This window comes from Xanthomonas sp. WHRI 6108 (assembly GCF_040202385.2).
In the GTDB taxonomy this organism is placed as follows: Bacteria; Pseudomonadota; Gammaproteobacteria; order Xanthomonadales; family Xanthomonadaceae; genus Xanthomonas; species Xanthomonas arboricola.
On the sequence record NZ_CP168198.1, the window covers coordinates 1,995,546 to 2,053,216 of the forward strand.

At 63.7% G+C, this 57,671-nt stretch carries 39 protein-coding genes and 1 tRNA gene (1 of these 40 only partly in view); 19 read left to right on the top strand and 21 right to left on the bottom strand.

Annotation, left to right across the window (positions count from 1 at the left end):
* Positions 1 to 461: the 3' portion of a sodium/sugar symporter gene (locus ABQ039_RS08670; protein ID WP_039509865.1), read on the top strand. It extends 1,102 nt beyond the left edge of the window; 461 of the gene's 1,563 nt are visible here — the last part of the coding sequence; the start codon falls outside the window, past its left edge; the stop codon is at positions 459 to 461.
* A gap of 85 nt (positions 462 to 546) precedes the next feature.
* Here ABQ039_RS08670 and ABQ039_RS08675 read toward each other — a convergent pair whose 3' ends face one another.
* Positions 547 to 2,403, bottom strand: coding sequence for a bifunctional diguanylate cyclase/phosphodiesterase (locus ABQ039_RS08675; RefSeq protein ID WP_024940761.1), 1,857 nt, complete (start codon positions 2,401 to 2,403; stop codon positions 547 to 549).
* A 458-nt stretch (positions 2,404 to 2,861) separates the two neighbouring features.
* Here ABQ039_RS08675 and ABQ039_RS08680 point away from each other — a divergent pair, with 458 nt between their 5' ends.
* Positions 2,862 to 3,839 carry a cellulase family glycosylhydrolase gene (locus ABQ039_RS08680; RefSeq protein WP_349777855.1) on the top strand — a complete coding sequence of 326 codons (978 nt, stop codon included), beginning with the start codon at positions 2,862 to 2,864 and terminating at the stop codon, positions 3,837 to 3,839.
* Between the two features lie 1,037 nt (positions 3,840 to 4,876).
* Here the strand turns inward: ABQ039_RS08680 and ABQ039_RS08685 are convergent.
* Both ABQ039_RS08685 and ABQ039_RS08690 read right to left on the bottom strand, forming a co-directional pair.
* The gene (locus ABQ039_RS08685; protein ID WP_016903100.1) at positions 4,877 to 5,455 is read right to left on the bottom strand and encodes a response regulator transcription factor; all 579 of its coding nucleotides are present in this window, start codon (positions 5,453 to 5,455) and stop codon (positions 4,877 to 4,879) included.
* Entirely contained in the window at positions 5,452 to 6,678 is a 1,227-nt protein-coding gene (locus tag ABQ039_RS08690) for an ATP-binding protein (protein ID WP_016903101.1), read from the bottom strand. Before ABQ039_RS08690 ends, ABQ039_RS08685 begins: the two co-directional genes overlap by 4 nt.
* 120 nt (positions 6,679 to 6,798) lie before the next feature.
* On the opposite strand from ABQ039_RS08690, the gene ispG reads away from it, so the two are divergent.
* Together ispG and ABQ039_RS08700 are read left to right on the top strand one after the other, a co-directional pair.
* Positions 6,799 to 8,064 carry a flavodoxin-dependent (E)-4-hydroxy-3-methylbut-2-enyl-diphosphate synthase gene (ispG, locus tag ABQ039_RS08695; RefSeq protein WP_016903102.1) on the top strand — a complete coding sequence of 422 codons (1,266 nt, stop codon included), beginning with the start codon at positions 6,799 to 6,801 and terminating at the stop codon, positions 8,062 to 8,064.
* Positions 8,045 to 8,743, top strand: coding sequence for a phosphatase PAP2 family protein (locus ABQ039_RS08700; RefSeq protein ID WP_104568526.1), 699 nt, complete (start codon positions 8,045 to 8,047; stop codon positions 8,741 to 8,743). Before ispG ends, ABQ039_RS08700 begins: the two co-directional genes overlap by 20 nt.
* A 78-nt stretch (positions 8,744 to 8,821) precedes the next feature.
* Here the strand turns inward: ABQ039_RS08700 and ABQ039_RS08705 are convergent, their stop codons facing one another.
* The 8 genes from ABQ039_RS08705 to ABQ039_RS08740 all read right to left on the bottom strand — a co-directional run bounded on the left by ABQ039_RS08705 (position 8,822) and on the right by ABQ039_RS08740 (position 17,068).
* Entirely contained in the window at positions 8,822 to 10,120 is a 1,299-nt protein-coding gene (locus tag ABQ039_RS08705) for an MFS transporter (protein ID WP_349777854.1), read from the bottom strand.
* 165 nt (positions 10,121 to 10,285) lie between these two features.
* The gene (locus ABQ039_RS08710) at positions 10,286 to 10,990 is read right to left on the bottom strand and encodes an aspartate/glutamate racemase family protein (protein WP_349777853.1); all 705 of its coding nucleotides are present in this window, start codon (positions 10,988 to 10,990) and stop codon (positions 10,286 to 10,288) included.
* Positions 10,991 to 11,131: 141 nt separating this feature from the next.
* The gene (locus ABQ039_RS08715; protein ID WP_349777852.1) at positions 11,132 to 12,040 is read right to left on the bottom strand and encodes a DMT family transporter; all 909 of its coding nucleotides are present in this window, start codon (positions 12,038 to 12,040) and stop codon (positions 11,132 to 11,134) included.
* A complete protein-coding gene (gene murB / locus ABQ039_RS08720; protein ID WP_228960884.1) occupies positions 12,034 to 13,086 on the bottom strand; it encodes a UDP-N-acetylmuramate dehydrogenase in 1,053 nt (350 codons plus the stop codon). Before murB ends, ABQ039_RS08715 begins: the two co-directional genes overlap by 7 nt.
* Complete coding sequence (locus ABQ039_RS08725; protein ID WP_039521311.1) at positions 13,083 to 14,138, bottom strand: quinone-dependent dihydroorotate dehydrogenase; 1,056 nt, start codon at positions 14,136 to 14,138, stop codon at positions 13,083 to 13,085. The genes murB and ABQ039_RS08725 overlap by 4 nt, the downstream gene beginning before the upstream one ends.
* 5 nt (positions 14,139 to 14,143) lie before the next feature.
* On the bottom strand, positions 14,144 to 14,911 hold the full coding sequence (locus ABQ039_RS08730; protein WP_181140960.1) for a class I SAM-dependent methyltransferase: 768 nt from the start codon (positions 14,909 to 14,911) through the stop codon (positions 14,144 to 14,146).
* 2 nt (positions 14,912 to 14,913) lie between these two features.
* Entirely contained in the window at positions 14,914 to 15,198 is a 285-nt protein-coding gene (locus ABQ039_RS08735) for a DUF4190 domain-containing protein (protein WP_016903110.1), read from the bottom strand.
* A 337-nt stretch (positions 15,199 to 15,535) separates the two neighbouring features.
* Positions 15,536 to 17,068 (bottom strand): aldehyde dehydrogenase family protein, encoded by a 1,533-nt coding sequence (locus ABQ039_RS08740; RefSeq protein WP_228912310.1) that lies wholly within the window; start codon positions 17,066 to 17,068, stop codon positions 15,536 to 15,538.
* A 132-nt stretch (positions 17,069 to 17,200) separates the two neighbouring features.
* Between ABQ039_RS08740 and ABQ039_RS08745 the strand changes: the two genes are divergently transcribed.
* A tRNA-Arg gene (locus ABQ039_RS08745) sits at positions 17,201 to 17,277 on the top strand.
* 111 nt (positions 17,278 to 17,388) lie between these two features.
* Here ABQ039_RS08745 and ABQ039_RS08750 read toward each other — a convergent pair.
* Positions 17,389 to 18,123, bottom strand: a complete 735-nt coding sequence (locus tag ABQ039_RS08750) for a tyrosine-type recombinase/integrase (RefSeq protein ID WP_311769993.1) — start codon at positions 18,121 to 18,123, stop codon at positions 17,389 to 17,391.
* Positions 18,124 to 18,153: 30 nt separating this feature from the next.
* Here ABQ039_RS08750 and ABQ039_RS08755 point away from each other — a divergent pair, with 30 nt between their 5' ends.
* The 6 genes from ABQ039_RS08755 to ABQ039_RS08780 all read left to right on the top strand — a co-directional run bounded on the left by ABQ039_RS08755 (position 18,154) and on the right by ABQ039_RS08780 (position 22,062).
* Positions 18,154 to 18,417, top strand: a complete 264-nt coding sequence (locus tag ABQ039_RS08755; RefSeq protein ID WP_179465953.1) for a hypothetical protein — start codon at positions 18,154 to 18,156, stop codon at positions 18,415 to 18,417.
* Between the two features lie 167 nt (positions 18,418 to 18,584).
* The gene (locus ABQ039_RS08760; protein WP_179465952.1) at positions 18,585 to 19,142 is read left to right on the top strand and encodes a hypothetical protein; all 558 of its coding nucleotides are present in this window, start codon (positions 18,585 to 18,587) and stop codon (positions 19,140 to 19,142) included.
* A 782-nt stretch (positions 19,143 to 19,924) separates the two neighbouring features.
* Positions 19,925 to 20,287, top strand: coding sequence for a hypothetical protein (locus ABQ039_RS08765; RefSeq protein ID WP_179465951.1), 363 nt, complete (start codon positions 19,925 to 19,927; stop codon positions 20,285 to 20,287).
* 209 nt (positions 20,288 to 20,496) lie between these two features.
* Complete coding sequence (locus ABQ039_RS08770; RefSeq protein ID WP_179465950.1) at positions 20,497 to 21,069, top strand: hypothetical protein; 573 nt, start codon at positions 20,497 to 20,499, stop codon at positions 21,067 to 21,069.
* A gap of 294 nt (positions 21,070 to 21,363) precedes the next feature.
* Positions 21,364 to 21,606: a hypothetical protein gene (locus tag ABQ039_RS08775; RefSeq protein WP_179465949.1), complete on the top strand. Its 243-nt coding sequence runs from the start codon at positions 21,364 to 21,366 to the stop codon at positions 21,604 to 21,606.
* A gap of 51 nt (positions 21,607 to 21,657) precedes the next feature.
* Positions 21,658 to 22,062, top strand: coding sequence for a hypothetical protein (locus ABQ039_RS08780; protein WP_184517243.1), 405 nt, complete (start codon positions 21,658 to 21,660; stop codon positions 22,060 to 22,062).
* A 674-nt stretch (positions 22,063 to 22,736) separates the two neighbouring features.
* Here ABQ039_RS08780 and ABQ039_RS08785 read toward each other — a convergent pair.
* The 8 genes from ABQ039_RS08785 to ABQ039_RS08820 form a co-directional block, all read right to left on the bottom strand.
* Positions 22,737 to 23,648: an NmrA family NAD(P)-binding protein gene (locus tag ABQ039_RS08785; protein WP_065032283.1), complete on the bottom strand. Its 912-nt coding sequence runs from the start codon at positions 23,646 to 23,648 to the stop codon at positions 22,737 to 22,739.
* A gap of 327 nt (positions 23,649 to 23,975) precedes the next feature.
* A complete protein-coding gene (locus ABQ039_RS08790; protein ID WP_065032282.1) occupies positions 23,976 to 24,722 on the bottom strand; it encodes an NADPH-dependent F420 reductase in 747 nt (248 codons plus the stop codon).
* 125 nt (positions 24,723 to 24,847) lie between these two features.
* Positions 24,848 to 25,558 (bottom strand): nitroreductase, encoded by a 711-nt coding sequence (locus ABQ039_RS08795; protein WP_221202339.1) that lies wholly within the window; start codon positions 25,556 to 25,558, stop codon positions 24,848 to 24,850.
* Between the two features lie 135 nt (positions 25,559 to 25,693).
* Positions 25,694 to 26,050, bottom strand: coding sequence for a MarR family winged helix-turn-helix transcriptional regulator (locus ABQ039_RS08800; protein WP_196768892.1), 357 nt, complete (start codon positions 26,048 to 26,050; stop codon positions 25,694 to 25,696).
* 592 nt (positions 26,051 to 26,642) lie between these two features.
* Positions 26,643 to 27,089, bottom strand: a complete 447-nt coding sequence (gene pgaD / locus ABQ039_RS08805; RefSeq protein WP_024937760.1) for a poly-beta-1,6-N-acetyl-D-glucosamine biosynthesis protein PgaD — start codon at positions 27,087 to 27,089, stop codon at positions 26,643 to 26,645.
* The gene (pgaC, locus tag ABQ039_RS08810; RefSeq protein WP_039527593.1) at positions 27,086 to 28,339 is read right to left on the bottom strand and encodes a poly-beta-1,6-N-acetyl-D-glucosamine synthase; all 1,254 of its coding nucleotides are present in this window, start codon (positions 28,337 to 28,339) and stop codon (positions 27,086 to 27,088) included. Before pgaC ends, pgaD begins: the two co-directional genes overlap by 4 nt.
* A 3-nt stretch (positions 28,340 to 28,342) precedes the next feature.
* Positions 28,343 to 30,241, bottom strand: coding sequence for a poly-beta-1,6-N-acetyl-D-glucosamine N-deacetylase PgaB (gene pgaB, locus ABQ039_RS08815; protein ID WP_184517253.1), 1,899 nt, complete (start codon positions 30,239 to 30,241; stop codon positions 28,343 to 28,345).
* Positions 30,223 to 32,181 (bottom strand): tetratricopeptide repeat protein, encoded by a 1,959-nt coding sequence (locus ABQ039_RS08820; RefSeq protein ID WP_104608523.1) that lies wholly within the window; start codon positions 32,179 to 32,181, stop codon positions 30,223 to 30,225. The genes pgaB and ABQ039_RS08820 overlap by 19 nt, the downstream gene beginning before the upstream one ends.
* Positions 32,182 to 32,927: 746 nt before the next feature.
* On the opposite strand from ABQ039_RS08820, the gene ABQ039_RS08825 reads away from it, so the two are divergent.
* The 6 genes from ABQ039_RS08825 to ABQ039_RS08850 all read left to right on the top strand — a co-directional run bounded on the left by ABQ039_RS08825 (position 32,928) and on the right by ABQ039_RS08850 (position 54,766).
* Positions 32,928 to 34,628, top strand: a complete 1,701-nt coding sequence (locus tag ABQ039_RS08825) for a ShlB/FhaC/HecB family hemolysin secretion/activation protein (protein ID WP_115510932.1) — start codon at positions 32,928 to 32,930, stop codon at positions 34,626 to 34,628.
* Positions 34,629 to 34,697: 69 nt separating this feature from the next.
* The gene (locus ABQ039_RS08830; RefSeq protein ID WP_349777851.1) at positions 34,698 to 49,205 is read left to right on the top strand and encodes a hemagglutinin repeat-containing protein; all 14,508 of its coding nucleotides are present in this window, start codon (positions 34,698 to 34,700) and stop codon (positions 49,203 to 49,205) included.
* A 2-nt stretch (positions 49,206 to 49,207) separates the two neighbouring features.
* Entirely contained in the window at positions 49,208 to 49,810 is a 603-nt protein-coding gene (locus tag ABQ039_RS08835; RefSeq protein WP_221232405.1) for a hypothetical protein, read from the top strand.
* A gap of 379 nt (positions 49,811 to 50,189) precedes the next feature.
* On the top strand, positions 50,190 to 50,690 hold the full coding sequence (locus tag ABQ039_RS08840) for a TspO/MBR family protein (RefSeq protein WP_184610550.1): 501 nt from the start codon (positions 50,190 to 50,192) through the stop codon (positions 50,688 to 50,690).
* A gap of 588 nt (positions 50,691 to 51,278) precedes the next feature.
* Complete coding sequence (gene thrA, locus ABQ039_RS08845) at positions 51,279 to 53,786, top strand: bifunctional aspartate kinase/homoserine dehydrogenase I (protein ID WP_167708863.1); 2,508 nt, start codon at positions 51,279 to 51,281, stop codon at positions 53,784 to 53,786.
* Positions 53,787 to 53,815: 29 nt separating this feature from the next.
* The gene (locus ABQ039_RS08850; RefSeq protein ID WP_349777850.1) at positions 53,816 to 54,766 is read left to right on the top strand and encodes a homoserine kinase; all 951 of its coding nucleotides are present in this window, start codon (positions 53,816 to 53,818) and stop codon (positions 54,764 to 54,766) included.
* Between the two features lie 74 nt (positions 54,767 to 54,840).
* On the opposite strand, the gene ABQ039_RS08855 is transcribed toward ABQ039_RS08850, so the two are convergent.
* The gene (locus ABQ039_RS08855) at positions 54,841 to 55,155 is read right to left on the bottom strand and encodes an EthD family reductase (protein ID WP_065032272.1); all 315 of its coding nucleotides are present in this window, start codon (positions 55,153 to 55,155) and stop codon (positions 54,841 to 54,843) included.
* 146 nt (positions 55,156 to 55,301) lie between these two features.
* Here ABQ039_RS08855 and thrC point away from each other — a divergent pair, with 146 nt between their 5' ends.
* The gene (thrC, locus tag ABQ039_RS08860) at positions 55,302 to 56,609 is read left to right on the top strand and encodes a threonine synthase (RefSeq protein ID WP_104574217.1); all 1,308 of its coding nucleotides are present in this window, start codon (positions 55,302 to 55,304) and stop codon (positions 56,607 to 56,609) included.
* 101 nt (positions 56,610 to 56,710) lie between these two features.
* The gene (locus ABQ039_RS08865; RefSeq protein ID WP_349777849.1) at positions 56,711 to 57,457 is read left to right on the top strand and encodes a murein L,D-transpeptidase catalytic domain family protein; all 747 of its coding nucleotides are present in this window, start codon (positions 56,711 to 56,713) and stop codon (positions 57,455 to 57,457) included.
* The last annotated feature ends 214 nt before the right edge of the window (positions 57,458 to 57,671 follow it).

Sequence of the window (57,671 nt, forward strand, 5' to 3'; positions counted from 1 at the left end):
AGCAGAAGCAGCTGGTGCGCGTGGGTCGCATCGTGGCCATCGTGGCGGTGGTGATCGGCATCCTGACCGCGCGGCCGCTGCTGGGCAACTTCGATCAGGGCTTCCAGTTCATCCAGGAATTCACCGGCTTCTTTACGCCTGGCGTGGTGGTGATCTTCATGCTTGGCCTGTTCTGGAAGCGCGCCAACGAGGCCGGCGCACTGACCGCGGCGATCGGCTCGGTGGTGCTGTCGTTCGCGCTCAAGTTTGCCTGGCCGGAATTGCCGTTCATGGACCGCATCGGCGTGGTGTTCGTGGCGGCGCTGGTGCTGGCAGTGCTGGTGTCGTTGATGACCGCGCCCACCCAGGCACGCGACCTGATCCGTACCGACGATGTGGCCTACGGCACCACGCTGGGCTTCAAGGTCGGTGCGATCGGGGTGGTGGTGATCCTGATCGCGCTGTACGCGGTGTTCTGGTAATCGCTCGAGCGATCCGCTGAGATTGGCTGTACGCACGCGGCGCGACACTCAGGTGTCGCGCCGCGTTCGTTTGTGCTGCTTCCGCTTACACCCGCGCCGCGGCCAGGCTTGCGGCGAGCAGATTGACCGGCGCTTCCAGCTGCTCATGCCACGGCGTCTGCAGCCAGGTTTCCAGTGCGGCCGCCGGCATCGGCTTGGCGATCCAGTAGCCCTGACCTTCGTCGCAGCCCCAGGTGCGCAGCTGCGCGTAGGCCTCCGCCGACTCGATGCCTTCGGCGACCACGCGCTGGCCCAGGCTGTGGCCGAGCTGGATCATCGCCGGCACCAGGGTGCGGTCGGTGCGGTTGTCCGGCAGTGAGCGGATGAAGGATTGATCGATCTTCAACGAGCTGGCCGGCAGCTGCTTGAGATAGCTGAAATTGCTGTAGCCGGTGCCGAAGTCGTCGATGGCGATATGCACGCCCAGCGCCGCGATGGCCGCCAATTGCTCGGCCAGATGCTCGGGGTGGCGGATCATCGCGCTTTCGGTGAATTCGATCTCCAGCCGGCGCGGATCCAGGTTGTGGCGCTCCAGGCCACGCCGCAGCAGGCCGACGAATCCGGGCCGGTCCAGATCGGCGGCCGACACGTTCAGGGCCAGATTGAAATCCAGGCCCTGCTGCTGCCAGCGCGCGGCCTGGGCAATGCCGTTGTCGATGACCCAGGCGGTGATGCGGTTGATCAACGCGGTTTTCTCGGCCATCGGCACGAAGTCGGCGGGCATCACCGGGCCGATCATCGGATGCTGCCAGCGCAGCAGCGCTTCCACTCCGACGCAGCGGTGATCGTGCAGGTCCACGCGCGGCTGGTAGTGCAGGCGCAGCTGGCTGGCGCTGTCCAGCGCGGCGGGCAGGGAAGCCAGCAGGCGGAAGGTATTGCGCTGGGCCACGTCGTGCTTGCGCTCGTACATGCTCCACGGCACGCCGCGTTCGCGCGAGATATCCACCGAGGTGGTCAGCGAGCGGATGGTGTCGGCCGCGCCATAGCTGGTCTGCAGCGAGACCGCGCCGATCGAGGCCACTGCGGTATGCGGAATGCCCTGATGTTCCAGCGTTTCGGCAAAGGCCTTGGAGACCTTGGTGCACAGCGCGGACAGACGCTGCGTTTCGGCCTGGGCCAGAAAACCGAAGGTGGTCGGGTCCAGCCGATACAGCGCGGTGCCGGTAGGCAGATAGGCGGCCAGCCGACGCTGCGCGATCGCCACATAACCGTCGGCGTAGTCCCAGCCCAGCGCCTTGACCATGTCGCGAAAGTAATCGCTGCCGCAGATGTCGACCGCCACCGCGGTGGTGGCCGGCGCGCTGTCGCGTTGCGACAGCCAGGCATCCAGGTCTTCGGCAAAGCGCGACCGATTGGGCAGCCCGGTCGGTCCGTCGCGGTAGGTGGTGCTGCGCAGGTTTTCCACCCGCAGCACCGCCAGGTCGCGCAGGCCTTCCAGCTGGGTGATCGCTTCGGCATCCAGGCCCGGGCGCGGGCTGGTCCCGATCACGCACAAGGTGCCGATGCGGTGGCCGTCGCGCAGCGTCAGCGGCGCGCCGGCGTAGAAACGGATGAACGGCGGTCCCAGCACCAGCGGGTTGTCGCAAAAGCGCGGATCCAGTTGCGCGTCGGGCACCACCATCACCTCGGGGGCGCGGATCGCATGCGCGCAGAACGCCTGGTCGCGCGGCGTTTCCTGCGGTTCCAGGCCGATGCGGGCCTTGAACCACTGACGATGCTCATCCACCAGCGACACCAGCGCGATTTCTGCGCCAAGGTTGCGGGCGGCCATGGCGGCGATGGTCTCGAACACCGGGTCCGGCGGCGAGTCCAGCAGGCACAGGCCACGCAGGACGGACAACCGGGTCGACTCGTCGACCACGGGCGGAAGAGGGGAATTGGCAGGAGCAAGCACGGATTGCATGTGCTTCTATCGGCCTGAAGCGTAATCCCTTGATCGACGCTGCTAGGTGGCGTTCAGTTGAGGCGGCATTGCCGCGCGATGGCTGCGCCAACGCCGCTGCAGGGACAACAGCAAGGCGATGGCATCAGGCCACAGCATGACCAGGCGGCCTACGCGCCAGGTCGACGGTCGCTATGACTCTCGCGTCATGCGTGATGTAAGCAAACGTGCGGCGTCGCGGTCGGCGCTGGCGCACGACCGCTAAACATTGCCGCCCCCTCGCCGATGACTGAGGGTGCGCCTGCTTCGTTGCCCCGCAACAACGTAATCGTTCAGCGCGCTTGTCTCGGCGCTTGTTCGTTATGTGACACAGATTGCATCGAGCGGCACGTCAAATTGACACATTGTTCACGCGCGCTGTGAGCCTCGCCACCGCGCGTCAACCTCCCTCTGTCTGGAAATCGACCGTGAAATCACCGTTGTCTCGTTTTGCCCACCGTGTGCTGCTGGTCGTTGCAGGCCTGGCAGTGTCGTCTGCCGCGCACGCGGGGCTGTCGGTGTCCGGCACACAACTGCGTGAGTCCAATGGCAACACCGTGGTCCTGCGTGGCGTCAATCTGCCGCATGCCTGGTACGCGAGCCGTACCGACGCGGCCCTGGCCGCCATCGCTGCCACCGGCGCCAATAGCGTGCGCGTGGTGCTCAGTTCCGGTTATCGCTGGAACCGCACGCCGGAGGCCGAGGTGTCGCGCATCATCGCGCGTTGCAAGAGCCTGGGCCTGATCGCGGTGCTGGAAGTGCACGACACCACCGGCTATGGCGAAGACGGCGCTGCCGCCGGCCTGGCCCACGCTACTGCGTACTGGGCCAGCATCCGCAAGGCGCTGATCGGCAACGAAGACCAGGTCATCGTCAACATCGGCAACGAGCCGTTCGGCAATCAGTTGAGCGCCAGCGAATGGGTCAACGGCCATGCAACCGCAATCGCCGCATTGCGCAAGGCAGGACTGACTCACGCACTGATGGTGGATGCGCCGAACTGGGGCCAGGACTGGAAGTTCTACATGCGCGACAACGCTGCCGCGTTGCTGGCGCGCGACAGCCGCCGCAACCTGATCTTCAGCGTGCACATGTACGAAGTGTTCGGCAGCGATGCGACGGTCAACAATTATTTGCGCGCCTTCCGCGATAAAAAGCTGGCGCTGGTGATCGGCGAGTTCGGTGGAGACCATCGCGGCGCGCACGTGGACGAGGCAGCGATCATGCGCCGTGCCCGCGACTACAACGTCGGCTATCTGGGCTGGTCGTGGTCGGGAAATGACAGCAGCACGCAATCGCTGGATATCGCAATCGGCTGGAACGCCACGCGCCTCAGCAGCTGGGGGCGCAACCTAATCCTCGGCGCCGATGGCATTACTGCGACCTCGCGCAGGGCGAGCGTGTTCGGACCACGTTGAGAGTAGTGACGCCCTGCGGTCAGCGTCTCTGGTTTTCGGGATGCCTGGATAGTTTGCTGCAGAGCTGCAGCGCAGTTGAACTGCGGCTTGGCTGCAGGGCCCTTGCCCGCCCACCATCGCGGGACACGCTGCAAGTACGTCCCTGTAGGCTCTTACTCGGCATCCATGCCGCGTAAGGTTCCGCGACGGTGGGCGGACAAGGACCAGTCGAGATGGTCGGTGTGCATGGTTTTCAACAAAACAGCCGGCAACCGGTGCGGTGTCCTCGCCGTGTTCTCGACGCTGTGAGCTTGCTGCAGGGCCCTTGCCCGCCCACCATCGCAGGACACGCCGCAAGTACGTCCTTGTAGGCTCTTACGCGGCATCCATGCCGCGTAAGGTTCCGCGACGGTGGGCGGACAAGGACCAGTCGAGATGGTCGGTGTGCATGGTTTCGACAGAGCAACCGGAAACCGGTGCGGTGTCCTCGCCGCGCCCTCGACGCTGTGAGTTGGCTGCAGGGCCCTTGCCCGTCCACCATCGCAGGACACGCCGCAAGTACGTCCTTGTAGGCTCTTACGCGGCATCCATGCCGCGTAAGGTCCCGCGACGGTGAGCGGGCAAGGACCAGTCGAGATGGTCGGTGTCATAGTGGAAGCGACGCAGGACGTGCACCGGTCGGATCACTAAGCGGTCGATCAACCTCTGACCATTTTCGCGTCGCAAGCCGAGCAGCAAACGGGCTTTCAACACGCAAGCTGCAAACGTCGCATCTGCTGCCGCAAGCCGAGCAACACGCTTTCAAGAAAGCAGCCGATCAACTCTCTGGCGCGGTGTCCTTGCCGGTTGCTGGACCCTTGGCGGCATGGATGCCGCCAAGGAGCCTCCATGGACGGATGCACGGCGTGTCCCGCAAGCGGCGAGGGCACCGCGCTCTCGACTCACCGAGCGTTTGAGCTATGTATCGGATCTCGCCCAAAACAGCGCCATGGTTGAACGGAATCAAGCCTCGCGTAGAGCCTGAAAAACGCAATGGTTCAACGTCTCGATGTCAGGCCTCAACGCCCGGGCTCGCGTAACGGCCCCGGGCTTGGCCGCTTGGTCAGCTTGCGCTGCAGCGAGCGGCGGTGCATGCCGAGCAGGCGGGCGGCGGCGGAGACATTGCCGCCGGTCTCGTGTAGCGCCTGCTGGATGTGCTCCCACTGCAGGCGGCTGAGCGGTGTCATCATTTCCCGCGCGGTTTCTTCTTCGTCCGGCTCCGGCAGCTCGTCGTCCTCTTCGCCCAGCGCCCGCATGATGGTGGGGATATTGGCCGGCTTGGGCAGGTAGTCGTCGGCGCCGAGCTTGATCGCCTCCACCGCGGTGGCGATGCTGGCATAGCCGGTGACCAGCAGGATGCGCATGTCGGCGCGGATCTCGCGCAGCGGCTGGATCAGGCTCAGGCCGGAATCGTGGCCGAGCTTGAGATCGATCAAGGCGAAATCGGGCAGGGCGCTGCGCGCGGTCGACAGGGCACTGGCCGCGTCGGTGGCGGTCAGGGTTTCCACGCCGCGGCGGGCGAGGCTGCGCTGCAGCGTGCGCAGGTACAGGGTGTCGTCGTCGACCAGCAGGCCGGTACGCAGGGGAGTGCTTGTCATGCGAGTGCCTCGTGTTCGGAGAGCGGCAGACGGAAACCGACGCGGGCGCCGCTGCCTTCGGCGGGCAGCATCCACAACTCGCCCTGCAGCCGCTCGACGGTGGCGTGCGAGAGCGCCAGCCCGACGCCCATGCCGTCGTGCTTGCCGCTGTTGAACAAGGTGCCCGGCAGCATGGCCTGCGAGGTGTCGAAGCCCGGCCCGTAGTCGCGGACTTCGCCGCTGAGATGGTCCTGCTCCACGCGCAGGGTGAGATCGATCTGCGGCCGGCCGGCACGTTCGCCGGCATCGGCCGCATTGTTGAGCAGCACCATCAGCAGATGGCTGACGCCTGGCTGCAGCAGCAGGCGCATCGGTGCGTCGTCGTTGCGGCGCAGCTCGATGGTCGGGCGTACCAGCCGCCATTGTTCCAGCACGTCCTTGACCGCCACTTCGCGGCTGAGGTGGCCGTTGTCGGCCGGCGCGGCCAGCGCCAGCACGCGCTCGTGGCACTGCACCAGCAGTTCGCGCAGGGTGTCCAGATCCTCGCGCAATTCGCCCTGGTCGCATTGGTCGGCGATGTCGTCGACCAGCAGGGTCATCGTCGCCAGCGGCGTGTTGAGCTCATGCGCCACCGAGGCGGCATGGGTGGCCAGCGCGACGATGCCCTCGTTACGCGCAAATCGCTCGCGCAGCGTGGAGATCTCGCGCTCGCGTTCGCGCATCGACAAGGCCAGCCGGGTGGCGAAGGCCAGCACCACCACCGTCGACAGCAGGAAGTTAGCGGCCATGCCCCACATGTGCAGGCTGAGCGGGTCGAAGCTACCGTAGGGCAGCGGCAGGCCGAACGCCGCACTGATCACATAGCCGGCCACACAGGATGCCGCCACGGCCATCGCCCAGCCCAGCGGCAGGGCCAGCGCGGCCAGCGCGATCAGCACCAGGAACAGCGAGCCGAACGGGTTGGCGATGCCGCCGCTCCAGCCCACCATCCAGGTCAACACGGTGACATCGACCAGGATGTGGCCGAACTCGGTGGCCGGGCTGACCGCGCCGCGGTGGGCCACCCGCAGTTGCGCATACAGGTTGAACACCGCCAGTGCGGCCACGCCGGCCCACAAGGGTTGCTGCGGCAGGTCCAGGCCCATCAGGCCGGTGGCGACCAGGATGGTAGCGGCCTGGCCGGCGGTGGCCAGCCAGCGCAGGCTGCACAGGGTCCGCAGGAAGGAGGCGTCTGAGGAATTCATCACGGCAATGCTATGCGCTCGGGGGCGTGGCGGCCTGCGACAAACCGTCGCATCGGCCCGGAAGACGGCCTGCGCAGCGCTTCAGCTGTGAGCGGACCGATGACAGGCTAAAATACCGGGATGTACGACGCCGTGACTCGCCCAACCCCTCCCGCCGACGCCACCGCCTGGCCGCGCCGCATCACCCAGGCCGTCAAGATCGGCAGCGTGACTGTGGGCGGCGGCCACCCGGTGGTCGTCCAGTCGATGACCAATACCGATACCGCCGACATCGCCGGCAGCGTCAAGCAGGTGGCCGACCTGTGGCGCGCCGGCTCGGAAATGGTGCGCCTGACCGTCAACAATGCCGAGTCGGCCGCGGCCATTCCGCGCATCGTCGACAAGCTGCGCATGATGGGGATCGAGGTGCCGTTGATCGGCGACTTCCATTACAACGGTCACCAGTTGCTCGCCGCCGAGCCGGCCTGCGCCGAAGCGCTGGCCAAGTACCGCATCAATCCGGGCAATGTCGGCTTCGGCAAGAAGAAAGACCTGCAGTTCGCGCAGCTGATCGAGTTCGCGATCAAGTACGACAAGCCGGTGCGCATCGGCGCCAACTGGGGCTCGCTGGACCAGTCGCTGGCTGCGCAGCTGATGGACGAGAACTCGCAACGCGCCACGCCCTGGGATGCCGGCCGCGTGCTGCGCGAGGCCTTGATCCGTTCGGCAGTGGATTCGGCCGAGCGCGCGGTGGAACTGGGGCTGGCGCGCGAGCGCATCATTTTGTCGGCCAAGGTATCCGGTGTGCAGGAGCTGATCGCGGTGTATCGCGACATGGCGAGCCGCTGCGACTTTGCGCTGCATCTGGGCCTGACCGAGGCCGGCATCGGCAGCAAGGGCATCGTGGCCTCCGCCGCGGCGCTGAGCGTGTTGTTGCAGGAAGGCATCGGCGACACCATCCGCATCTCGCTGACGCCGGAACCGGGCCAGTCGCGCACCCAGGAAGTGATCGTCGCGCAGGAACTGCTGCAGACCACCGGCCAGCGCGCCTTCACGCCGATGGTCACGGCCTGCCCGGGCTGCGGCCGCACCACCTCCGAGTTCTTCCAGGAACTGGCCGGCGTGGTGCAGAACCACGTGCGCGCCAAGATGCCGGAGTGGAAGATCAGCAACCCCGGCGCGGAAAACATGACCCTGGCGGTGATGGGCTGCGTGGTCAACGGGCCGGGCGAATCGCGCCACGCCAATATCGGCATTTCGTTGCCGGGCACCGGCGAGGCGCCGTCGGCACCGGTGTTCATCGATGGCGAAAAAAGCGTCACCTTGCGGGGCGAAAACATCGCCTACGAGTTCATCGATCTGATCGATCAGTACGTCGAACGCACCTATGTCCGTCGCGCCGGCTGAATCGCCGGCCGGTTTCAGGGGATGGCTGCGCAGCAATGCGTGGCGCATGGCGTTGCTGTTTGCCGGCGTGCTGCTGCCGTTGGGCTTGTTCGTCGACCTGGCCGACGAAGTCCACGAGCTGGAAAATTTCTATTTCGACGAGCCCCTGCTGTGGAGCATGCGCAGCATCGCCACGCCGGGTCTGGATGCGTTTTTCGGGGTGGTCTCCAAGATCGGCTACCAGTACGGGGTGATCCCGGCCGATGTCGCCATCGTGCTGGTGTTGCTGATGTTGCGGCGCTGGCGCGAGGGAACCTTTGCCGCACTCGGCTTCGGCGGCTCGGCCTTGTTGAACATGGGCGCCAAGCAGGTGTTCCAGCGCGACCGCCCGAGCCTGTGGGAATCGATCGCCCCGGAAAGCACCTTCAGCTTTCCCAGCGGGCATGCGATGGGCTCGATGACGCTCGCTGCGGTGGTCATCGCGCTGGCCTGGAACACGCGCTGGCGCTGGCCGGTGACCACTGCCGCCAGCCTGTTCGCGGTGCTGGTCGGCGTGTCGCGGATCTACCTGGGCGTGCATTATCCCTCCGATATCCTGGGCGGCTGGTCGGCCGCGCTGGTATGGGTGGTCGGGCTGTATCTGGTGATGTTTCGCGGCGCACGGCGGCCGCATTGGCGCCGCCATCTCACCTCGGCCTGAGGGTACGGCCGCGCGACGTCGAACGTGGTCGGCGCAGGTGTGTGACCGGGACTGGCGCAGACCGGCACGGTGTTCGACTCAGTAACGACGTACGCGCTCCCGGCGCCACAACTGCAGCCCGATCACGCTGCCGATTGCGGCCAGCAGAATCATGTAATACGCCGAGCCCATCGGGTGCTGCTTGAGCAACATCACCACCACCAGCGGGGTCAGGCCACCGAATACCGCATAGCCCAGGTTATAGGCGAACGACACGCCGGACAGACGCACCACCGGCGGAAACGCTTCGACCATGACGCGCGGAACCGCTCCCAGGACGCCTAGCGCCGCGCCCAGCAGGGCGTACAGCGGGAACAGCAACTGCGGATCACCGGCCAGGCGATAGAACAGCCAGGCGCTGGCGCCCAGGAACACGCTGCCGGCAAGCAGCACGCGTCCGTTGCCGTAGCGATCGGACAAGGCGCCGGCCACGATAGAGCCGATCGCCTGCAGCAGGACCGCGAGCAGGTTGGCCTGCAAGGCGACCGCTGCCGGGTAGTGGTACGCGCTCTGCAGCAGCGTCGGCGTCATCAACGACACCACCAGCACCCCGGCTGCCACCATCCAGGTCAGCCACAACGACTGCGCCACACTGCGTGGATGATCGCGCAGCACCAGCTTGAGCGGCGTTTCGCGCGCGACGGCACGCATCGCCATCAGCTCGGCGAACACCGGTGTTTCGTGCAGCCAACGCCGCAGATACACGGAAAGCAGGCCGAAGAGGCCGCCGGCCAAGAACGGCAGGCGCCAGGCATAGTCGGCGATTTCCTGCGGCGTGAAGGCGCGATTGATCGCCCCGGCGCTGAGCGAACCGAGCAACACGCCGGCGGCCAGGCCGGCGGTCAGTGTTCCGCAGGCCAGTCCCCTGCGTTGCGCAGGCACGTGCTCTGCGACGAAGACCCATGCACTGGGGACTTCGCCGCCGATGGCTGCGCCCTGCAGCAACCGCATCGTCAGCAGCAGCAGCGGGGCGGCCAGGCCGATCTGCGCGTAGGTCGGCAGCATGCCGATGGCCAGCGTCGGCAAGGCCATCAATCCGATGCTGAGCGCGAACATGCGCTTGCGACCGAGCAGGTCGCCGAAGTGCGCCATCACGATCCCGCCCAGCGGACGGATCAGGTAGCCGGCAGCAAAGATGCCGAAAGTCTGCAACTGCCGCATCCAGTCCGGTATGCCCGGCGGAAAGAACAGCTCTCCCAGCACCGTCGCGAAGAAGATGAAGATGATGAAGTCGTAGAATTCCAGCGCGCCGCCCAGCGCGGACAGGGCCAGCGTCTTGTAATCGCCGCGTGTGAGCTGGCTTGTGGGTGCAGTGCCTGTTGCGGAAGGGGTCTTCAAGGCATGACATCCTGTGGCAGGTGCCCGCGCGCATGCGCGTGCTGGAGCAGTGAGGTATGAGTCATCCGTGCTATCGCTGCGGCAACGCGCAGCTTGCACGCTTGCCCGCCACGGCCAGGCGCATGCACTTCGGGAAAGGCGCGCTGGCTGCGCCTTCGGTGCCGATCAGTCGCGCACACTTGCGTGCGCCGCCGCTTCGGCATGCAGTGCGGTGGTGTCGAACAACGGCAGCTGCGCATCGCTGCTGTCCACCAGCAGCGAAATCTCGGTGCAACCCAGGATGATCGCTTGCGCGCCCTCCTGGCCGAGGTCGGCCATGACCTGGCGGAAATAGCCGCGCGACTTCGGCCGGATGATGCCCTGGCAGAGTTCGTCGTAGATCACCCGATGCAGTTGCGCGCGTGCGTCTGTCGGCGGTACCAGCACCTGCAGGCCACGCGCAGCCAGGCGCTCGCGATAGAACGGCTGTTCCATGGTGAAACGCGTGCCGAGCAGCCCGACACGGGTGACGCCTGCCGCAATCAACGCATCGGCGGTGGCATCGGCGATATGCAGCAAGGGCAGCGGCGTTGCGGAGGTGATCGCATCGGCAACGCAATGCATGGTGTTGGTGCACAGCACCAGGAAGTCGGCACCGCCGGCATGCAGCGCGCGCGCCGCTGCCGCCATTGCCTGGCCTGCGCCGTCCCAGTCGCCGGCGTGTTGCAGGCGCTCGATCTCATGGAAATTGACGCTGTACAGCAATAGCCTTGCCGAATGCAGGCCGCCGCAGGCCAGGCGCACCCGCTGGTTGATGATGCGGTAATAGGGCAGGGTGGATTCCCAGCTCATGCCGCCGATCAGGCCGATGGTTTTGCTTGGAACCGGCATGCCGACCTCACCTTGGAACAGTCAACGAATGTGCGTGCGCATCGCCCCTTCGATGGCTGGGGAGCGCTTACCAGCGCAGTGTACGTCGGCATCGTCGCCACGCCACCGCGCGGGCCGATCAGGCCGCTCGCAGACGCTCGATCACTCGCCCGGTTTTGCGCCTTCCAGCGGTGCGTGCGTGGCGGCGCGACGCGCCAGCACGCTTTCACGATGGGCGATGTAGACATTGGCGCAGATGATGATGGCCGCACCGATCAGGGTATGGCGTTCGATCGCCTCGCCGAACAGCCACCAGCCCAGCAGCGCCACCAGCGGCAGCTGCATGAAGCTGATCGGCTGCAGTGCGGAGACTTCACCCAGCTTGAGCGCGCGCGTCCAGAACAGCTGGCCGGCGGTACCGAAGATGCCGGTCGCCGCCAGCCAGAGCCAGTCGATGCCCTGCGGCCAGCTCCACTGGAACAGTGCCGGAATCAGCGACATCGGCACCCAGAACACATAGGTGTAGAACACCACGGTGTCCGAGTCGTCGCTGCGCGAGAGCTGCTTGATCTGGATCGCCACCACGGCGCTGATCACCGCTGCCAGCAGCGCAATCAGCAGGCCGGGCGTAAAGGTGGACGAGCCTGGCCGCAGGATCACCAACACGCCGATGAATCCGGCCGCCACCGCCAGCCAGCGGCGCAGGCGCACCTGTTCGTGCAGCCACACCACGGCCAGCACGGTGACGAACAACGGGGTGGAATACGACAGCGAGATCGCCTGCGACAACGGCAGGTGGCCGATCGCCCAGAACCCGCACAGCATCGACGCCAGGCCGATCAGGGTGCGTGCCAGGTACTGCGGCAATTGCCGCGTGCGCGGCGCCTTGCCGGCGCGCAGGATCAGCGGCAACAGGGCTAACAGCCCGAACGCATTGCGAAAGAACGCGATCTCGGTGGTGGCGATCGTGCCCGACGCCAGCCGGATGCAGATGGCCATCAGGCCGAAGGCGAAGGTACTGGTGAGCATCCACAGCGCAGCACGTCGTGATGCCTGCTGCGCTGTCACCAATGCGCTCCGATGATGCGCGGCTCCGGCTCCAGGATCACCGAGTAACGCTCGCGCACCGATTCGGCGATGCGCCGTGCAAAGTCCAGCAGCTGCGCACCGCTGGCGGTGCCGTAGTTGACCAGCACCAGGGCGTGATCCGGCGACACTCCGGCATCGCCTTCGCGCCGGCCCTTCCAGCCGCACTGCTCGATCAACCAGGCCGCCGACAACTTGCCCTGGCCGGGCTGTTCGCCGGGGTAGACCGGCATATCGGCAAAGGTGGCCTGCAGCGCGGCAATCTGCTCGCTGGGCAGCAAGGGATTTTTGAAGAAGCTGCCGGCATTGCCGAGCACATCCGGGTCCGGCAGTTTGCGCCGACGGATGTTGATCACCGCCTGCGCCACATCGGCGGCACCGGCCAGGTCGGCGCCCATGCTGGCCAGCTCCTCGCGGATACCGGCGTAGTCCAGCCGCAACTCGTGCAGCAGCGGCAGATTGAATTCCACCGCGACGATCAGATAACGCTCCGGCTGCTGCTTGAACACGCTGTCGCGATAGGCAAAGGCGCACTCGGCCGCGGTCAGCCGCACGAACTGCTGGGCATGCAGATCGAAGGCGTCCACCACATGGATGAAGTCGCCCACCTGCGCGCCGTATGCGCCGATGTTCTGGATCGGGCAGGCGCCGACGGTGCCGGGAATCAAGGCCAGATTCTCCAGCCCCGACAGGCCTTGCTGCAGCGAATACAGCACCAGCGCGTGCCAGTTGACGCCGGCACCAGCGCGCACGATGGCGTGGTCGGCGTGGTGCGCGATGATGGCGATGTCGCGGTTTTCGAAACACAGCACGCAGCCCGGTGGGTCGCCGGCCAGCAGCACGTTGCTGCCGCTGCCCAGCACCAGCAGCGCTTGCCCGGCGATTTCCGGCGCTGCCAGCGCCTGCGGCAAGGCATCGGGTGCGTGGATGCTCAGCAACCAGCGCGCCGTGGCATCGACATGAAAGGTATTGAGCGCGCGCAGGGGCGCGTGTTCGCTCAAGTGCCAGCCGGCCTGCGTTGCATCGCTCATAGCGGCGACACCGCACCGCCGCTGGGCGCTTCGCGGCGGCGACGGATCGCGTCCACGCATTCGCCGATCAGCGGCGGCCCGCGATACACCAGGCCGCTGTAGCACTGCACCAGCGTCGCGCCGGCTGCCATCTTGGCCACCGCATCCGCACCGGAGTTGATGCCGCCCACGCCGATCAACGGGATCGACTCCGGCAGACGCGCGCGCAGGCGGCGCAGCACCAGCGTGGATTGCCCCAGCAGCGGCGCGCCCGACAGGCCGCCGGCCTCGGCAGCCAGCGGATGGTTGGCGATCAGGGTACGCGTCACCGTGGTGTTGGTGGCGATCACACCATCCACCGCCAGATCGGCCAGCACGCGCGCGGCCGCATCGATGTCGCGATCGTTGAGATCCGGGGCCACCTTCACCAGCATCGGCACGCGCTTGCCGTGTTGCGCGGCCAGGGCTTCCTGGGTGTCGCGCAGATCGGCGATCAGCCGGCGCAGCGCCTGTTCTTCCTGCAGCTCGCGCAAGCCGGCAGTGTTGGGCGAAGAAATGTTAACGGTGATGTAGTCGGCCAGTGGGTATACGCGCTCCATGCAATAGCGGTAGTCGCTGGTGGCTTCCTCGTTGGGCGTGTCCTTGTTCTTGCCGATGTTGATGCCGAGCAGGCCGCCGCGACGCCGCGCGCGTTGCACGTTGGCCACCAGCACGTCCACGCCCAGGTTGTTGAAGCCCATGCGGTTGATCACCGCCTGGTATTCCGGCAAGCGGAACATGCGCGGCTTGGGATTGCCTTCCTGCGGCCGCGGCGTCACCGTGCCGATCTCGACGAAGCCGAAACCCAGCGCGAGCAGCGCATCGATGTGCTCGCCGTTCTTGTCCAGGCCGGCACCGAGCCCGACCGGGTTGGGAAACATCAGACCGAAAGCCGGCGTCGGCAGCGGCACCGGGCGCTTGGCCAGCAGCGGCGTGGTGCCGGTGCGGTAGGCGACATCGATGGAGCGCAATGCCAGCGCGTGGGCGCGCTCGGCATCGAGGGAAAACAGCAAGGGGCGGGCAAGCGAATACATGCGGGTCAGTTCAATTCCCCGGCGAACACCCGGGTCTGGTATTGGAAGTCGATCAGCCCGTCGCGCGCATGCGCGTCGAACAGCGTGCGTAGCGCGGCGAGCATCGGGGCATGGCGTGGGTCATGCGCGAGCGGGGCATACGACGAAGACAACAGCCGGCCGCGTAAGGCATCGAAGTCCAGCCGTTGCACATTCGGAAAGCGTGCCATCGCGCGGAAGCCTTCGCCGAACCACGCCTGCATGGTGGCATCGTCCTGATAGCGTTCGGCCACGGCCGAATAGTCGGTGCCGTAGTCCAGCAGCAATTGCTCGTAGCCGCGCAGGAAGTCGGTGGTGTCCAGCTCGCGGCTGTTCCAGTAGATCACCGCCAGCCCGCCGGGCTGCAGGATGCGCGCCCACTCGGCACGCACCGCCTGCACGTCGAACCAGTGGAAGGCCTGCGCCGCGGACACCAAGCCGACGCTGGCATCGGCCAGCCCGGTGGCCTCGGCGGTGCCGTCGACCGCGCGGAACTTGGGGAACTCCGCCAGCCACTGCTGCGCGGCTGCGCGCATGGCCGGGTTGGGTTCCACCGCCGTGACCGGATAACCGGCCTCCAGAAACAGCCGGCTGGAGATGCCGGTGCCGGCACCGATATCGGCCACCGCGGTGGCCGGCGTCAGGCCCAGCTCTTCGTGCAGCCAGCGCAGCAGCTGCGGCGGATAGCTCGGCCGGTAGCGCACATAGGCCGCGACGCGGTCGTTGAAGCGTTGGGCGGAGGAGGGCGCGGCCATGCTCAACTGTTGGCGGCCGCAAGCCAGGCCAGGCCGCCGAAGAACAGGATGAAGATCGCCACCCCTGCTACCCAGAGCGCAACCGCCAGCCAGCCAAGAATCAGCCCGCCGATGGCCAGCCCGTCGCCGTCCAGCCCCTGCGGATTGCGGCGGATTTCGCCGCGCGCCAGGTGGCCGGTGATGATGGCGCAGAGGCTGCCGAGGAACGGGATCAGCGTCCAGCCGAGAATGCCCGAGACCAGGCTGACGATGGCCATGGCACTGGTCTGTCGAACGACGACGTTCATCATGAACTCCTGAAGTGGCGGCAGCCGACGGCTGGCGTGGGCCGATTATCCCAGAGCCGCCGCCCGAATGGCGTGCCGTCTGCGGCCAGACGCTGTGCGTGGCCGGTTTTGACCGGAATGGGCGAGGCTGCATCTCTGGCCGTGCCCGACATCGGGACTAGCGGCCGATGAAATGTTGAGCACCGAGGTCGTGCGCAACTGCGTGACTCACTGCAAATGATCCAGGCACCAGGCCGCCGCTGATTGGCCGAGCCGTGCGCAGGCACAACGTGGCAGCCATGCTCCGGTACGCGTGCGACAGCGCGCCGGCTCGATGCCCGGCGCGCCTGCGCGTCGATCAAAGATCGAACTTGATGCCCTGCGCCAGCGGCAGCGAGTCGGAGTAGTTGATCGTATTGGTCTGACGACGCATATAGACCTTCCACGCATCCGAACCGGATTCGCGGCCACCGCCGGTCTCCTTTTCGCCACCGAACGCGCCGCCGATCTCCGCACCCGAGGTGCCGATGTTGACGTTGGCGATGCCGCAGTCGCTGCCGGCCGCCGACAGGAACTTCTCGGCCGCCTTCAGGTTCTGGGTGAAGATAGACGACGACAGGCCCTGCGGCACGCCGTTCTGCAGCTCGATCGCCTCGTCCAGCGTGCTGTACTTCATCACGTACAGGATCGGCGCGAAGGTCTCGTGCTGCACCACCGCGTCGCTGTTCTGCAGCCCGGTGACGATGGCCGGCAGCACGAAATTGCCGGGGCGGTCGATCGCGGTGCCGCCCACTTCGACCGTGCCGCCAGCGGCCTTGGCCTTGGCGATCGAGGCCAGGAACTGCTCCACCGCGCCCTGGCTGTTGAGCGGGCCCATCAGGTTTGCCGGGTCGGTCGGGTCGCCGATCTTGCTGTCGAGCTGCTTGTACGCCTTGACCAGCGTGGCCAGCACGTTGTCGTAGATGGATGCGTGCACGATCAGGCGGCGCGTGGTGGTGCAGCGCTGCCCGGCGGTGCCCACCGCGCCGAACACGATGCCCGGGATGGCCAGCTTCAGGTCGGCGGTTTCGTCCAGGATGATGGCGTTGTTGCCGCCCAGCTCCAGCAGGCAACGGCCCAGGCGGTGGGCGACCTTTTCCGCCACCACGCGGCCGATCTGGGTCGAACCGGTGAAGCTGATCAGCGGGATGCGGGTGTCTTCCACCAACTTCTGCGACAGCGCCGTGCCGGCATCGTTGATCAGGAAGAAGATGTCCGGGAAACCGGCGTCCTTCAATGCCGCATTGCAGATCTTCATCGTCGCGATCGCGGTCAGCGGGGTCTTGTTGGACGGCTTCCAGATGCAGATATCGCCGCAGATCGCCGCCAGAAACGCATTCCACGCCCACACCGCCACCGGGAAGTTGAACGCGCTGATGATGCCGACCAGACCCAGCGGCTGGTACTGCTCGTACATGCGGTGGCCCGGGCGCTCCGAATGCATGGTGTAGCCGTACAGCATGCGGCTCTGGCCGACCGCGAAGTCGGCGATGTCGATCATCTCCTGTACTTCGCCGTCGCCCTCGGGCTTGCTCTTGCCCATTTCCAGCGCCACCAGCGAGCCCAGCGCATCCTTGTGCGCACGCAGCGCCTCGCCACACAGGCGAACGGCTTCGCCACGGCGCGGCGCAGGCGTGGTCCGCCATACCTTGAAGGCGGCCTGCGCACGCTGGACGATCAGCTCGTAGTCTTCCGGCGTGGTGGCCTGCACCTCGGCGATCACCGCGTTGGTGGTCGGATTGATCGGCTGCAGCACCCCGGCGCCGGTGGCCTGCGACCAGGTCGCCTCGCCAAGATAGGTACCGGAATTGGACGCGGCGAGGTCGAGCGCCTTGAGCAGGTCAGCGGACATGGGATCTCCAAAGGTCGGGATGGTCGCGTGGCGGCCAAGGCCCCGCGACACGGGTAGCCGTCGATTTTAGCAGGCTCCGCCGACCACCCGCCGGCTTGGCAATCGCAACGATCGTGCGACAATGCCCACCTTGGCCCCGTAGCTCAGCTGGATAGAGCGTCCCCCTCCTAAGGGGAAGGTCGCCCGTTCGAATCGGGCCGGGGTCACCAGGAATCAATGGTTTAGCGCGACGCGCGCACTACCCATTTCGCTTATCAGGGCACATATCCACAGGGGTTGGTCACAGTGGACACAGCAGCATTTAGCATCGCGGGCTGCCTTTAAAATCTCAGGTGTTTGACCGCGGCCTCGTCGCCCTGAGGCGTCAAATGTGCATAGTATTTTTCAGTTGTCGCATAGTCCGCGTGTCCTGCCAAAACTTGGACCCGGCGCAGCGGCACGCCCGCCATGACTAGGTGTGCGCAAAAGGTGTGGCGCAGCCGGTGCAGGCTTCCCCCGATTCCTGCTTTGCGGGCATCGGCAGCGAACCAGTCGCTTATCGTGTCCTTGTGTACGTCGATAAGCCGCTCAGGGAGTCGGCGCAGTGCCCATCGTGCATAGCGGTTGAGCGGAACCTCTCGCCACTTGCCCGATTTGGTACGGCCGCTTCCCGTTTCATCCGGCTCGCTCTCGATCATGAGCCTGCTGCCTTGCACTGAGGACTTGTGCAACTTGGCAACCTCACCACGGCGCAAGCCGGTGTGCGCCATGAAAAGCCACAGTGGCGCGCGTGCGGGGTTCGCGCGGTAGAGCTTCCGCATCGCGGCTCGGTCGTAAAAGCGAACGGCCACACTGCGTACGCCGCGTGGTGCTTTCACTATCTCGAGCGGGTTGACGTCCAGTTCCTTCCACTCCACGCCGCGGCGAAATGCCGCTTGCAGACGGCTAATCTCTTTGCCAACGGTTTCCGGCGCCGCCTTATCGGTGAGAAGGCGGTCGCGCTTGTAGCCTTCCATTTCCACCGGGCGCAGCGTGTCGATCGGCCGGTGGCCAAACTTGGCGATAAAGCGCTTCACCTCACTACGCGCCTTGCCCGCAGTCGTAGGATGCTTGGCGGCGTACCAATCAATGTGGTGACGCCGGACCCGGATGCAGATCCGCTCGCGCAGGAGATCACAATCATCTGGAACCCAATCAACGACGCCGGCACGGTGGCGCTCCAGGTCGAGGACCGCGGCACCGCCTCGGCGTGCTGCGGCGCCAATCGTCGACCTGATCGCGCCGACCTACGCCATCCGCTATCCCGGCGCGGACCCGGCGGAGGTCTTGAGGGCTGGAAGCTCCAGGCGCTGATCAAGGCTGTAACCTAAGCGGCGATTGCATCGAAAGTTACGTTTGCTGCTGCGTAATTGGTGGCCTCTTAGATCCGGCGAATTGGCCGGGACGTCTTGTCGCTTTGCAGCAGCCATAAACAAGCATGCCTTTGCTATGCTCGGTCGGCGGACAGTGAGTTCGCATGGATTTAAAGGATTTTGCAATGAAAAAAGTTTTCATCGCCGCGGCGGCTGGGCTCGCCCTCGCTGCCACTTGTAACGCCGCTGCACAGGACGTTCGTTATCTTGGAGTCACCCCGCGAATTGCAGCGGAGGCAGCAGCACAGCCTGCACTTGTGCCGGAAGGAGTGACTCTGATCTCGCTCGAACGCTGGAAGTTCCAAGAAGACACATTTTCGGCTAGGCCCATCACGACTGTCGGGCAAAGTCATCCAGGTAAGCGTCAGGGAGTACTCGGCTTCATTTCGTTCACGCCGTTTGCCGGTGGGCACACGCTCTACGCATGCATCACCAGTAACTATCGCGATCGGTTCACATCTCCTGACCCGAACTGCGAGGGCCAGGTCCCGTACCCGGCATCTATGCCCATCACTGGATATGTAGCATCAACCCAGCTTCCAGGCACGGTGCCGCTCTATCGCTGCATGCGCGGTGGGCTGCAGCCCGGGAATTGGGCCGACCACTTCGAAACCTTGGATGTAAACTGCGAAAATGTGAGATTCCCCGCGAGCGACGGGATCATTGGCTACATCTGGCTCTGATTCCTTTGCTTTTTGAAGTCACGATAGATTCGTGTGTGTAGTTTGCCGGCGGGTCGAGGGGACTCTGACCCGTCGGCGCGGAATTGGGCGATAGGTACAGCGCTTCGTTTTCGCAGCCAGTCTTGCGAAGGTTAAGCAACTCTGGCTTGACCAGCTGAGATTTTTTCCAGCGACCGACGGCGCCGACCTTGCGCACGCCTCTGCGGCCCCGGAATTTGAAAGGCCAAGGCGTAACCAGTTAGCCAGGCCGAAACCGTTCGGCGATTGAGAAGCGGTCCTCACGGAGATCCCTGGCGATGTCGTTCACCAGCACGGACGGCGCGGAGGTCTTCGGCACTCGGCAAATGTCGGTATATCCATCGGTCTTGAGTGCCACGGTGTAGGGCCCCTGCCCAGGATCTCGCCGCAAACCACGACGCGTGCGCCGATCGACGCGGCGCTTGCGTGCGGCGCGATGCGAATGACGAAGACGTCCAGCGTCTTGGAGGAGACAGTCCTCGCTTTGGATGGCTAGCGTCAGTGGGGCGAGGCAGTGCACAGGTGCACCCAAATTTTTACAGGGTAGAGATGTGCGAAATCGAGGCCGTTACGCATTGGATTAGGATCAAGCTCCCTGAATGTGCCGTCGGGCAATTCTGACGCCACGCAAGGTGATTTGCCGATAGCGGGAGTTGGTGGAGCTGGGTAGTCTAGGCCTGCCGGTCACGTTGCCAAGACAGCCGCTCAACTCGCGGAGCTCTGAGCAAGCTCAAGCCGGCTCCCCGTTATGACATGGAGAAGTTATGAAAATCTTGCTTTCCCCGATTTTTGCCGTTGCATCAATGCTCGCTATGTCTTCTGCCCAGGCAGCTACCTACCAAACCGTGGTACAGGGGTACGCCATCACCGCGGGTGGGCAGGCCGTGGATTCAAGCCCCCAATGCCCAGCCGGCTTCACACCGATTTCTGGTGGCTGGAATACCAGTGACCCGAACAAAGTGACGTTCGTTGGGGGCTTGCCCGAAAATAATGGGCGTACCCAGTCTATGAACGCGGGTCGATTTTCGGTCGTGGGGAGCTATCCGAACGGTAATGGCTGGCGCACCTATGGCTATGTCAACGGCGCAGCGATCATCAACATCTACACGGTCTGCGCATCCCAGTAAGCCCCTAGCACACGGCCATTGTCAGCTCAATCCGCAAGGCGCCCGAGAAGCGCCCAACCGGCACACATCCGCAGCAAACACAACAGTTGATGCCTGCAATTAGAAGGTTCCTGGAACAATCACTACTCCCAAATCAGAAATTCCTGATAGCGAAATCCGTATTTGGCACATAGGGTGGTGCAGCAGGGGAAATCTTACTGGAGGTCAGGATGTCGAAGGCGCTTTTGTTTTCAGCGGTTGCAGCAATGTGTGCGGGCTTGTCATGGAGCGCGTCGGCTCAGGAATATGAAAATCTGCTGCCGCTTGGTGATATTAGCAAGCTCGAGCTACGCAGCGGAGCGGTCGCGCTCCAGTTCCCCGAGGGTATGAATCCGAAGCCGCTCTTCCGCTTGCATAACACACGAGTCAAGATGCATCTGACTCATGGGGAATTACCGAATAACTGGAGTCAGCTAGGCTGGAAACTGGAAGGTACTCTGGGGATTGGCTCACACTCATGGTTTCCCGGTTCGCACCAAGTGTTTTCTTGCTATATGCGCAGCCGTACAACGGGAGAGCAGGGAAGATATTTCAGTTCTACTGATCCTAACTGCGAAGGTTGGACGCTGACCGAATGGGCGCCCCATATCACTTTCCTAAATGATGTTCAGGTGCCTGGCACTGTTCCTCTTTATCGTTGCTACTACCAACCCAATTTAGATCATTACGATACGCTCTCCGATACTTGTGAAGGTCTTCCTGGTGCCACGCGTGAAAGCATCCTAGGATACATCTATCTTTAATACTTCATGCGAAAGCATGTCTTGAATAAAACGAAGCCGATCAATCGATCGGCTTCAATTAATCCTAATCGGTTGAGCCAGTGTCTCGTCAGCTCGATGACTTTCGATCACTTCCGCTGGATATTTTGCGAGGAGTTCGGCTTCAAATTGCTCCATAACTGAAAATGTGTCGACAGTGCTCGCGACGCGATAGTGCAGCTATTCGAAGAGACTGAGGGTCTGGTTTTCGTCCATCGGGCGAAGTCTACGGACATTGGTTTCAAGCGGTGAGATGGCTACGCCGATACTGTGGGCATGGACAGAACCCAACTTAAGACCCATTTCGAGAACCTTGATGCCGCAGTGCCGGCGCTGCTGAAGATTAACCCCGACCGTTGCCACTTCTGGCTGGCCTTCGATGGCATGGCGAACCTCGTTGAGGGATGCGCCATCGCTGGCGACGATGCTCAATTCGTCTCCCGGCTGCTCGATGAGATTTTGGCCTGGCACGGCCTCCAAGATACCGACCGCAGCTTTGGAGAGGCGGCCATTTGTTAGTCCGCGCAGATCCTAGCCGAGTTCAAAGAATTCCCGCAGGATTTTGACGCCGTGATGGACATCGACAACCACGTGAAAGCCTTCTGTTGGAGCGAGGGCGCCCAGGCGCGCCGGATCAAGGCACCACGTGCGATGGTGGGTGAGCTGCTGGAGATCGGCCCGCCCGAGCTGCAGGAGAACCTACGCGCGGCGGACGCGGCCGATCCAAGGAGCCGAGTGTCATCGTTCCCCAAAAGTCGGACGCTGACCGAGCTACCTGTCGGCATGAATTGGCTGAACCCCGTCGTCGGCGAGACCATCAATCGCGATCAATTAAATGTGTTGTGTGTCGATCCAGGTGGCGCAGATGTCCCTGCAAGAGTTCGGCGTAATCAGTTTTACGGCAGCAACTGTGACAAAGCCAAAGCCTGCAATGCAAGCTCTATTGACATAGCACAGCCACAGAGCGCGCGATAAGCCTCACGTCCCAAGCACCCACCTAAGGAGAAGGTCGTCCGTTCGAATCGGGCCGGGGTCACCAGGAAACAATGATTTGGCGCGACGCGCGCACTGCCATTTCGCACGACTACTGCCAAGGGTTGTATGGCTTGCCATGTCCAACCGAGCGAGTTGGCATCCATGCCGTGCAGGCCATCATCCTCCAAGATTTCAAATGGATCTGGTGCGATCAGGTGATAGTGGACATTGGGTATCGATGCCCAGATGAATTCGTAGGCAGTGGGCAGACAGGTCGTCTGGTCGCAGTGCAGGCGAACGCAGGCTCGGGGAGTTCAGGGAAGGGGATGGCTGTTTTTGGTATTGCGGGGTTTGGTTCGATATCCCCGTGCCGCGACGTTACAGACGCTGCAGGTTCTGATCTAGGCCGTGACCAAGGCTGCCATTTCGCAGGCTTGGCGCCCGCCGGGTAACTGGCAGGGGCCCTAAAGCAGGGCGCTGGACGTGCAGCTGTCACTGCACCCCCGGCACCGCAACACCGGCGTTCTCACCGCCTTGCACGTGCCCGGACCCTGTGCCCTCGCGATGCCACAGGGTCGGTCACCGACATCGCAGACGTTGAGAACCCAATGACCCGGTCCACGATTCCTGGCCGGGCAGCAGGCGCTACCTGATCAAGCACTTCTAGCCCTGCTTCACGTCGAAGGGCTATCAACGAATGCCAGGAGCTGCGTTTTGTGCATTTCCGCCCAAGCACGGACGTTGATTGCTGGCCGGCCCAGCAGATAGGGGACGTCGTCCTTGACCGTACCCATGTAGCCCATGCGTCCATCGGCGAACTGTGTCAGTAGCTCGAATGAGCTACGGGCATACCAGTCCTCGACTTCCACAGTACCTTTCTTGAAATGCGCTTCCACATCAGAGACACCGAGCATGTTGCAGTGAATCGGACGGTCGAGCACCTCGCTAAACGCGGCGGCAAGCTCTGCGCCGGTCATGGTTTCGGTACTGAGGTAGTAGTTCTTGGACCCGTGGCGTTCCGGACCCTCGCGCAGGACCTTGGCAGTTACTGCCGCCAGATCGTGAAGCGCGACATAGCCGACTCGGTTCTCACCCCAATAAACCGAGAACGTGCCTCCGACCGGCGGCGACACACTCAGCATGTTTTCGAGAAACACGTTGGGGTGCAGGTGCGTCCAGGCAATGCCGCTGGCCTCGATGTAGGCTTCGACCAGCGCGAACCAGCAATACTTCGAATCGGTAGCGTCGTCTGCCGCGAAGACTCCCTGGTTGACGATGTGCCGGACGCCGGCCTTTTTCGCCGCGTCCACCACGGTCTTGGTCTGGTGAGTCATGGCGATGGTATAGCCGGTCAGGACGTTCATGCGATCGACACCGCAGAGCGCAGTGGCAAAGGTGCGTGGATCATCGAGGTCGAATAACACGGCATCACGGCCCTCAGCGCGCAGCCGTTCCAGATCCTCCTGCTTGCGCACGCCGATGCGAACGCGCACGTCGCCTGGGTTCTTGTCGAACTCTTGTAAAATTAGGCGGCCGGTCTGGCCAGTGGTACCCATGAGGAAGATGAGAGGAGTGCTTTGGCTCATAAACGTTTTCCAGTGGTGACTTTTGGGTTGTGCAGGGCACGCGCGATCCGGCTAGGGCAATCTGGGCGTCGTGCATGTCCCAAGGCGAAAGAGCAGGGACACTTAGCGAGGCAGCAGAGTGCCGCCATCGTGGCGGCTCACCCATAGCCGGAACGCCGCAGTGGTCCGTTCGAACCATGAGCAACGCTTCATCGACCTGTTATGCCTCGCCGGCGGTGCCCACGCCCGAAGAGGGCAGGGCGCGCTTGATTGCAAAAGACGATATGTTTCGGACACATCAGCCGGCAGTCTGCCGCTGAGATAGCTCCTCAAGGCACGTTGCGACGCTCACATGAAGAGCGCCCGGGTAAGGCGAACGGCATACTCCGAGTCGGGGTTGGTGGTTCCGTCGCCAACCCGCTCCATGATCGCCTCGATCGCCAGGTCGCGGCGCTTAGGCAAGCGTGCACGGTCGGTAGCCTTCAAGGCCTGGGGCAGCTCCTCGCGCGTGAGGTCAGTGCAATAGCTTGGCGATCCAGGCTGCTGGCGCCATGATTCGCTGAGCGGTCCCGAATGGACGGCGTCAAGTCCGGTATCGTCCACCAGCCTCATCGCCATGTCGCGTGCACGGTCATCGTTGGCAGCGACGGGGATGGCGATTCGCCCCTCCGCGCCGGCAGGGACACCCTTCTCCGCGAAGGACGCGGAGGTGATGGCATTCCACGCCTTGGCGATAGAGCGGCCAAGCTGTGCTGCGACCCATTCGCTCTCTGTCAGCCCAGCCTCGATCTCCGCAATCTCACCATCGCGCTTGGGGTAGTAGTTGGAAGTGTCGATCACAACGGGATTGGCAGACAGGTTGGCAAACAGCGGGGCTATCTTTGGAATGGCACCGAGGGGCGTCGATAGAATCACCACGTCCACGTCCTGTACCGCTTCCAGGGACGTGACGGCACGGGCACCATGCCGAAGGATGTCGCCCTTGATGGTGTCCGGCCCCCGCGAATTGGCCACTTTGACTTCATGACCTGCGGCACTGAGTTTCTTCACGAGCGTTTTGCCGATGTGGCCGGTTCCCAATATGCCTATTTTCATTGTTTATCCTTTGAGTGGTCGATCGCTGCCAAAGGCGCGGCAAGCCGCGCGAAGCACTCCGTTCACCGCCCCGACTCAATGGAGTGGGAGCGGTGGATAATTGAATGGATACGTGCTGGCGTGCTTCAGGAATGGAAGGTCGTACTCGTGTCGACGGGCACGCGATCCATATAAATCCGGTTGCCAGGCGCTGCCTCATCTACGTACCCGAAAGAGATGCCGAACAGCAGCTTCAATTCGTCGGGAATGCCAAGAAATTCGCGGATTGTTCCGGCAAAGAACGCGAGCGCGGTTTGCGGGATGCCGCCGAGTCCGCGAGCTGCAAGCGACAGAAGGATGGTCTGGCCATACATGCCCATGTCACCGGCGACGCGTACATTGTCGCCAAATGAGGGCATGAACAAGAACGCGACCTGTGGGGCATTGAAAAACGAGTAGTTCATCGCTCCTACGCGGCGCCGGCCTTCCTTGTCTTCGCGCATGACGTTCATGGCTTCGTAATAGGCCTTGCCTAGCGCGTCGTTACGTTTGCGATACTCGCCGTAGAAGTCATGCTGATCAAACGAGAAGTCGGGAGTGAATTCTCCTGCGTCGTTCTTGGCATGCAGTACCCTGGAAAGCTGCTTGAGCTTGTCGCCGCGGACAATGTGAGTATTCCAAGGCTGCGTGTTGCAATTGGACGGCGCGTGTTGCGCATCCTCCAGAACCTCCCGGATAACACGATCCGGCACCGGCTCATCCAGAAAGCCGCGTATCGAGCGACGCACGCGAGTTGCCTCGGTGAACGAGAGCATTCCTTCGGAGGTCGTTGCTGATTGTTCTCTGGCTTTGTGCATTTTTATGAATACTCCCGGATTTGTAAGGGCGTTCAGAGAATCCTCCAAGTCCGCCGCGGAACCTCAGAAAAATCTGGTGAACTACAACATAGTGCGCTAGATAAATGGGTTGAAGAGAAGGCTCTGGCGGCGTCTTTAGCCGAGTTGAGGACGACTCAGGGCCTGCAAGGTGTCGCGTAACTCGATCAAGCCCTGTTCGTCGAGCTTGCAAGCACTCTTGATCTTCTGGCTGACGCTCAAGATCTCGTCCCGGATGCCGCCGGCACGCGCTGTCAGATCAACAAGCACGCGTCTTTCATCGCGTGGGTCGCGGGTACGGGTAACAAATCCCGCCGCTTCAAGCCGCTTCACAAGGGGGGTGATGGTGCCGGTGTCCATGTCGAGACGCTCGCCAAGCATGCCTACGGACTGCGGCGAGCCATGCAGGAGCTCAAGTATCACAAGGTACTGCGGGAACGTCAGGCCCAGTGGCTCAAGGAACGGCTTATGCATCCGAGCCATTCGGTTGGCCGCTCCATACAGAGCGAAAGACAGTTGCAAACCCACGCTTTGAGACTTCGGCATCACGTTTCTGGTGAATTAGTCTTGTGCGCTAGACAATAAATCCGGCAATTCGCTATTGCAATAGCTGTGATCGACAAAGGGAACCAGCATGACCCTTCCATACATTTTCAAGCGGCTGTCAACAGGCTTGGTCAGCGTATGTCAGCTGAGTCCCACGGATACGCTTCGTACGTGGGGAAGCCTTGTGCGCCCGACGGCCGTTGTTCAGTGATGTGCAGTCATGGGTCAGGCATTCTTGAATTGCGCCAGCATAGCCATGGTGTAGCGAGGTCGACTGTTGTCATCTGCACCCACGCACTCGGCGCTGCCCCCCGCGAGCAATAGGGACCGAATCTTCCCTCCTCCTAGCCGCAGCGAGGCCATGGATCGGCACGAAGCCCTGCAGCCCCGGAAGGTCGCCCGTTCGAATCGAGCCGGGGTCAACAGAATCGACTGGACTGACGCTTGCGCTCGGCGCATTGCTGAACGAGGTCATCGATTGCCTGAGCGATCGGTCGTATCTATCGTCCATCAACCCGACTCAGCCATGCCGCACAACCCGCACCCCTACCGGTCGTGCAAACTTATCCATCGCCACCGAGGAGATGCGGCTATGGCGCAGCAGGCTGCCGAGCTGTTCGGGGACGCCCAGGCGTTGATCGACTTCCGGTTCGAGCACGGTGCGGCGGCGTTTGCGCTGGTCGGCCTTGGCGAAGCGGATGCGGTTGTACTCGGCCCAGCCGACGGTGGTGATGGCGCTCATCAGGGCGATTACCGGCAGGGCGCCCAGTGCGAACGGATCCAGCGCGTTGTGCTTGAGATACAGCTCCGTGTAGGCGCTGCGCAGGCCGAAGAACCAGGCGATCAGCGTTGCCAGGGGTGCCCACAGATAGAAGTAGACCATCCAGGCGCCAGCGGTGGCGGCGCCGTAGGCGAGGCGGCGCGAGCGGCCGAGGCGTTGCGGCAGGTTGATGATGGGCGGTGTCATTGGATTCCTCGGTCGGGGCTTTTCCAGCGGGCGCGTTTGCTGCGGCGCGCGAGCAGGGCACGGGGGAAGGCGATGACGGCAGTGAGCATGCCGATCATCCAGAAGGCGACCGGATACCAGATTACCCAGAAGAACTGGCGCGCCAGGCCTTTTTCGTAGCGGCGTTCGATCACCAGGCTGGTGGCGAACTGCATCAGGCACACCACCGCCAGCACCAGGCCATGCCAACGCGGCAGGATGGTGTCGACGTACAGCGCAGGCGGCAGCGGGATGACCTTGCCGAGCAGCCACAGCACGATGATGAAGAGCATCGTGTAGGCCCAGGCCAGGCTGAGCGCGTATTCCAGCAGCACGCCCCACATGCGTCGGCTGCGCCAGGACAGCACGCGGCGGCCATGGCTCAGCAACACTTCCACACCACCGCGCGCCCAGCGCAGGCGTTGCATCCACAGGCCGCGGAAGGTCTCCGGCATCAGGATCCAGCACAGCGCGTTGGGCTCGTAACGGATATCCCAGTCGTCGAGCTGCAGACGCCAGGAGATGTCGATGTCTTCGGTGACCATGTTGTCGGACCAGAAGCCGACGTGATGCAGCGCCGACCGCCGGAACGCGCAGATCACGCCCGACACGGTGAACAGCCGCCCGTAAACACGCTGCGCACGCTTGATCAAACCGACGATGGCGGAGAATTCGCCCACCTGCATGCGGCCCATCAGCGTGGTGCGGTTACGCACCCGCGGGTTGCCGGTGACGCCGCCGACGCGCGGGCCGGAGATCAGGTGGCCGACCATCCAGCGGGTGGCATTCGGGTCCAGGATGGCGTCGGCATCCACGCACACCAGATAGTCCGAGCGCGACGCCAGCGTGCCGACGCGCAGCGCGTTGGCCTTGCCGTGGTTCTGCTCCAGGTGTACCACGCGCAGGCGCGGATGCTGGTGGGTGAGGTCGTCGAGCGCTTGGGCGGTGTCGTCGCTGCTGCCATCGTTGATGGCGATGATCTCGAAGTCCGGGTAGTTCTGCGCACTCATCGCGGCGATGGTTTCGCCGACATGCTTGGCCTCGTTGTAGCAGGGCACCAGCAACGACACGAACGGCTCGCTGGCCAACGGTGGCGGCGACGAGGGACCCGGTGTGCCGCGTTCGCGTCGCAGGTAGTAGTACGTGCCTCCGATCATCCAGAAGAACGCCATGATGATGGGATAGAAAAACGCGAAGTTGAACAGGGCGCCCAACAGGAGGCTGGTCGTCATCGGCTACCGCTCGATATATGGGAATTGCCGAGCCGACATGGCCTCGCGCGCTTCGGGAAGAGACGGGTGGCCGCCGATGAAGTCGTCGGGGTAGTACGCCAGGTGGCGCACGCCCGCAGCCAGGAGCAACTTGCTGTGTTCGAGCAGCACGCCCTCCGGCAGGGGCTTGCCGGTGCGCCAATCCACGGTCTGCAGTTCGAAAATGGTCTTCTCGAAACCATGCGGCTGCTGGCCGACCCGCTGCGCCAGCTGCTGAAGCCACTGCTGTGGGTCGTTGGCTTGCTCCATGTACGGCATCGCCATCAGCGCTGTGTAGTCGTAGGCCGAAGCAAATGCGTCCAGGCGCTGCGCGAACCAGGCCTCGCTATGCGGCTGCAGCACTGGCTGCGCGAACAGGTTGCGCACGGTCACCAGCTTGGGGCGCCAGCGTTCGGCGGCTGCTTTCAGCTCCTGGGTGAAGCCGATCAGCTGCTGCGTGCGCGTGGCAGGATCGCCATTGCCGTAGGCAGGCACTTCGTCGTCGCGCAGATAGGCATCGTCGTGGAACAACAGGCCTTCGAAGTAGGTGTTGGCGGCCAGGTCCTCGTAGATGTCGGCGACCAGCTGATGCGTGCGCGGATTGCCCGGATCCAGGCGCGGCACATCCTTCGGGTCCTTGCCGCGAATCTGCAGCGCCGCCTGCTGCTGCGCGTCGGGCAGATGGAAGCCCAGCACCGGCAACCAGGCGAACACGCGCACGCCGGCACGGGTGCGCAGCTGCCAGGCCACACGCCCGAACAGATCCGCGCGCATCGGCAGATGCCGGTTGGGGAAGTACAGCGCATCGGCTGCGCCATCGCCATCCGGGTCGGCGAAGGCCTGCAGGAATACATGGCTGGGGCCGATGTCCTTGACGCGCTGGACCAGGATGTCGAGGTTGCGTGCCAGCTGCGCCGGGTCCGGGTCGTAGACGTAATCCAGATCGATCTGGATCGCACGCAGGCCATCGCGCGACAGGTCGCGTCGCAGTTCGCCGGCCAGGTCGCGCACATCGGGGTTGTTGAACAGCAACAGGCGGCCGAGGCTGGCCAGCGATTGCCCGTCCACGCGGTCGCGGCCCTGCTGGCCGATATCGGCTTCGTGCGAACGGCCTTCCAGGTCGAAGCTGAGCGTCATGCCCAGTTGCGCGGCAATGGCGTTGCTGGCGCGGTTGTAGGCGGCATACGGCCACACCATGGCGCGCGGCGGTTTGCCCAGGTGCGCCACGATGGCGTCGCGGCTATGGCGCAGATCGGTCTGGATGCGCTGGCGATAATCCGCTTCGCTCTCATAGCCCTTGCCCGCTTCCCAACGACGGGTGACCGCTGCCGGGGTCTGATTGCCGAATGGATTGCCGGGGATACCTTTGTGCAGATCGTCGCTGTGCGAACCGATTTCGATCAGGCCGCTGTCCTGCATTTCGCGCAGTTGTGCCCAGGTGACGAAATCATCGTGGGTGAAATCGCGATGGCCGTAGGGCACCACCTGGTCGGCCGGCAATTCGACCCAGCTGGTGACCGGTGCGACCAGCGCGGGATAGCCATAGGCCTGCAATAAGGGGAACACACGCGTGTAGACGCTGCGCAAGCCATCGTCGAAGGTCAGTAGCACCGGCCTGGAGGGCAGGGCGCGCCTGCCGGCACGTGCATCCAGGACCTGCTGCACACTCACCGGGTGATAGGCGTGCGAGCGCAGCCAGTCCAGATGCGCGGCGAAGTTGCTCGTGGACACCGCATAACGATCGGGATCGCCCTTGGCGGCGACGTCGTCGCGAATATCGTGGTAGCTGAGCACCAGCAGGCCCGCCTGCGCCGACGACGCGAACGTCATCAGCAGCAAGGCGACCAGCAACAGCGGCAGGCGGATCAAGGCGTACCTCCCCATCGGAAATCCAGGTCGAATCCAAGTTGTTGTTCGCGCTGGCCGTCGTAGACCGGGCGAGACCAGCTCACGCCGTAGCTCAGCGCACTGCCGTCGCCCAGCGACCACAGGTGCCGGTAGGCCGCACTGGGCACCCACTGGCTGCCGAAGCCGGACTGATAGGTCGGCCCGACGGTGACCTCCAGCCGCTGCCGGAAGGCGTAGTCGTAGCGACGCCAGCCGATCTGATCGATGCGCACGCCGGCGGCCACCGCAGAGTTGCGGCGCGGATTGAAGTAATTGACGGCGCGGTCGTCTTCGGCACGTCCGGCCGAAGCGGCGAACAGGCCATCCAGCAGCAGGTGCGGGCTGGCCCACAGTCGCTGGCTGCCGGACAGATCCAGCTGATCGCGCCGATTGCCGTCGCTGTAGCGCAGCTGGCGTGCCTGCAGTTCCCAACGGCTTTCGTCGTTGGGTGTCCAGCGCAGGGCGGCACCGATGCTGTCGCCGGTGATGCCGAAACGGCGTGCCTGCAATGAGGCGTCCGGATCGCGTGTGCGCCAAGCCAGGCTGCCGTACCAGGCATCGGAAAACCGCCAGCCGGCATCCAGCGCCCAGGCGGTGCCATCGCGATCGAATTCGTCGAGCGCGCGTCCGCCGTAGGCGCTGACATCCAGGCGGTCGTAGCGGTAGTGCGCGCCCAGCCAGAAACTGCGATAACGCACGCGCGTGTCCTGGAAATCGGCCCAATCGTCGCGTGCGCGCAATCCCACGCGCCAGCGCTCGCCGAGCAGCGGCGATTCGGCTTCCAGCAGCGTGCTGCCGAAGTCGTTGCCGAGCGGCGAAGTGCTGTTAGTCAGGGTGTCGTTGTCGCTGCGGCCGCGCGCATGGCTGAGATGTACCTGCCAGCCGCGTTGACGTTCCAGCGAGGCGCCAAGCCGCTGCAGGCCGGCGTCATCCGGATATTCCTTGCGCAGCGGCGCAAAAGTCGCTGCGGCCAGATCCAGGCGATCCAGATCGCGCTGCGCTTCGACCACGCCACTGCGCGCCTGTTTTTGGTGCGGATCCAGCGTCAATGCCATCGCGTTGCGTTGCAGCGCTGCGCTCGGGTGCCCGCGACGGAATTCGATCGAGGCCAGTGCCGCCTGCAGCTCCGCATTGTCGGGGCCGATGGCCACACGTTCGCGCAACAGGGCGTCTGCGTCGCGATTGTGGTTGGCCGCCGAGCGTGCGGTGGCCAGGGCAATGTCTGCGCTGAAGCGATCCCAGTTTTCGTAGCCGCTGCTGGCGCCGTTGCGGCGCGGCCACGGCGCCTGCGTGGCCGCGAGTCTTTCAAACAGCGGCATCGCCAGGTCGAAGCGTTCCTGCTCGAGCAAGGCATAGCCCAGCAGCAGCTGCGTATTGAAGTCGTCGGGATTGTGCTGCAGGGCCTGCCGGAGCACGGCTTCGGCCTCGGCCGGGCGACGCAGGCCCATCAGCGAATCGCCGACCGTCGGCAATACATAGGCGGGAACCTCGATACCTTCCGCCTTCAACGCCTGGTAGTTGGCCACCACGTCGCGATGGCGCTGGCGCTGGTTGAGCGCGACCAGGCTGTCGACGCGCAGCCGCGTGGCTTCCCAGGTCAGTGTCGGCGGTGATTCGCGTTCGATGCGGGCGACATTGACCAGGGCCTGATCGGTCTCGGCATAGCGGTGCGCCGCATCGATGGGTTCGGCGCTGGCCCAGCCGATCATGTGGGCGACGCGATCGTTTTCGATGCGCTCACGCTCCTGCTGCGAGAACCAGTCCGGATGCCGCCATACCGCCTCTGCTGCAAGCTGTGCGCTGCCGAGGTCGCTCAGCGTGATCGCACGCATGGTGTAGGCGCCACGATCCCGCGGATTCGCACGCAGTACGCGCTCATAGATGGCCAAGGCATCCGCATGGCGTTGCTGGCCGCGCAATTGCTCAGCCTGCTGCATGGGAGTGAGGGCGGTGGAGGCGTCAGTCACCCCGTTCGGCCGCACTTCACCACTGTGCGCCTGGGGCACACATGCGGCAATCAAGGCGAGGCTGAGCAGAGGAGTGAGTGCGCCCGTGCGGTCAGGACAACCGCGACGCACGTGGTTGCAAAAGCTGGGGGAAAAGGCAGTGCATTAGCGGTCCAGGCGTATGACGACTGGCGATACTGCGTATGCCTATGTAAAGCCTACGTCATCACGAATTTAACGCGATCTTCATCGGATCAGCTCGCTTTAAATGTGACTTTTGTCACTAAAAATGCTTTAAGGCAATCTTCCTGCCCTAATTAATTGCCTTCAGCGGCGCCTCGGAGACCTGAAGATTGACCAGACCGGCATCACTCAACTACGCCGCTGATTTGCCACGCTGGTCGCAGTTAGATATGCATTAAAAGTAATTACTCTGTTGTCTACGATAGCGGCACGTTGCCGGATGTTTCCGGTTTGGGAGCAACCGAATTCGGTAGTGAGCGCGTGGGCCGAGATATCTTCGCCCGCTTTTTAAGTGATTTACGTCACAAAAGTGAAAGGGTCGGGTTTTTCTTACAGGGTGGCCCCTACATAGCGCGTTGACCAGTTCTTAACGTTCCATCACAGTTGCGCCGCGTTCGTTGTGCTGAAGGTTGCGTCGCCGTCTTGGTGGCCGGGCATGGCGGTGTGAGCGACGGGGCGCCCAAGCGCGGCCCGCCGGACAGGGGGCAGGACAAATGTGGATGCGTTCGGCGCCAATGGCGCTGGCGGCTTGCCTATGGGCTGTCGCCGGGCTGGCGGCTGCACAACAAACAGCACCGACAACGCTGGATCGCCAGGAGCAATTGCGCCAGGCCGAGGAGATTCAGCGGCGTCAGGAACAGGAGCGACAAGCACCCTTCGCCGGCCCGCGCGAGGATGCCGAGCGCGTGGATGCGCGCAGCACCGTGCTGCCAAAGGAGGAACTGTGTTTCCCGATCGCCCGCGTGCGCCTGTCCGGTGCAGGAAACGACGGTGCACGCTTTGCGTGGTTGTGGACCTCGCTGCGTCGTTATGAGGGCCGCTGCATCGGTCGCGCGGGTATCGACATCATCCGCCGTCGCGCCCTGGATCAGCTGGTCGCGCGCGGCCTGGTCACCACCCGCATCGGCGTGCCCGAACAGGATCTTTCGCGCGGCGAACTGCGTTTCGAACTGATGCCCGGCCGCTTGCGTGCGGTGCGCGTGGTTTCCGACACCGGCGGCGAACATTGGAAGAGCGCGCTGCCGCTACGGCACGGCGACCTGCTGGACCTGCGTGCGATCGAGCAGGCGGTGGAGCAGTTCAAGCGACTGCCTTCGCAGGACGCCAAGATCGACATCGCGCCGGGCGAGGCACCGGGCGAATCGGATCTGGTCATCACCTTGCAGCATGGTCGGCGCTGGCGCGGCGTGGCCAATGCCGACGACTCTGGCGTGGAAGCCACCGGGCGCGTGCAGAGCGGGCTGGATTTTTCGCTCGACAACCCGCTGGGCCTCAACGATCTGCTCAGCGTCGGCTACAGCCATGACCTGGCCACGCGCGACGAAGAGCGCGGCACGCGCGGCAACAGTCTCAGTTACAGCCTGCCATGGGGCTGGTGGACGTTTGCGTTGTCGGCCTCGTCGTACCGCTACCACCAGCGCGTGGACGGGTTTTTGCAGACCTTCCAGTCCAGCGGCGAATCCAGCAACGCGCAGCTGGATATCCAGCGCGTATTGCATCGCAACGGCACCAGCAAGACCTCTGCCGGTGTCACGGTTGGCCGGCGGCGTGCGCGCAGCTATCTGGATGGCGTGGAGATCGGCATCCAGCGTCGCGATACCAGCAGCGCAGAGTTCTACGTCACCCATCGCCGTTATCTGGGGACGATGCAGTTGGACGTGCGCATCGCGCATCGGCGTGGCACGCCGTGGTTCAACAGCCAGTGGACCGGTTACGACCCGCAGATCGGCTTCCCGACATTCCGTTATGGCGTGACCACGCTGGACGTGAGCACCGCCATGCCGTTCAAGCTGGGACCGGTGCCGATGGCGTGGGAAAGCAGCCTGCGTGCGCAAACCGCAGGCGAGCTGTTACTTGGCTCGGAGTTCGTCACCATCGGGGGCCGCTACAGCGTGCGCGGCTTCGATGGCGAAGCGACCTTGGGCGCGGAAAAAGGCGCGTATTGGCGCAACACCTTGAGTTTTCCGATCCAGCAGATCGGGCTGACACCGTACCTGGGCCTGGATGCCGGTCGCATCGATGGCACCAGTGCCAGCGGCCTGCGCGGCCGCAGTCTGGTGGGCGGCGCGGTGGGTCTGCGCGGGGGCTGGTTCGGTGCCAGCATCGATGCGTTTGCCGGCTGGGCGATTCATCGCCCGGATGGGTTTGGAAGTGCGCAGCCGGCGTATGGCGCGCGTGTGATCTACCAGTTCTGACATGGATCGCGCCGCCAGCCGGCAGCGCGCTGTTGATTGATGACGCCGATCAGTGGCGAGAGAGAAACGATGGACACCGAAGCGATGAGCGTACGTGCTTACCTGGCCGAACAAAGCAAGCGCGCGCTTGCGTTGCTGCTGTGCTGCACGGTCACCTGGACATCGTTTCCGGCGTGGGCACAGGTGGCACCAACGCCAAATCCCGGCGGCCAGACACCCGGTCAACAGGTCGCCGCCAATGGCGTGCCGGTGGTGGACATCGTCGCGCCCAATGCGCGCGGCATCTCGCATAACCGCTACAGCAATTTCAACGTCGGCCCGAACGGGTTGATCCTCAACAACAGCGCGCAGATCTCCAAGACCGAGCTGGGCGGCTATGTCGCCGGTAACGACAATCTGCAGCGCAGCGGTGCCGCCTCGCTGATCCTCAATGAGGTGACCTCGGCCAGCAGCCGCTTGCAGGGGTACACCGAAATCGCCGGTGCCAAGGCGCAATTGGTGATCGCCAACCCCAACGGCATTTCCTGCGATGGCTGCGGGTTTCTCAACACCGCGCGCGTGACCTTGACCACCGGCACGCCCAACCTGGGCAGCGATGGTGCGTTGAACGGCTTCAGCATCACCGGCGGTGCGCTGAGTATCGGCAGCAACGGTCTGGATGCGTCTAACGTGGATCGCCTGGACCTGCTGTCGCGTCAGCTCAGCGTGGAGGGCTCGATCTGGACCAGGGAACTGGTCGCTGCCGCGGGTGCTGGGCGGGTCAGCTACGACGGCATGCTGCTGGACGTGATGCCGGGCACCGATGGCGCCGCACCGTCGATCGGCATCGACGTGGCGCAGCTGGGCGGCATGTATGCCGACCGTATTCGCCTGATTGCGACCGAAGCCGGTGTCGGCGTGGTGAGTCGCGGCACCCTGGCGGCGCAGAGTGGCGATCTGCAGATCGACAGCGCGGGCCAGGTGAGCCTGAGCGGGACCACGGTGGCGCGCGATGGAATGGGTGTGCGTGCCGCCGGTGACCTCGACCAGCGCGGCGTGCTCGGCTCGCAGCAAGGCGATGTGCATCTGCGCGGCGCGCGCATGACCCTGGCAGGCGATCTGGTCGCCGCCGGTATCCTGGATGCACAAGCCAGTGGCACGTTGAGCCACAGCGGCCGCAGCAGCGCCGGCGCCATCCGTCTGTTCGGTTCGGAATTGAATGCCGATGGCAGTCTGCATACGACGGGTGCGCTGGATCTGGGCGCCGATGGCATGTTGCGCAGCAGCGGTGTGGCCTATGCGGCAACCGCTGCAAACCTGCGCGCGGGGCAGATTGGCCTGACCGGCACGCTGCAGAGCGGCGGCGCGATCGGGCTGAATGCGAACGCGATTGATGCACTGGGCACCCTGGACGCGGCCACCGCCTTGCGCGTGAACAGCAGCGGCAACGTGCGCCTGGGTGGATTGGCGCAGGCCGGGCAGGGTGCTGATGTGCAAGCCGGCGGTCGGCTGGAACTGCAGGGTCAGCTGATTGCAGCGGATGCAATGGCGCTCAATGCGGCGAGTATCGACATCGCACAGCGCGGCGTAGTGTCTGCGGGTGGCGATCTGGAGTTGCGCAGTGCAGGTGCGTTGAACAATGCCGGTAGCGGCTACGCGGGCCGCGATCTGCGTCTCCAGGCAGCGTCTGTCACCACGACGGGCAGTCTGGCGGCCGCACGCGATGCGCAGGCGGCGGTTGCCGGTGGTCTGGTCAATAGCGGCACGTTCGTTGCAGGCAATGCGCTGACCATTGACGCAGCGCAGCTGGACAGTCGTGGCGATATCGGCAGCCAGCGTGGGGAGACGCTGCTGCGCAGCCGCGGCGGTCTGGCGCTCAGCGGCAACACCGTGGCAGGTACTGCTTTGGGCCTGGACGCCGCAGCGGACGCGCAGGTCTCGGGCATCCTCAACGCCGGTCGCGTAAATCTTCGTAGCGGCGGGGATACCGCACTCTCCGGCACCCTGCAGACCACCGCCGGTGGGTTGGTGATCGCCGCAGGCGGTGAGCTCGTCAGCGATGCCGTGGTGAGTTCGACAGGCACGATCGATTTGCAGGCGAACGGCGCGCTGCGTCAGCGTGGTCAGCTCCGCGGCGACGGCGCGGTGCAATTGCGCGGCGCAGCGGTCGAGCACAACGGTGTCATCGATGCAGGTGGCGACCTGCGCATCGCCAGTGCTGCCGAGCTCGCGTTGGACGGCACCGTGCAGAGCGCTGGCTCAGCCACATTGCAGGCGGGCGCAGCACTGCAGAATCGCGCGAAGGTGATCGCAGCTGGCGCGCTGGATGTAGAGGCAGCCTCGTTGCGCAACGCGCAAAGCGGCGCGTTTTCGTCGGATGCCGGTGCGCGCGTGCGCACGGCCGGCACATTGGACAACGCCGGCAGCCTGTATGCGGCGAGCGATCTGCAGCTGACCGCAGGCGCGTTCACGCAAAGCGGCAGCGCCAGCTCGGGCAACACGCTTTCGGCAGCTGTGAGCGGGTCATTCGACAACGCTGGCAATGTGATTGCCAGGAACGCGCTACAGATCGATGCCGGCAGCGTGCGCAGCAGCGGTCAACTCGGCAGCGAAGCGGCAAGTGTTCGTCTGGGCAGCCAGGGCGATATCGCGCTGCAAGGCGTGGTTGCCGCTGCGACCACGCTGCAGGCCAGCGCCTTTGGCGATCTGCAGCAGGCAGGCTCGCTAAGAGCGCAGTCGCTGGCATTGAGTGCCGGGCGTGATCTCACCGCTGCTGGCAACCTGCAGTCGGCGTCCACGCTGGATCTGCAGGCACAACGTGCTCTGACATTTGCTGCCCAGGGCCAGGCTGGCGGTGATGCTTCGATGCGCGCCGCCACACTGACAACCAGCCAGGATGCGGTGTTGCAGAGTACGGGAGCGATTGCGCTGGACAGCGCGGTCATCGACAGCCGCGGCAAGCTGGATGCAGGGAGCGATCTGCACATCCGCAGCCAGGGCGATCTGGCGCTGGCGGGTGTGGCACAAGGCGGGCGCGACGTTGTTTTGAATGCAGCCGGCGCGCTCAGTAACGCAGCGCAGGCGTTTGCAGGCCGCGATCTTTCGGTGCAGGCAGGTAGCCTCGACAACACCACGAGCGGTGTGTTGGCGGGCGAGGGCAACATCGCCCTGACCACTACGGCACTGCTGAACAACGCTGGCCGCGTGCAGGCCGGTGGCAATCTGCAGATCAGCGCAGCCAATATGGACCAGGGCGGCAGCGCGTCTGCAGGCAAGGCATTGCGCGCCGCCATCGCAGGCACGCTGGCCAATCGTGGCAATCTGATCGCCAAGGATGCGTTGCAGGTCGATGCGGCCGCGCTGCGTAGCAGTGGGCAGTTGGGTAGCGAGCGCGCCGATGTCACGTTGAACAGCCGAGACGCGCTGCAACTCGAGGGTGTGGTTGCAGCGGCCACTGCATTGCGTGCGACTGCTGGCGGCGATTTGCAGCAGGCCGGCTCGCTCAAGGCACAGTCGATCGCATTGCAGGCGGGGCGCGACCTCACTGCAAATGGCGCTCTGCAATCGGCATCCACGTTGGATCTGCAGGCGCAGCGCACGCTCGCCCTGAATGGACAGGCATCGAGTACGGGTGAGGCAACCGTCACCGGCGCAACGGTTCTGACAGGCGCTGCAGCAGTGCTGCAGAGCGGTGCCGGCATCACCCTGGATGGCGGCTCCATCGATAGCCGCGGTTCGCTCGATGCGGCGACCGACTTGAACGTGCGTAGCGCCGGTGATCTTGCACTGGCTGGCGTGGTCCAGGGCGGGCGCGATGTTGCGCTGACCGCTGCGGGCGCGTTGAACAATGGCGCTCAAGTCGTCTCAGCCCGCGATCTGCACGTGCAGGCCGCCAGTGCCAACAACGCCGCAACGGCAACCCTGGGTGCACTACGCGATCTGCGCGTCGATGTCGCTGGCGTGCTGGAAAACAATGGCAGCCTGCATGGCGAGCGTGGCCTTGCACTGAACACCGGAACATTGCTTCAGCGCGGACGTGTCTACAGTGGGGATGCGGTATCGATCTCGTCGACAGGCGTATTCGAAAACGCGGGTCAGTTGGTAGCGGGCAAGGGTCTGAGCATCGCTGCCGACAGCATCGTCAGCAGCGGGCAACTCGGCTCGGTCAACGGAGCATTGACGTTGACTAGCCAGAACGCGATCGATCTGCACGGTGTGGTGGCTGCGGCGACCACGCTGCAAGCCACCGCTGGCACCGATCTGCTGCAGGCCGGCTCGCTCAACGCGCAGGCCGTGACATTGCAGGCTGGCCGCGATCTCACTGCCGGTGGAACCCTCCAGTCCGCGTCTGCGTTGGATCTGCAGGCGCAGCGCAGCCTGACGTTGAACGGTCAGGCGCAGGCGGGCAGTGACGCCAACCTGCGCGGCAACAGCATCGCCACCGGCCGCGACGCCGTGCTGAAAAGCGTCGGCGCGATCAGCCTGGATGGTGCGGCAATCGGCAGCCGTGGCACGCTCGACGCCGGCACGGACCTGCGCCTGCGCAGCACGGGAGCACTTGCGCTCGCAGGCGTGGCGCAAGCCAATCGCGATGTTGTGTTGAGCGCAACCGACACCTTGAGTAATGCGAGCCAGGTGATTGCCGGCCGTGATCTGTCGGTGCAGGCGGGCAACATCAATAACGTGGCGGACGGCGTGTTGGCGGCCGATGGCAGCGTCACGCTGACCTCTGGCGCGTTGCAGAACGCCGGCAGCCTGCAGAGCGGTGGCGATCTGCGCATCACCGCCGCAAGCATGGACCAGAGCGGCACTGCGATTGCAGGCAAGGCACTGACCGCGAAGGTCACTGGCACGCTGGACAACCGCGGCAACCTCATTGCCAAAGACACGCTGCAGGTGGAGGCAGGCAGCTTACGCAGCAGCGGCCAGCTCGGTAGCGAAACTGCCAACGTCAGCTTGATCAGCCAAGGCGACATGACGCTGCAAGGCGTTGTCGCCGCAGCGACCACACTGCAGGCCACTGCAGTTGGCGATCTGCAGCAGGCCGGCTCGCTCAAGGCGCAATCGATCGCGCTACAGGCCGGTCGCGATCTCATCGCCGCAGGCACGCTGCAGTCGGCAACGCAACTGGATCTGCAGGCGCAGCGCGCACTGACAATGAACGGACAGGCGGTGGCGACGGGCGATGCAACCCTGCGCGGCGCGCGGATCGGCACCGGTCAGGCTGCCGTGCTGCAAAGCGGTGGCGCGATCAGCCTGGATGGTGCCGCGATCGACAGCCGTGGCGCACTCGATGCAGCCGCTGATTTGAATCTACGCAGCACCGGCGACCTGGCGATTGCCGGTGTCGCGCAAGCCGACCGTAATGTGGTGCTGAGCGCAGCTGGCGCGTTGACCAATGCGGCGCAAGTCGTCGCTGGTCAGAGCTTGAACGTCACCGCAGCCAGCGCAAGCAATGCCGCCAGCGGCGTGCTGCTCGCGCAGGGCGACGCTACCTTCGCCATCGGCGGCTTGCTCGACAATGCTGGCGCCGTGCGCGCCGGTAATCAACTCGCCTTGGGCGTCGGGTCGCTGCGCCAGACTGGCCAGGCCTACGGCTTGCAACGCCTGGGCGTCATCGCCACTGGAGCGGTGGACAATCGCGGTGACCTGATCGGCGGCAATGGCTTGCGCGTGGAAGCGGCGCAAGTCAGCAGCAGTGGCCAGCTGGGCAGCGAGCGCGGCGATGTCGCATTGATCAGCCGCGGCAACCTGGAGCTCGGCGGCAACCTCGCATCGGCAGGCAGCTTCTCGGCGCAGGCCGATGGCGCGCTGGCACAGAGTGGCACCTTGAGCGCTGGCAGCACGCTGGAGTTACGCTCCAAGGGCGATCTGGGTGTGGCCGGTCAGCTCGGCGCTCAGCAGGTCACCTTGACCAGCGACGCCGTGTTGCGTCAGCAGGGCACCGTCAGCGGTACGACGGTAGGTCTGCAGGGGGGCCGCATCGAGAACGCCGGGCAGACCACCGCTTCGGGCAACTTGAGCCTGCGTGCGGGTGAGATCAGTATCGCCGGCACGGTGGGCGCCGGTATCAGCGCAGACGGCAGCCTCGGCAGCGGACGCACGCTGAGCCTGATCGCCGATCGCCAACTCAGCGCCTCCGGCAAGCTGTTGGCTGGCGGCAACCTCACGGCGCAGGGCAGCCAGCTGCAGCTGGCGGGTGCCAGCACACGCGCAACCGGCAATGTCGCACTGACCACCGGCGGCAACCTCGATCATCGTGGCGGTGATTTGCTTGCCGGCGGCACGCTCACCGTGCAGGCCGGCGGCAACATCGACAACGGGCGTCTCAACGCTGTTGCCGGCCAGATGCAGGCCAACCAGCTGAGTATCGACGGCGCCAGCCTGAGCAATGCCGGCGGGCGGTTGGTGCAAAGCGGCAACGGACTGACCCGCGTCAGCATCGGCGGCGCGATCGACAACACCGGTGGCACGCTGGCCAGCAATGCGCAGGATCTGACCATCACTGCAGCCAGCCTGGAAAATGCACAAGGACGCATCGAGCACGCCGGTGCCGGCGTCCTGTCGGTCACCAGCCGTAGTGCGCTGGGCAACAGCAGTGGGCGCATCCTCACGCAAGGGCAACTGCACCTGGACGCGAGTGGCGCGTTGAACAACCAGGGCGGCGCGATTGCCGCAGCGGGCGATGCAGCACTCACTGTTGCTGGCCTCAATAACATCGGTGGTTCGGTCTCAGCACGTGAATTGAAGGTGCAAAGTACCAGCGCGGCCGACAACCGCAACGGCTTGCTGCAGGCCAGCGGTGGTGCGCTGACCTTGCGTGCCGACAGCCTCAGCAATGCCGGCGGCATTGTGCAGGCGGTCGCGAACGCTGGTGCGGGTGGAAGCCTGCGCGTCGAACTCAATCGTGGCCTGGACAACGGCAACGGTACGATCGGTGCCGGCACCGACGCAGTGGTTACTGCGGAAAACATCAGCAGTAGCGGAGGCAGTCTGCAAGCAGCGCGCGACCTCAGCGTCACGGCACGCGGCCAGCTAGACAATCACCAAGGCGGCAAGCTCAGTGCTGGCCGTGATCTCAACGTTGCCGTCGCCGGCGCGTTGCTCAACAGCGGCGGCCAGCTCGATGCCGGCAATACGCTGACCGCCTCCGGCGGAAGTATCGACAATAGCCAAGGCAGTATCGTCAACAACGGCGGTGGACTGACACGCATCACCACCGGTGGTGCATTGACCAACAGCGGCGGCAATCTCGGTGGACGCGGCAGCGTGGTGATCGATGCCGCCAGCATCGCCAACAACAGCGGCCAGCTGGTCGCCGGCGGCGACCTGATCGCCACCACCAATGGCTTGAACAACCAGGGCGGCAACGTCTATGCCGGCGCGAGCTTCCTGCTGCAGCGCGCAGGCGCCACGCTAGACAATCAGAACGGCACCATCAAGGCCGAGCAGGCAGTCCGCTTGAACCTGCAGAACTTGAACAACGCGGGTGGCAAGATTGGCGCCGGCAGCATGACCGGCGGCGCCGGCGATGTGGTGATCGACACCGTCGGCTTCGACGGTGGCGGCAGCATCCTGGCGCAGAACCTGCTGGACCTGACCTTGCGTAGCGACTACACCCACCGCGCCGGTGCAGACCTGACCAGTAACGGCACTTTCAACCTGCGCGTCGGTGGGAGCCTGGTCAACGAGTCCACGCTCAAGGCTGCGCGCAGCCTGGACATTACGGCCGGCAGCATCACCAACCGCGCAGGCGCCAACATCCTGTCCAATGACACGCGCCTCAACGGCGGCAACATCATCGACAACGCCGGCAGTATCTCCGGCAATGGCGCACTGTCGCTGGTGGCGAACAGCATCAACAACACCGGCAGCATCGTCGGCGGCAACGTCTCGGTGAACACCGGCACATTGGTGAATGGCGCCGACTTCGGCGGCGCGACCGACAACGCAGCCTATGGCTCGGCCTTGCTCGGTTCCACCGGCAACATGAATCTGATCGTGCGCGATCAACTGCTCAATCGCGACGCGCGCATCTTCAGCCTGGGCAATATCGCCATCGGCGGCGCGCAGGATGGAGGCGGTACCTTGGTATCGCGTACGGGTGTGGTCAATAACCTGTCGGGCAGTATCGAGGCTGATGGGAGCATCTTGATTGCGGCCAATCAGCTGAATAATCGGCGGCGGGTTTTGACTGCCGCATTGGGTACATTGACCGACCAAGAAAAGGCAGCTGCGAATGCAACGATGCCCGAGGAGCTTATTGAGTCACGCGGAATCGTCTATCCAAGGCAGTCTTACTTCATTCGTATTCCTTACGTCGGAAAAAATCCTGGTGTTTATCGTTCCTATTCGGTCGAGCAGCAAGAGCGTCTCATCGCTGCAAGTGCGGAAGGACGAATCGCGGCTGGAGGAAATATAGCGATTTCCGGAAGCGTCACCAATAACACTTCGTCGATTGCGGCGGCTGGTGCGCTGCAAATAAATCAACGTGGTGTGGGTGGATTGAGTGATGGGCTTTTCGTTGGTGGAGAGTCGATCTTCAACGAATCGCTTGCCTTGAATAGGCAAGTCGTACAGAGAGACTACGAGTATGCAGTAACAGCGGTCATTGACGACTGTGCGCTGAACCAAGGAAATCGGCGTCCTATCTGTACATATGATGCTGAATCAAAAACCATTTCTTCTTCCACGATCAATACGAGCTATATCGCCCTGGGCGCCAGCATGACCGGTGGCCAAGGCGTCAGCATCAATGGTGCCAACATCAGCAATGGTGCCGTCGGCAGCGACGGTCGTGGTATCAGCGGCGCTTCACTGAATGGTGTCGGCGCACAAGGTGGCTTGACTGGTCGCGCCATGCAAAGCGCCGGTGGAGTGGGCGGCCAGGCAGTGATCGGCCGTGCCAATGGCGGCGCGAACAGTATTCGTGTTGCCACCGGTACGACCGGCAGTGCAGGCACCCAGGTGGGCGCCAACACGCAGGACGCAACGCTGGCCACATCGGGTGGCATCGTCAAGATGTCGGTTGCACCTGTCGCGTCCAACGACAGTGGGCTTGTACGCAGCAGCGTCGATCAGGCAGACGTGCAGGCCACCGCGGCCGGTACCGGCGTCACTGCCGTCGCAACCGACAGCCGTACCCGAGTCGATCCGGCCACCATTCCGGTGACCAACATTGTGGGTAGCGGGCAAACCTCGCTGACGCAGATCGATCTGCCCATTGGCGGGCTGTATCGCCTATCCGGCGGCACCGGTACCGATCTGACCGCAATGGGCCGCGCCGCCAACGGGCTGGGCGGCATCAATGCCTGGCGCAGCAATGGCCCCGGCCGTCGTTACCTGATCGAGACCGACCCGCGCTTCGTCAACTACGACAACTTCATCAGCAGCGACTTCCTGCTGGACAAGCTGGGTGTTGACCCGGAGTGGACCCAGACCCGCCTGGGCGATGGCTTCTACGAGCAGCGCCTGGTGCTGGACCAGATCACCCAGCTCACCGGCCGCCGCTATCTGGGCAACTACGCCGATGGCGTGGCGCAGTACCGCGCCTTGCTGGAGTCGGGCGTGGCCGCCGCAGGCCAGCTGCAGCTGAGCATGGGCGTGGGCTTGACCGCCGCACAAGCGGCCGCACTGACGCAAGACATCGTGTGGATGGTCGAACAGGACTACCAGGGCCAGAAGGTGCTGGTGCCGGTGGTGTATCTGGCCTCCAACTCGCTGCAGTTGCGCGGCAACGGCGCATTGATTGCAGGCGGCAACGTCGAGCTCAACGCCACCAATTCCATGAGCAACCAGGGCGTCATCGCCGGTGCCGACGTCAGCGTCACCGCCGGTAACCTGCTCAACCAGGGCCGCATCAGCGGCACTGGCAGCGTTGCCCTGGAAGCGCGCAACGACCTGCTCAATCAGGGCCAGATCCAGGGTCGCGACGTGGCACTGGTGGCCGGCAACAATCTGGTCAGCGAAGCATCCAAGGCCATCAACGGCGTTGGCATCCTGTCCGGCATCACCGCCAGCAACACCCTGCAACTATTCGCCGGCAATGACATGACGTTGACCGGTACCCGCGTGCAGGCCGATGGCAGTGCGGCGTTGATCGCAGGCAACAACCTCAGCCTCACGCCCAGCGCCTTGCGCAACGACAACGGCCTGCTACGCGGTGGCGATGCGGTGTCGGTGACCACTGGCAAGGATCTGGTGATGTCTGCAGGCAACGACCTGCAACTGCATGGCGTGACCATCAAGGCCGGCGGCAGTGCCGCACTGCAGGCAGGCAACAACCTCTCGCTGACCCCGACCACTGGCCTGGATGGCAAGGTCGCCACGCGCACCAACATCAGCACCGGCGACAGCCTGCAATTGACCGCCGGCAACGACCTGACCATCCGCCAGGCCGACGTCAAGGCCGGCGGCGATCTGATTGCCGCAGCAGGCAACAACCTCAACGTCGAGTCCGTCCTCAACGAGACCGAAACCAACAGCTACAAGACCCGCAACGGCAAGACGCGCGTCACCACCACCACGACCACGCAGAGCATCGATCAGCAGGCACTCACCGCCGGCGGCAACCTGATCCTCAGCGCCGGCAACGACGTCAATCTGGTCGCGGCCAAGCTGGACGCCGGCAAGGGCCTGGGCATCAGCGCCGGCAACGACATCAATGCCAGCACGCTGACCACGGTGGACACCAGCAACACGCTGGAAACGCGCAAGCGCTTCAAGCAGACCACCAGTACCAGCGACGAAACCGTCCACGGCACCGAGTTCAGTGCCGGCGGTAACCTGGCGATGCAGGCCGGCAATGACATTACCCTCACCGCCGCATCTGCCGCTACCAAGGAAGGCGGCATCACCCTGGCTGCCGGCAACGACGTCAACCTGCTCGCCGCCAGCGAGCAGCACGACTCCGTGCAGGACATGACCAAGAAGAAGAAGGGCACGTTCTCCAGCAAGACCACAACCACGCATGATGAGTGGCACGACAATGTAGCAGTCACCACCACGCTCAGTGGTGACACGGTGCAAATTGCGGCGGGTAACGATCTGCTGTCGCAAGGTGCGCAGATTGTCGGCACCGGCGACGTCACGCTTGCAGCAGGCAACAACCTGACCTTGGAAACTGCTCAGAACACGCATAGCGAAGAGCATGACAAAGTCACCACCAAGTCCGGTCTGTTCGGAAGTGGCGGTATTGGGGTGACGCTCGGTAAGCAAAAGGTCACCACTGGCGCCGACATCGACCAGATCACGCATACCGGAACGACGGTCGGCAGCCTTGGGGGTGACGTCACCCTGGTGGCCGGCAACAAGTTGGCGATTACGGGCAGCGATGTCATGGCGTTGCAGGGCGACCTGACCGCGACCGGCAAGGACATCGCGATCACGGAGGTCTACAACGACAGTGATGCGGAACAGCGCAGCAAGTTTAGCCAAGGCGGTTTGTCGCTGACCCTGAGCTCGGCTGCGATCAGCCTGGCGCAGGCGGCAAACGACAGCTACAAGGCCAGCAAGGAGGTCAAGGGCGACAGTCGCATGGAAGCACTTGCGCTCGGATCGGCGGCCTACAGTGCATATGGGGCAGGACAGGCGCTGGGCCAAGCCGGAAGCGCATTGAGCAGTGGCAGCGCCGCCGGCGCAGCTCAGGGGGCCAATCTGAGCATTGCCATCAGCATTGGCGGCAGCAAGAGCGAGAGCAAGAGCACGCAGACGGCCAGTCTCGCACAAGGCTCCAAGCTACAGGCAGGTGGTGACGTCAACTTGATTGCAACCGGCGGTGGCGACCAAAGTAATTTGTTGATTCGTGGGAGTGACATCAAGGCGGGCAATGATCTGCTGCTGGCAGCCGATCACGATGTACTCATCGAAGCAGCCAAGAACACCGCCGAGCAAAAAAGTACCAGTAAGAGCAGCAGCGCGTCGCTGGGTGTTGGCATCACTTACGGCCCGGATGGTGCCGCATTTGGCGTGATGATCAGTGCAGCTGGATCGCGCGGCAAGGCCAATGGCGAGGACGTGACCTACAGCAATAGTCATCTGGCTGCGGGCAACACGGCCACGGTCATCAGTGGCAATGACACCACACTCAAGGGCGCGCAGCTGTCGGCGGACAAGGTGATCGCCGATGTCGGTGGCAATCTGAGCATCGAGAGCCTGCAGGACACCAGCACGTACGACAGCAAGGACAAGAGTGTTGGCGCGAGTGTGACCTTTGGCGCAGGTTTTAGTGCAAGCGCGAGCTACAGCAGCAACAAGGTCAACGGTGACTTCGCCAGCGTGACCGAACAGAGCGGTATCCAGGCCGGCGACGGCGGCTTCAACATCCGTGTCGGCGGCAATACTGATCTGAAAGGCGCGGTGATTGCTAGCACCCAGGCGGCGGTGGATGCCGGCGTCAACCGCCTGCAGACCGGCACGCTGACCTATAGCGATATTGGAAACACCAGCAGTTACGACGCCAGAGGGTTCAGTCTATCGGGCGGATATAGCAAGGGAACAGGCGACAAGAAGCAGCAAGGAGAAACCGGTCAGGTCCAGCCGACAGTCAACAACGGTGCAAACTGGTCGTGGCAGAACTTCCAGACTGGAAGCACCGGTACAGCGGCTGGCATTGGGAGCAAGAGTGGCGATGCGACATCGACCACCACCAGCGGGATCAGTGGTGGCAGCTTGCTCATCACCGACGAGGCTGGGCAACTCGCCAAGTCTGGCAAGACCGCTGCAGATGCATTGGCGGGTCTTAAGCGCGATGTGATCAGCGGCGACGACGCAGGTGGCTTGACCAAGCAATGGGATGGTCAGGCACTGCGTGACCAAGTTGCCGCGCAAGCGCAGATCACCGCCACCGCAGGGCAGCAGGCAACGAAGTTTGTTGGCGATTACGCACAGGGAAAAGTTGACAAGGCGGCCGAGCTCTATGCGGAAGCAGATGCAACCGGTGACGACAGCAAGCGGGCCGAAGCTGATCAGTTGATGAAGGATTGGGGCAATGGCGGCACGTTGCGTGTGCTGTCACATGCGGTTGTGGGTGGTCTGACAGGTGGCACAGAAGGAGCGCTAGGCGCAGCGGCAGGCACGGTGGCGGCACCGTACCTGGCAGAAGCATTGGAGAAAGCCGGAATCAATAAAGCGGTGGCTGCCACCTTGACAGGGTTGTCAGCGAGCGCGCTAGGCGCTGCGGCCGGTGGTGCTGCAGGCGGTGCCGCAGCCTTGAATGAGGTGTCCAACAATTACCTCGGCCACCAAGAGCGGATGGAATATGCCACGGCCCTGATCGCTTGTTCCAAGTCTGGCACCCAGTGTGAGCGCGCCGAGCAACTGAAGACGCTGTCGGAAGAACGCAATCTCGCGTTGCGCGGTGCGTGTAGCGATCCAGCTAGCGGCGGATGCGCGGAGCAAAAACAGCTGGCCGCTGCAGCCATGCAAGATCAGCTCGATCACGCTGGGGAATACACTGCTTGGCTTGCGGGTCACGTGCCTGAGTTGGTTGGCCTGTTCAACTCCGACAAGGACGGTTCACTGACCAAGGACTTCGTCACCCATGTGACGACTGCAGATCTTGGCCACAAGCTTGCGTGTGCGATGGCAGGTGATTGCAGCAGCCAAGCGCTGGCTTCGGCAGCATGGAACGGTAGCATCCCGCTATCAGTTGCAACCGCTGATTCTGCGCTGCGCGCGGCGCTGGGTATGGGAGCAGGTACGGTCGGTGCTACCGGCCGGGTCTGGGAAATGGTTGCCGGTGTGGCAGAGCTGGCCAAAGGTATGAGTCCTGCAGGCCAGGTTGGACAAACGATTGATCAACTAGCCTATCTGTGGGGGAATGGTTACGCAGCTACTGCCGAGAAGAACTTTAACGACGCAAAGAGCGCGTTAAATGCAATAAAAACTGGTATCAGCGGCTATGCAGAGGATCTCGCATTTGCGGCCTACACGAACACGCACGGCTCTTGGGATATCTATGACATAGCCAAGGCGGGTGCAATTGGTGGCAAGGTCAGCGTTGACGTTCTCTCGCTCGTTGTTCCAGAGCTCTATGCAGGGAAGGGTGGTGTCGCTGCAAAGGCAGCCACAGGCTTGGGCGATGCGTTCAAGGCCGATGATGTAATTGATTACCTGAATTCGACGCGACCAAATCCTAATAGCTTAATTAGAGATGAGGCTGGCTCGGTCGCTAACTCTGAAGTTGTCAATTATTTCAGGGTCGAGGGCGGTGGGACGGGCACTGCTACGAGTAAAAATCGTATTACTGCGAACTCTGATGGTAGTATAAGCATTAATCCCGGCTGTTCTGGTCAGCTTTGTGTAAGTGTGGGGGCCGCCGATCACGCGGTTTATTATCTTTCAAATAAGCGGCCTGACGGTTCTGTCATAGTTTTTGAGGTTGATGCTAGTCTCCATGGTGAAATTATGAATTCCGCTATACCTCAGCGCCCTATTCCGGGCATTCCTAGAGATCCTAAGGCGCCAAAAATTGTGGATCCTAATAAGCCCGGTACAGCTTTAGAGCTTCCTAAGGTGTGGGAGTCATTGCTGGAGAATGGGTCTAGAAATGCAAGAGTTTACACTCATGATGAATTTTTGAAGGAGTTTGGAAAGTGAGATTGAATAGAAGTATTTTTGATGATTTATATAGTGGCGAGAAAGCTATATGTTTTTTTGTGCACCATGGGAGGTGTTACTGGGTTTTGGATCATAAGTACAATTTTTCTCTTGATGCGGAGCGTGATTATAAGGCACACCTTGACAAAGGGAATATAAATAAAGAGCAATACCTGTCGGCTTGTGAGAGCTTTAGGGGTGGCGTACTTAAGTTAAATTCAGAGAATTTCTTTAAATACTTGAAAGTTGATGATGTGGTCGTAATTTCAAAAGATGATCTCGAAAGAACTTTTTTTTCCGATAGCGCCGGTGATGTTTTGTCAATTTTTAACTCTGTTGAAAAATATTATCTATCTGGGGTTGAGTTGAATGCACATGATTTTAGAGTTGCTGGAAATATTTCAACACTACTTCCTATGTTTTATATCAATTTCGATAGAATGATCTATATGCACTTGGATCATGGTAGATTTCATGAAGATCTTGTTTATCCCGGCTGGATTGCAAAAAATGTTGATTTCAATTTTCTAATACCAGAAAAAGAAAAATATTGGATTGCTAGAGGGGACTGCTGGAAAATTAGATTCATTCAGGGCGCGGTTTAGTTACGTAAAAATTTATTTAACACCTGTGAGTGGATTTTTAACTTTAATTGGGAAGATGCATCTATTTGTATTTATAAATAATAAATGTTTGTACTTGTCGTAGGAATTGACCCGATGACCGAAGCTCGCGTACGGGCCGGTGTCAGTTTCCACGCCAACTGAGTACTAGCTACGAAAAAAGACAGAGGCTTAAGGTTGAAACTCAGTGTCGAACCCGTTGGGACTCGGTCAACCCAATAGTCATGTAGGCCTTGCAGTCAGCGATATGGTGGGGCTAGCACATGTTTGATTGGTTGGGTTCAGACGGTTTATTCGTGTAGTCACGGCTTGCACAGATGCTCTGCCACGCTGCGAAGCGCTTACAACACTTCAGGCAGTCATGACGCAAAGTACTTCAAGAAAGTCGCAATGGTTCGGCCTCTTCGGCTGGTTGGCGCTGTGCTATGCGGTCGCTGGGCTTGGTGCGATGGCATCCATCCAGGCGGCCGGCTTCTATGCAGAACTTGCGCGGCCGGCGTGGGCGCCGCCGGGCTGGTTGTTCGGACCGGTGTGGACAGTGTTGTACGGAATGATGGCGGTGTCGGTCTGGTTGGTGTGGCGGCGTGGCAGCCGGGCGGGGACGCGTCCGGCGCTGGGCCTGTTCGTGCTGCAGTTGACGCTCAATGGTTTGTGGAGCTGGCTGTTCTTTGCGTGGCAGTTGGGAGCCTGGGCGTTTGCCGACATCGTGGCGCTGTGGCTGGTGTTGGCCGGAACGATCGCCGTGTTCGCGAAGCGGCAGGCACTGGCGGCGTGGTTATTGGTGCCGTATCTGGCGTGGGTGAGCTTCGCGGCTGCGCTCAACTTTTCGGTCTGGCAGCTCAATCCTCAGGTGCTTGGCTGATCTTTCTGCTGCGCTTGCTGACTTGCACCGTGCGTCGCGGCGATGGCGATCATCTACCGTTGATCCGGAGTGATATGTTGCTTGGCGTAGTGACACCGGCAGCGATGTGATGCACTCGCGCACAAGCGATCCCTCAGCCGCATCGCCTTAGCCAAGTCGCACGACTGCATCAATCCATGCTCGAAACCTGCGCAGGGCCGCCCGCTGAGGCTGCTCCGAAAGTTTCCATAGCAATCAATTGCTTGCGAGAGCGTCGCTTAAATCCCTGAGCCGAAAGGTTTTCTGTTCTGTTTGCCGAGCACGTGCGCCTGCCCATTCACGCAGCGCTTGACAGGCCTCGCCCCGGTGATGTCTTTTGCATACATGCCTAATGCTTTCGCCACCGCTTCGCTTACCTGTCAGCCGCAGCTGCGGCCGGGTGCGGGCGTGGCCGGCATTAGCACCACCATTACCACCGTCACCATTCGCCCGGTGCGGCCCGTCGTCTTCGCGTAACTTCCGAAAACAACGGCCCCGCACCCGGATCAGGATGCGGGGGCTTTCCTCCCTCATCTGATGCGGACGGGGCCTCCCTAACGAGGTCTGTCGATGTCATCGCCTGTTGTTTTGCTCGAACCCGCCGCTGTTGCCGCATCTTCCGCACGCACCGTCGTGCACAAATTCGGCGGCACGTCGGTGGCCGATGCCGAGCGCTACCGGCATGTGGCGCAGTTGTTGCTGGCACGCGACGAGTCGGTGCAGGTCACCGTGGTGTCGGCGATGAAGGGGGTGACCGATGCTTTGATCGCGCTGGCCGAACTGGCCGCGCAGAACCGCCCCGAATGGCGCGAGCGCTGGCATGAGACGCGTGCGCGCCATCGCGGTGCGGCGGTGGCCCTGCTGGGCGAGCATTCCGGGCCGACGGTGGAGTGGCTGGACGAGCGCTTCGAGCATCTATCGCAGATCCTGGGCGCATTGGCGGTGATCGGCGAGCTGCCGCGCGAGGTGCTCGACCGCGTGCAAGGCCTGGGCGAGGTGTATTCGGCGCAGTTGCTGGGCGACCATTTCCGTGCGCTTGGCGAGGATTGCGCGGTGCTGGATGCGCGCGATGTGCTGGTGGTCAACCGTGGCGAACTCGGTGTCGATGTGGACTGGGACACCAGCGCGCAGCGCCTTGCGACCTGGCGCCAGGCGCATCCGCAGACGCGCGTGGTGGTCACCGGCTTCGTGGCGCGCGACCGCGCCGACCGCATCACCACGTTGGGGCGCAACGGCAGCGATTATTCAGGTGCAATTTTCGCGGCCTTGTTCGATGCCGATGAGCTGCATATCTGGACCGACGTGGACGGCGTACTGTCGGCCGATCCGCGCGTGGTGCCCGAAGCGGTGCAGCTGGAAACGCTGAGCTACGACGAGGCCTGCGAGCTGGCCTATTTCGGCGCCAAGGTGGTGCACCCGCAGACCATGTCGCCAGCAATCGAGCGCGGCTTGCCGATCATCATCCGCAACACCTTCCAGCCCGAACATCCGGGTACGCGCATCACCGCCAGCAGCGCGGTGAGCGGGCCGATCAAGGGGCTGACGCTCAGCCCCGATCTGGCCGTGCTCAACCTGGAAGGCACCGGCCTGATTGGCGTGCCGGGCACCGCCGAGCGCGTGTTCGCGGCGCTGCGCACGGCGCAGGTGTCGGTGGTGATGATCTCCCAGGGTTCTTCCGAGCATTCGATCTGTTGCGTGGTCAAGCAGCACGAGTCCGAGCGCGCACGCAATGCCTTGCTGCAGGCGTTTGCGCATGAACTTACGGTCGGTCAGGTGCAGCGTGTGCAGCTGACCACCGGCATCAGTGTGCTCGCTGCAGTGGGCGATGGCATGGCCGGGCAGCCGGGTGTGGCGGCGCGGCTGTTCGAGTCCCTGGGGCGTGCGCAGGTCAATATCCTGGCGATCGCACAGGGTTCGTCGGAGCGCAACATCTCGGTGGCCATCGACGCAGCGCATGCGACCAAGGCCTTGCGCGCGGCGCATGCCGGCTTCTGGCTGTCGCCGCAGACGTTCTCGGTGGGCGTGATTGGCCCGGGTAACGTGGGCGCGGCGTTGCTGGACCAGTTGCGCATTGCGCAGCCGCAGTTGCTGGGCAAGGCCAACCTGGATCTGCGCCTGCGCGCGGTGGTCTCGCGCGGCCGCATGCTGCTGGACGAGCGCGGCCTGGTCGGCAACTGGCGCGATGCCTTCGCTTCGGCAGCCACCGCGACCGATCTGGAGCGTTTCACCACGCACCTGTTGTCCGCGCATCTGCCGCATACGGTGATCATCGATTGCAGCGGCAGCGCAGAAGTGGCCGATCGCTATGCGGACTGGTTGGCTGCGGGCATCCATGTGGTGACGCCGAACAAACAGGCCGGCTCCGGCCCGTTGCAGCGGTATCAGGCGATCCGTGCGGCGGCCGATGCCAGCGGCGCGCGCTTCCGTTACGAAGCCACCGTGGGCGCCGGCTTGCCGGTGATCACCACGCTGCGCGATCTGGTCGATACCGGCGATGCAGTGACCTCGATCGAGGGCATCTTTTCCGGCACGTTGGCCTGGCTGTTCAACAAGTACGACGGCAGCGTGCCGTTCGCCGAACTGGTGACGCAGGCGCGCGGCATGGGCTATACCGAACCGGATCCGCGTGACGATCTGTCCGGCGTGGATGTGGCGCGCAAGCTGGTGATCCTGGCGCGCGAAGCCGGGCGCGCGATCAGCCTGGAAGATGTGCAGGTCGAAAGCCTGGTGCCCGAAGCACTGCGTCAGGCCAGCGTGGACGATTTCATGGCGCGCCTGCATGAGGTGGATGCGACGTTCGCGCAGCGCCTGGCCGACGCACGTGCACGCGGCAATGTGCTGCGCTATGTCGCGCAGCTGCCGCCGGATCGTGCTCCCAGCGTGGGTCTGGTCGAACTGCCGGCCGATCACGCGTTCGCCAACCTGCGACTGACCGACAACGTGGTGCAGTTCACCACGCGTCGCTACTGCGAAAACCCGTTGGTGGTGCAAGGCCCGGGCGCTGGCCCGGAAGTCACCGCGGCCGGCGTGTTTGCCGATCTGCTGCGGGTGGCGGCGGGCGAGGGGGCACGCTTGTGAATCAGGCGGTTGCAGACCAGTCCGCGGAGATGCAACAGGTGGCGATCGCTGCGCGCGAGCTTGGCCAGGCACGCGCCTTTGCACCGGCCTCGGTGGCGAATGTGGCGGTGGGATTCGATCTGCTCGGCTATCCCATCGACGGCGTCGGCGACACCGTCACGGTGCGGCGCATCGATGCGCCTGTGGTGCGCATCGCCGCCATCCGCGGCACCACCGTGGCCTTGCCGCTGGATGCCGAACGCAACACGGCCGGTGCGGCATTGATGTCGTTGCGCGCGGCGTTGTCGCTGCCGTTCGGCTTTGAAATCGAAATCGACAAAGGCATCGCCTTGAGTTCGGGCATGGGCGGCTCTGCAGCGTCATGCGTGGCGGCGTTGGTTGCCGCCAACGCGCTGCTGGATGCGCCGTTGAGTAACGAGCAGCTGTATCAGCACGCACTCGATGGCGAGGCGGTGGCCAGCGGTAGCCGCCACGGCGACAATCTTGGCCCGTTGTTTTTAGGCGGCCTGGTGCTGTGCACGCTGGAGCGTCTGGTGCCGATCAACGTGCCGGCGGCATGGCACAGCCTGCTGGTGCATCCGGATGCGGTGCTGGAAACCCGCCGCGCGCGCGAAGCCTTGGCCGGCGAGTATCAGCTGCGTGAGTTCGTCGCGCAGAGCACCAACCTGGCCTTGGTACTGGCCGGCTGCCATGCCGGCGATGCGGGGCTGGTGCGGGCGGGCCTGCGCGATGTGCTGGTCGAACCACGCCGCGCGCCGTTGATCGCCGGCTTTGCCGCTGCCAAGCAGGCCGCGCTGGATCACGATGCGTTGGGCGCCAGCATCTCTGGCGCCGGCCCCAGTGTGTTCGCCTGGTTCGCATCGCGCGCGGCCGCCGACGCTGCCGCCGCATCGGTCAAGACCGCCTTCGCAGGCGTTGGCCTGGATAGCCAGCACTGGGTGTCTCCGATCGCCAGCCCGGCCGCGCGGTTGCTCGCATGAGCCGTCGCGCGGATGTCGTCGTCGATCGATCGCCCGCGCACGGCAGGCAGGCCGTGCAGCGCGCAAGGCACGCTTCAACCAACCACCACCTCGCTGATCTGCATGACCGGCGCAAGATCGGTGTAGTTGGCGATATCGGCCAGGATCTCCTCGGCGTGCGGCCCGAAGCTGGCGCCGAAGGCCTCCACCGACTCGCAGAAGATATGGCACATGCCGATGAAGGCCGGGGGGCTGCCCGGCTCGCCGCCGCTGATGCCCTTGTCCACCGTATAGCGCAGGCAGGCCGCGCCCATCCGCGCGCTCACCAGTGGCATGTGCGAGTCGCGGTAGTAGGCATGGTCGAAGCGGGCGCCTTCGCGGTACGGGTACATCACGCTGACTTTGATCATCTGCCGGCTCCACTGGAAGGTGCGCGCAGCATAGCGCTGCGCCGCCCTTGCCGGGTGCCGCCGCGACGCGGCGCGGCCATGCCGCAGTGTCCGGCCTTCTCATTCACGGGCAACGCCCCGTCTTCGTCTTGTCTGGAGTCGTCACCATGAACTTTCTCTCCACCCGTGGCGGCGCGCCCGCCGCCAGCCTGAGCCAGGCGATTGCCGCCGGCCTGGCGCCCGATGGCGGCCTGTACGTGCCGCAGACCCTGCCACCGGCACGCACGCTGACGGCCGGCACCACCTTGGCCGACACCGCCGCCACGTTGCTGCAGCCGTTCTTCGACGGCGATGCGCTGGCGGCCGAGCTGCCGGCCATCTGTGCCGAAGCGTTCGACTTCCCGGCGCCGCTGGTGGCCCTGGGCACGCCCGGCGATTACGCGCTGGAGCTGTTCCATGGCCCGACCGCCGCGTTCAAGGATTTCGGCGCACGCTTTCTTGCCGCCTGCCTGACCCGCCTGCGCCGTGCCGAAGACCGCCCGCTCACCATCCTGGTTGCCACCTCCGGCGACACCGGCGCTGCCGTGGCCGCGGCATTCCACCGCCAGCCGGGGCTGCGCGTGGTGGTGCTGTATCCGGACGGGCGCGTGTCGCCGCGCCAGGCGCATCAGCTGGGCTGCTTCGGCGACAACATCCACGCCCTGCGCGTGGCCGGCTCGTTCGACGATTGCCAGGCGATGGTCAAGCAGGCCTTGAACGATGCCGACCTACAGGCGCAGCTGCCGCTGAGTTCGGCCAACAGCATCAGCCTGGGCCGCTTGCTGCCGCAGATGAGCTATTACGCGCACGCCGCCCTGCAGCACCATGCCGGGGCGGGGGCGGCGCTGAATCTGGTGGTGCCCACCGGCAATCTGGGCAACGGGCTGGCGGCGATCCTGGCGCGCGCGCTCGGTGTGCCGCTGGGCCGTATCGCGTTGGCGTCCAATGCCAATCATGTGTTGCCGGATTATTTTGCCGGCGACGATTACGCGCCGCAGCCCAGCATCGCCACGCTGGCCAATGCGATGGACGTGGGTGCGCCGAGCAACTTCGAACGGCTGCGCTGGCTCTACCAGGGCGACGATGCGGCGCTGCGCGAGGCCTTCCGTGCGCTCTCGGTGGACGATGCGGCGATCCGCCACACCGTGCAGCAGCGCTTTGCGCGCTATGGCGAAGTGCATTGCCCGCATACCGCCACCGCCGTGCATGTGCTCGAGCAGCTGCGCGCAGAAGGGGCCGAGGGCGGCACCGGCGACTGGGCGGTGGCGGCCACCGCACATCCGGCCAAGTTCGAGGGCGTGGTCGAGCCGCTGATCGGGCGTGAGGTGGAGGTGCCGCCGGCACTAGCCGCGCTGCTGCAGCGTCCTGCGCATGCCGAAACGCTGGCGCCGGACTACGCGGCGTTCCGGCAGCGCCTGCTTGCGGATGCGGCCTGACCGAACGCGTTCAGCCTGCCGGGGTTGGAAAGTGCCGCACATGCGGCTATTTGTAGGGGGTGCGGTTCCGCCATGGCGCCGCGTCCGATGTGGGTCGTTGCATGTCTTATCGAGTGATCGCCGTTGCCGCCGCGTTGTGCGGGTGGGCAGCGGCTGGAATGGCCAGTGCGGCCGATGCCATCTCCGCCGCACCGTTGCCGGGGCTGGGCGCACCGCGTACGGGTCTGGTCGATGCACTGGCGCGGCAGGCGCCGTCGCTGGATCGCCAGGTGCTGGCCCTGGCGGCCGAGGCGCTGCAATGCGCGCGGCAGCGCCAGCAGGTGGGCGCCGAACGCGTGCTGAGCGTCATCGACTACAGCAGGCCGTCGACCGAGCGCCGGCTGTGGGTGTTCGATCTGGAGCGGCAGCGGTTGCTGTTCCAGGAATGGGTGGCGCACGGGCGCAACACCGGCAACAACCTGGCGGCCAAGTTTTCCAACGACGACGGCAGTTTCCAGTCCAGCCTGGGCGCGTTCACCGCGCAGGAGTCGTATACCGGCCACAACGGCTATTCGTTACGGCTGAAGGGGCTGGAGCCCGGGTTCAACGACCATGCGCGCGACCGCGCAATCGTGATCCACGGCGCGCCCTATGTCAGCGAGGCGGTGATCCGCACGCAGGGCCGGCTTGGCCGCAGCCTGGGCTGCCCGGCGGTGCGTCCGGCGGTGGCCCGACAGTTGATCGATACCTTGCGTGAGGGCGCCTTCGTATTCGCCTACTACCCGGACCGGGCCTGGCTGCGGCAATCGCGGTTGCTGGGCGGCGGCTGCGGCGCGTCGGTGGCGAGCGCGAATCTGGGCGGTCGCTGAGTCGTTGTAGGCGGCGCGGGCGGTGACGATCGCGCGAGCGGCCTGGAGTGCCGGCATCGCGTTCGAATCTGCGGGTCAGTCACGCGCGGCGATGCTTGCTGTCTGCGCGACGCGCAAAGCAAAGCTTGGTCGATGGCCTGGTGCGGACGGGCGCGCAAACATCCGAAATTGTTGATGCCAACATCCGCACCACTTGCGCCTATGGGTGCGTGCG

Bases quoted from the DNA above. Each gene is read 5' to 3' on its own strand.
- ABQ039_RS08675 (WP_024940761.1), bottom strand. From the start codon at position 2,403: ATGCAATCCGTGCTTGCTCCTGCCAATTCCCCTCTTCCGCCCGTGGTC.
- ABQ039_RS08685 (WP_016903100.1), bottom strand. From the start codon at position 5,455: ATGACAAGCACTCCCCTGCGTACCGGCCTGCTGGTCGACGACGACACC.
- ABQ039_RS08690 (WP_016903101.1), bottom strand. From the start codon at position 6,678: ATGAATTCCTCAGACGCCTCCTTCCTGCGGACCCTGTGCAGCCTGCGC.
- ispG (WP_016903102.1), top strand. From the start codon at position 6,799: ATGTACGACGCCGTGACTCGCCCAACCCCTCCCGCCGACGCCACCGCC.
- ABQ039_RS08700 (WP_104568526.1), top strand. From the start codon at position 8,045: ATGTCCGTCGCGCCGGCTGAATCGCCGGCCGGTTTCAGGGGATGGCTG.
- ABQ039_RS08710 (WP_349777853.1), bottom strand. From the start codon at position 10,990: ATGCCGGTTCCAAGCAAAACCATCGGCCTGATCGGCGGCATGAGCTGG.
- murB (WP_228960884.1), bottom strand. From the start codon at position 13,086: ATGAGCGATGCAACGCAGGCCGGCTGGCACTTGAGCGAACACGCGCCC.
- ABQ039_RS08725 (WP_039521311.1), bottom strand. From the start codon at position 14,138: ATGTATTCGCTTGCCCGCCCCTTGCTGTTTTCCCTCGATGCCGAGCGC.
- ABQ039_RS08730 (WP_181140960.1), bottom strand. From the start codon at position 14,911: ATGGCCGCGCCCTCCTCCGCCCAACGCTTCAACGACCGCGTCGCGGCC.
- ABQ039_RS08735 (WP_016903110.1), bottom strand. From the start codon at position 15,198: ATGAACGTCGTCGTTCGACAGACCAGTGCCATGGCCATCGTCAGCCTG.
- ABQ039_RS08740 (WP_228912310.1), bottom strand. From the start codon at position 17,068: ATGTCCGCTGACCTGCTCAAGGCGCTCGACCTCGCCGCGTCCAATTCC.
- ABQ039_RS08755 (WP_179465953.1), top strand. From the start codon at position 18,154: ATGCTTGGCGGCGTACCAATCAATGTGGTGACGCCGGACCCGGATGCA.
- ABQ039_RS08760 (WP_179465952.1), top strand. From the start codon at position 18,585: ATGAAAAAAGTTTTCATCGCCGCGGCGGCTGGGCTCGCCCTCGCTGCC.
- ABQ039_RS08765 (WP_179465951.1), top strand. From the start codon at position 19,925: ATGAAAATCTTGCTTTCCCCGATTTTTGCCGTTGCATCAATGCTCGCT.
- ABQ039_RS08770 (WP_179465950.1), top strand. From the start codon at position 20,497: ATGTCGAAGGCGCTTTTGTTTTCAGCGGTTGCAGCAATGTGTGCGGGC.
- ABQ039_RS08775 (WP_179465949.1), top strand. From the start codon at position 21,364: ATGGACAGAACCCAACTTAAGACCCATTTCGAGAACCTTGATGCCGCA.
- ABQ039_RS08785 (WP_065032283.1), bottom strand. From the start codon at position 23,648: ATGAGCCAAAGCACTCCTCTCATCTTCCTCATGGGTACCACTGGCCAG.
- ABQ039_RS08790 (WP_065032282.1), bottom strand. From the start codon at position 24,722: ATGAAAATAGGCATATTGGGAACCGGCCACATCGGCAAAACGCTCGTG.
- ABQ039_RS08795 (WP_221202339.1), bottom strand. From the start codon at position 25,558: ATGCACAAAGCCAGAGAACAATCAGCAACGACCTCCGAAGGAATGCTC.
- ABQ039_RS08800 (WP_196768892.1), bottom strand. From the start codon at position 26,050: ATGCATAAGCCGTTCCTTGAGCCACTGGGCCTGACGTTCCCGCAGTAC.
- pgaD (WP_024937760.1), bottom strand. From the start codon at position 27,089: ATGACACCGCCCATCATCAACCTGCCGCAACGCCTCGGCCGCTCGCGC.
- pgaC (WP_039527593.1), bottom strand. From the start codon at position 28,339: ATGACGACCAGCCTCCTGTTGGGCGCCCTGTTCAACTTCGCGTTTTTC.
- pgaB (WP_184517253.1), bottom strand. From the start codon at position 30,241: ATGGGGAGGTACGCCTTGATCCGCCTGCCGCTGTTGCTGGTCGCCTTG.
- ABQ039_RS08820 (WP_104608523.1), bottom strand. From the start codon at position 32,181: ATGCAGCAGGCTGAGCAATTGCGCGGCCAGCAACGCCATGCGGATGCC.
- ABQ039_RS08825 (WP_115510932.1), top strand. From the start codon at position 32,928: ATGTGGATGCGTTCGGCGCCAATGGCGCTGGCGGCTTGCCTATGGGCT.
- ABQ039_RS08830 (WP_349777851.1), top strand. From the start codon at position 34,698: ATGGACACCGAAGCGATGAGCGTACGTGCTTACCTGGCCGAACAAAGC.
- ABQ039_RS08840 (WP_184610550.1), top strand. From the start codon at position 50,190: ATGACGCAAAGTACTTCAAGAAAGTCGCAATGGTTCGGCCTCTTCGGC.
- thrA (WP_167708863.1), top strand. From the start codon at position 51,279: ATGTCATCGCCTGTTGTTTTGCTCGAACCCGCCGCTGTTGCCGCATCT.
- ABQ039_RS08850 (WP_349777850.1), top strand. From the start codon at position 53,816: ATGCAACAGGTGGCGATCGCTGCGCGCGAGCTTGGCCAGGCACGCGCC.
- ABQ039_RS08855 (WP_065032272.1), bottom strand. From the start codon at position 55,155: ATGATCAAAGTCAGCGTGATGTACCCGTACCGCGAAGGCGCCCGCTTC.
- thrC (WP_104574217.1), top strand. From the start codon at position 55,302: ATGAACTTTCTCTCCACCCGTGGCGGCGCGCCCGCCGCCAGCCTGAGC.
- ABQ039_RS08865 (WP_349777849.1), top strand. From the start codon at position 56,711: ATGTCTTATCGAGTGATCGCCGTTGCCGCCGCGTTGTGCGGGTGGGCA.